The following is a 57671-nucleotide window of genomic DNA, read 5'->3' as shown; positions in this document are numbered from 1 at the left end:
GCTGAGTTTAATATCATCAGACAAGTTGGTGATTTTATTCACCTTTACGCCTGGTTCAGGATGCACTTCAAACCTCGTGACAGACGGCCCCTGGGTCACATGGACCACATTGGCGCGGACATTGAAATTTTTCAGGGTCAAATCAAGAAGCTGGCGCTGTTCTTCGATCCACGCAGTATCGTCCTGAACTTGCGCTGGCGGGACATCAAGCAGTGCGACATTCGGAAACACATAGCTACCGCGGCGCTCCTCTGCTTTTTGCTGTTTATGCGTATCTCTTTTCAGCATCATGACATTAAAAGGAACGGACGGCCCTTTTTGAAGAGATGCGCTTCGTTCAACACGTTTCTCCTGCATGACAGGCTTTTTTTGCGGTTCCGCTAAAGCTGCATGTGTTTCTCCCGCATGGATTTCCTGGTGATTTTCATGGGCTGCAGAAAACGGTTCGGAACCCTGCTCCGATTCTGTAAGGCTTTCTGCCTGAATGTCTATCTTTGTGTCCTCAGCTTCTGCTGGGATTTCGTACTGATTGTTTATTATGCTATCTGATGGCTCTTCTAATTCTTTGGCCTCAGTTTCCGCTTGAGTCAGAGACTCATATGCTTGGTCAGCAAATAAGGAAGGCTCTTCCTGTTGAATTTCCGTTTGTTCTTCTTGAACAGATGGGGCCTCAGCAGCTGCCGCGATTTCGTCATGAGCATTTACTGTGCTGTGTGACGGCTCTTCTGATTCTTCGCACTCAGATACTGCCTCTGTCAGAGACTCAGGTTCTGGTTGCTCTTCATCATGTTCAGCGCGGAAGACAGGCTCTTCTACTTTCTCTGGCTGTTGTTCCCTTTGTTCTTCTTGAATCTCAGCCGTTACAGGCATGATGTCTTCACGGCCTGAAAGGTCTTCTTGTGCCTCAGCCACCGTATCTGCCAGTGTCGCAGGTTCTGGTTGCTCTTCATTATGTTCAGCAAGGAAGAAAGACTCCTCTTTTTCCGGCTGCTGGAAGCCGGATGCAGATGGCATTCTGTTGTCTGACGGCTCTTCGGCTGGACGCTGCGCCAGCGCTTCGTCACGCTCTGCAGCCGTTCCGTCTAAGGTGCCAGAAGGCTGTTCTTCGAATTGGGTATCCGGAAAGAAAGGTCGTTCTTTCATGTGCTGTACCGGTCTGTCTGGAGCAGGATAGCCGCGTTCACGTTCGATTTCTTCTGACAGCAGTGTTACTTTCTCTTTTACAGATTTGTCCGGTGCCTTCAATGTTTCAGAAGGCTGTTTTGGCACATCCTTTTTGACGGATGGTTTTTGATTGAATCCATATATAGGCGAAGGGATATTTGTCGGTTTAAACGGTTTCTTCGCCGGCTCTGATGTTTGGTATGTATGCTGCTCTTTTTCATCTTTGGAACGTTCTCTGTATGGTGCGGCGCTTGGACGAGGCGCGGATTTCGGTTCGTCCGATGGTGCGCGGCGCCTTCTCAGGTCTTGATTTTTGTATCCGTCAGGCACAATTGGAAAACGGAACTTGCCTTTTGGATATTCATAATATATTTTAGGATCTTCCAACCTTTTTAATCGTTCTTCAGGGTGATGTTGATGTACTTCTTCTTGCTGCGGAATTTGAGCGGGTTTTGTCTCCCGTTCAGCATCCTCTTCGCTCTCACCTAAAAACAAATCAAAAAATTTATGAAGCCAACTCATAATTTATCTCTAACTCCCTTATAGTTTTCTGGGACGGTTTTTAGTATACCACTGCTGGTCGGCCCAGAAAAGATTAAGCTTTCAGCAAAAACAAAGCCGCTAAACATGGGCTTAGCGGCTTTTCACATGATTCGTTTTTTTTGGCGGATTTATGGGAGTCTAAAACTGAAATGCGTCTCCCGCCTCATGGTCTCCTTCTAACACGAGGATTCCTTTTTCAGCAGGGGCATCCGGCAAAGCGAGCTCTTTCGCTGAGCAGATCATTCCGCTTGACGGAACGCCGCGAAGCTCTGCATCCTTAATGACAAGTCCGCTCGGCATCACGGCGCCGACTTTGGCAACGACAACTTTTTGGCCTTGATCAATGTTAGGCGCACCGCAGACGATCTGAAGCGTTTCTTCTCCTACATTGACTTTACATACGCTTAATTTATCCGCATTCGGATGTTTTTCTTTTGATTCCACATATCCGACAACAAACTTCGGAGATAAATCAACGACTAATGTTTCTTCAACGCCGTTTCTGTTTAGAATCTCATTCACATCTTGCACGAATGTTTCTGAGAGCGCAACAGGACCGTTTTCATCAATGGTCAAGTAAGAAGACGCATTGAAAATGTTAAAGCCCGTTGTTTCCTTTGTTTCGTTATTGAAGATTTTGACGACGTCGCCGTGCTTTTCATAGCCTATTTGTTCGCGTGTCACATCTTGAAGAGAGATTAGGAGCGTATCCCCCACACCTTCTTTATTATAAAAAGCGTTCATAAGTAAAAATCCTTTCTAATCCTTTTTCGGACGGCTTTTCGCCAGGATAAACACCGGCTCCAGCTTTCCTTCATTGTACAAAAATGAAAGGGCGGTAATCGGAACGGTGCCGCCTGCAAAGAAGCTCATCGACATTTGTCCTAGAATATCATACCCCGATTCATTCCGGATGTCAGCAAGAATCAGAACGTCCTGATGCGGTACAGAGATCGCCAGTTCACCTTCTGCACGTTGCTTGTACTCATTTAAAACCGCTTCGTTCAGAATCCGGCTGGCGTCGTAACCGTCGTTTGCTCTGAAGAAATAAAAGAAATTGCCGGCAACCGTATCCTCTTTGACAACCGTCGGCAGGGAACGGAGATTAAATGTGGCCGTCTCTCTGATCCGCTCTTTTGTCCAGTTTTCTTTCTCAAGCATGCGCTGATCAATTAAACGGTAGGTTTTCCCGAGATCGAGCGCGTAATAAATTCTTGTCTCTGCGGTATGATCGTCATAGATGAGCGGAATATCTTCGCTGGACTTGTCCGGGAAAGAAGTCGAGCGGATAACCGGGTAAATGCGGCTTTCCTTGCCGGTCATTTCCTGAGCCTTCCCTTCCATTGCCGTCATCGCTTCGGAGACATAGTACACAATCTCATCAATGGCTTCGTCTTTTTTCAGTTCCCATTTTGCAATAATCGGCGGCAGGTCGAGCGTAATTCCTTTTTTGGTCGTTTGATCCTCAACACGGAGGGTGTCTTTTTCTCTGTCAAACAGAAAGGAGCGATTCTCGTGCTGAAGGCGCTGCTTCAGTATATCTGACAGCTTCCTTGAGGTCATTTTCAAACCAGATGTCCTCCTTTACGCTTTAGCGAGAGAGTCAGTTAAAAACTGTTCAATTTCTTCTTTCGTTTTGCGGTCTTTGCTCACAAAACGATTCACTTCTTTTCCTTCATTAAACACGACAAAGCTTGGGATCCCGTAAATTTCCCACTCTGCACACGTATCAATGAATTTGTCGCGGTCTACATAGTAGTAAGTGAATTCAGGGAAGTTCGCTTCCAGTTCAGGCAGAAAAGGCTCTACAAAACGGCAATCAGGGCACCAGTCGGCTGAAAACATAAATACCGCCCAATCATCCTTTACCGCTTTTTCCAGCTCTTGAGTTGATTCAATTTTTTTCATTTCATATCCCTCCAGTTGTTTTATGTTCTTACATGTTGTTTTATCGATACTCGTCCATTTGGATCATACCAAACTGCTTGCGGCAAAACCACTTATTTGCAACGAATGAATATGTAAGATTGGCTTTCCCATTATCATTATCATATTTTATTTGCATTATCAAGCTCGTTTCGTTTAACATCTTGTACATGAGGGTAAAATTTACAGATGGACATACATAAGGAGGGATTCAGTATGGAGTTTATCGTCTATTTAGCAGGAGAAATCCACAGCAATTGGCGCGAGGAAATCAAAGAGAAAACAAAATCACTGAAGCTGCCGATTACGTTTGTCGGCCCGATGGAGAATCATGACCGCTCAGACAATATCGGAGAAGAAATTATGGGCGTTCAGCCAAATGCCGTTTTGAAGGACGACAAAGCCTCTGACATGAACAACTTCAGAACCGCCGTCCTGATGAATAAAGCAGACTTTGTGATTGCCCTGTTTGGCGAAAAATACAAACAGTGGAACACGGCAATGGATGCATCATATGCGATCGCAAAAGGAAAACCCTTGATTATCATCCGGCCGGAATCGCTCCACCATCCTTTAAAAGAGCTTTCCAACAAAGCAAATATAACGGTTGAAACCGTGAACCAAGCCATTAAGGCCCTTTCCTATGTCTTTGAAACAGAATAAGAAAAAAGCTTGTCGATCCGAGGTAACTGCCTCGTTCAACAAGCTTTTGTGTAATCCTACATATTTTCTTTAATCGCATCAACCGTCTGTTTATCGCAGGCTGTCACAAGTTTAATAAGCATTTCTTTAGCAGCAGCATAATCATCAATATGAATGATAGAAGCGTTCGTATGAATGTAGCGAGAACAAATTCCAATAACCGCTGACGGAACGCCGCTGTTCGAAATATGAACTCTGCCTGCATCTGTTCCCCCGCCGGATACAAAATATTGATATGGAATATCATGCGTTTCCGCCATATCAAGAACAAATTCTCTCATTCCGCGGTGCATGACTGTCGTTCTGTCAAGGATGCGGAGCAAAAAGCCTTTACCAAGCTGGCCAAATTCGTTTTTGTCACCGCTCATATCGTTTGCAGGGCTTGCGTCAAGGGCGAAAAACAAGTCCGGTTTAATCATATGGGAAGCCGTCTGTGCGCCCCTCAGCCCTACTTCTTCCTGAACGGTTGCACCCGCATAGAGCGTGTTCGGAAGTTCTTTTCCGTGCAATTCCTTTAGCAGTTCAATGCTCAAGCCGCATCCGTACCGGTTATCCCACGCTTTTGATAAAATTTTCTTTTCATTCGCCATCGTCGTAAACGGACAGACAGGCACGATCTGCTGTCCCGGTTTTATGCCAATTTTGATGGCGTCTTCTCTATCATCCGCTCCAATATCGATCATCATGTTTTTGATATCCATCGGGCGGTTTCGCTGAGCATCTGTCAGCAGATGCGGCGGTATGCTTGAAATCACACCCGGAACCGGCCCGTTATCTGTTTGAATTTCAACTCGCTGTGCAAGCAGCACCTGGCTCCACCAGCCCCCGAGCGTCTGGAATCTGAGCAGCCCGTTATCTGTAATGGAAGTAACCATGAAGCCGACTTCATCCATATGTCCAGCTACCATGATTCTCGGTGCGCCCGCTTCGCCTTTTCTGACTCCGAAAACACTTCCCAGTCTGTCCTGAACGATGTCATCGGCATATTTGGCAAGCTCCTGCTTCATAAAAGCACGAACCTGATGCTCATTGCCCGGCGCGCCGGGAAGCTGCGTCAGTGTTTGGAAAAGCGCTTTCGTTTCTTGATTCATGTTTTCCCCTCATTTCTATGTAGTCCTTTTATTTTATTAGAAAAAATCAAGTTTTCCAAGCATCCTGGACGAATCTGCTCGAACAGCCGCGTATTGCTTAACAGGATTTGGCGGTTTCTGTATAATGAAAAGTACGATCAACCAGGAGGTGCTTTATTTTGAAATTGCGTCATCTTCTTTTAGGAGCAGGACTTGGCATTTGTACGGCAGTCGTTGTGAAACAATATGTGATGAAGCCTTATATTTCTTCAGAAAAAGCGCTTCGAATCGTAAAATCCGCTTTTAAACAGCGGGGGCCGATTGACGGATCATGGATTTACACGCAGCCCGAGCCTTACAATGTGAACGGAGAAACGGTACAGGTGTACAAAACCGGCATTACACGATCAGCTTTCGGAGAATTAGAGCAGTATGAAGTCATGGTGGATGCGAAAACGGGGGAAATTGTAGATGTCATTGATACAATCGCCTCTTAACACCGGACAAGCGTAAAATAAAAGCCGCTGCCCATGCAGCGGCTCTTTTTTATTATATCGCGCGAATCGGTTTATATACCGGATACCACATCGCGTCCTGCACAGCCTGTATGATGTCCTCAGGCTCTTCCGTCGCAACGCCTTCCTTAATTGCGGTTTTAGCGACTTCAACTGCGACGGTTGCCGATACAGTCCGCAAATCCTCTACTTTCGGAAGCATCGGCGCGCCAGGCACCCCGACATTGACCATACTTGCAATCGCCCGGGCACATGCTTCAAACATGCCGTCAGTAATTAATTTTGATTTGGTGACAATCGTTCCAAGACCGAGACCCGGGAAGACAAGCGCGTTGTTCGCTTGGCCGATATGGTACGTCACGCCGTTATATTCTACTGGAGGGAATGGGCTTCCTGTTGTAATCAGTGCGCGGCCTTCCGTCCATTCGATTAAATCCTGCGGTTTTGCTTCAGAAAGAGTTGTCGGATTTGACATCGGTAAAATCGCCGGTCGTTTTACGTGTGACGCCATTTCTTTTACAATTTCTTCAGTAAAAGCGCCGGAAACCGTAGATGTACCGATCAGAATCGTCGGTTTCGCCTGGCGGACCACCTCAGCGAGGTCAATGCCTCCGCCTTCTCCGTTCCGCTGATAATCCTTCACCTCATCAGCTGATCGGGCATAAGGCTTTTGGAAATCGAGAAGCTGATCCATATCATCTGTCAACAATCCGTTTCGGTCTATGCACCAGAAGCGCTGGAATGATTCTTCCTCGCTCAGTCCTTCGCGCACCAATGCTTCCCGCAGCTGTTCAGCAATTCCGATTCCTGCCGTCCCCGCTCCAAATATCACGACTCTGTGATCCCTCAGCGGCACTTTAGACGCTTTTGCACAGGATAAAACTGCCGCCAGTGAAACAGCGCCTGTACCTTGGATATCATCATTAAACGTACACACTTTTTCTTTATAGCGTTTCAAAATGCTGCGCGCGTTTTTCGCTCCAAAATCCTCCCAATGCAGCAGTGCATTTGGAAATGTTTCTCTTGCCAGCGCAACATAATCGTCAATAAATTGGTCATAGCGTTCCCCGCGCACTCTGGAATGCTGGTTGCCGACATAAAGCGGGTCGTTCAGGAGGCTCTCCTGGTTTGTCCCCGCATCTAAAACAACAGCCAGCACTCTGCTCGGATCAATGCCCGCAGCCGCTGTATAAACCGCTAGCTTGCCGATAGAAATTGCGATTCCTCCGACACCCCAGTCACCGATTCCTAAGATTCCTTCCGCATCAGTTGCAACAATTAAATCGATCGTATCACTTTGATCTTTATACTGTTTAAATGCTTCTCTCATACCGTCCGGATCATCGATTGACAGATAGAGTCCTCTTGGCTTTCTGTATTCATGGCTGTATCTTTGGATAGCCGTTCCAACCGTTGGTGTGTAGACAATCGGGAGCATTTCCCCTAAATGATCATTTAACAGGCGGTAAAACAGCGTTTCATTCCGATCATGCAGTGCTGTTAAATAGACATTTTTGCTCAAATCGTCAGGCTGTGCGGAAAACTGTTCGTACGCTCTTTTCGCCTGCTCTTCAATCGTTAATACCTTTGGCGGCAGAAAGCCTTTTAAGCCAAGTTCTTTTCTTTCATCCTCAGTAAAAGCAACACCTTTGTTCAAAAAAGGAACAGAGAGTACTTCAAGGCCTCTTAATGTTGTTTGAATGTCTCCTTCGTTTGTTACTGTAAATTGTTTCACCCTGCCTCTTCCTTTCTGAGCATAATTAGTACTAGGTTTGCATTATTAGCCGGAAATCATGCAGGGTAAACATAAAAATATGCTATTGCTTGATTCGCTTTACTGAATCTTTGATGCTTCCATCCTCATCCCATTTAAGCGCGCGATATTCGGCATCATGATAAAAAATAAACCATGCGTCTTTTTCCGCTGCGAATGCCTGCCATTTCTGCTTTTGCGGTATAGAGGTCATTGGATAATCATCGTAAGCCAGCACCCATAGCGGATTGCGGTGGGCGTGTGTCGGCATCAGATCTGCCATATGTACGGCGGTTTCACCCGCATCCTCGCATATAAGAACACTGTGGCCGTCACTATGGCCTCCGGTGTGATGCAGCGTAATTCCCTCTGTGATCGTTAAGGTGTCTTCAAAGGTTTTGACTTGGCCGGCAACTGCCTCCCAGTTTTCTTTCCAGTACGTATTTTTCGATCTGATATTCGGATGGCGCATTTCATTCCATTCAACAGCTGATGCGTAAATCACTGCATTCGGAAAGACAGAGATGAGTTGTTCACCTTCATATTCCGTTAAACCGCATGCATGGTCGAAATGAAGGTGTGTCATAGCAACCACGTCTATATCAGCAAACGTTAATCCAAGTGCCGCTAATGATGTTTTCACATTCGATTCTTGTGTCACGCCATAGTTTCGTTTTTGTTTATCAGTCAGCTTGCCGGACCCAATTCCGGCGTCGACGATGATCTTCAGCCCGCCCTTTTGAATGAGGATAGGGTCTGTCCTTAGTTCAATCTGGTTTTTTTCATTGACTGGATATTTTTTAGACCAAAGCGGCTTTGGAACGACGCCGAACATGGCACCTCCGTCCATATGTGTCACGCCTCCGTCAAGCCAGGTTAACGTCATGTTTCCAATTTTCATTGTTTCCATTTTCATCCCCCCTGTCATCATGGTAGCAAACGGCCCATAAAAAAAACAGACTCCTGTCAGAGTCTGTTTTACGTTCTCCATTCAACCTCAGCCCGATAGATCGGCTGGCCGAGTGCTGAGAATTTTTCTTCATATTCTGTCATAACATTGCCTTCCAGGTTGCTGTTATGCAAATCGAGACTGACGTATGTCAGCAGCAGGCCGTACTCGGAGAAGCTCTTCAAAGAGTACTCAAACAAGCCGCGGTTGTCCGTTTTAAAATGAATCGCTCCGCCTTTTCCCATCACTTCTTCATATTTTTTGAGGAAGTGGGAATACGTCAGACGGCGTTTTTCGTGGCGTTTCTTCGGCCAAGGATCAGAAAAGTTCAAGTAGACCCGTTTGACTTCACCCGGTTCAAACACATCTGTCAGCGTGTCCGCATCTATATTCAGAAGCTTTACATTCGGCGCTTCACTGTCTTTTACTTTTTGAACGGCTGTCACGATGACGCTTTTAAATAACTCAATCCCAATATAATTGATGTCTGGATTTTGTTTGGCCATTCCAGAAATAAATTGCCCTTTCCCTGTCCCAACCTCGATATGGATCGGATTGTCATTGCCAAACACTGTGTTCCATTTTCCTTTATAATCAGCAGGATTGCTGATGGCAATATCTGCGTTTTCAGCCAAAAAGTCATCAGCCCAAGGCTTGTGGCGCATTCTCATATGATTGACACCTCTATCTATTATTTCGACTAACAACATACCATGAATTAAAAAGACCCGCAAGCTCGTTTTTCCAGTGTGCCTGCTAAGGCTGAGCATATAAAAAAAGAGGTTCCTGTCTGGCGGAACACTCCTTTCACATGTATAAAAACGCTCTGTTTTGAACAATTTAACCCGTAGGATACTGAAGGGATGTGTACCGTTATGGGCTTACATTATGAGCATCAAGTTCATTTATTGAAGGATATATTGACTGACCATCAATTGGACTGCTGCGGAACCGTCGCAGAGTACGAGCAGCTTGAGCGTGTGATTAAATCGCTGATGGCAAACACCGAGCTTGATTCAAACTTCAAAAACGTGCTGGAAGATGTTTACCGTTACAGCCAATCAGGAATATCATCCAAATCCATCGACTCACACATACAAGAGCATCAGAACAGCCTGTCTCAATGGGTAGAGCAAATGGATTCGTATTCCTGATTATTCAACGATACGTTTCATGAGAATATGCAGTTCTTCCATTGCATCATGGAATTCCTTATCATTGCCTTTTGCTTTATGCCACGCAATGAAAGTGATTGTTTCAGATAACACATACCAAGCCATTCGTAACCGCAGGCCTTCCGTTAACTCAATGCCGTACATGCTCAGCCAGCTCTCCCAAGCTGGCTTTTCGACGTAGTGGTACAGCAAAGGCCCGAGATCCATCGCCGGATCAGCGATCATGGCGCCGTCCCAGTCAATTAAATACAGCTGGTTGTCTTCAGACAATAGCCAGTTATTATGATTGACATCACAATGGCAAACGACTTTCTCACCGAAATGCACTTCATGCAGATGTTCTTCTAAATACTTGATTCCTTCTTGAATCAGCGGCGAAGATTGCTGCACAGCAAATACAGCCTGCTTCAGCTGAGACAGAAGAGCCCCCGGGTTCAGCGGTTCTTTTCCAAGTCTTTTCAGCATGTCCAGCAAGGCTTTTGATGTGTGTATTTTACGAAGCAATTCAGCTACGGGCCGTCCGCTCATATCTTTAGGCTTCAGCTCTCTGCCGGTCATCCAGTGCTGAGCCGTAATGACGTCTCCATTTTCCATCCGTTTTGTCCAAACCAGCTTCGGAACAATGCCTTCGGCGGATAAAACAGCTAAAAAAGGTGAGCTATTACGTTTTAAAAAAAGCTGCTGCCCGTTATGTTTCGCATAATATGCATCTCCTGTAGCTCCTCCGGCGGGGAAGATCTCCCAATCGCTACCTAGTAATTGTCCCAACCAGTTCATATCAATGTTCAACCCATCATTTCTTAAAATATTTTAGAATAAAGGCTAATCGTCTCTAGTCTATCCAGCGAGTGCCTTTTTCGTACGAATCGTATGAAAATAAAAAAGACAGCTATTGAGAGTCTCATATGCTAATCAATAGCCGTCCTTTAAATTTTAGCGCTATAGCACAAACTTCGTCAAGCAAAACTCTTAAGATCTGATGCTAAATATAAGATAACCGTTCCGATGCCGTTTACCGCAACCGCTTTCTTGATTTCTTTCGGGTCATGCTGAAAACCTGATGTATCACTTAAAAGCCGGTACGTTTTGTCGTTTGGCAGCTTCCATTCCATGGAGTCCGGACTCGCGTGATGGATGACGATAATGTCTTCCCATTCGTCAACCGCACCGAGATCATAAAGCCTGTATGCGATGAGGTGCTTTTTTAGCGTCAAACATTCGAGATGGCGCTGGATGTCTGCAGCCGATCTGAGACGGAATGCCGGATGCGTTTTTCTCAGCGAGATCAGCCTGCGGATATAGTCAACATCTTCTTTGAACGTTTCACGCCGATCCCAATCCAGCTGGTTGATGCTGTCACTGGATTGATAGCTGTTTTCCACTCCGTGCTTCGTCCGGAAAAATTCCTGTCCGCTGTGAATAAACGGCACCCCCTGGGCAAGCAAGATAATCGCGGCAGCCAGCCTTTGCCTGCTTCTCTTTCGGCTGTCAGTTTCTTGAGAAAGCGCAACGCTCATTTTATCCCAAAAGGTGTGATTGTCGTGTGACTCGACATAATTGATAGACTGGCTGGGTTCAGGAACAACCGGTGCTAATGCCTTCCATCCGGAAGACCCGGCAATCCCATGCATAACGGTTTCAGATGCTTCACCGTTTCCGAGCGCAAAGCCGGCAGCCGTGAGGTGAAAGGTGTTCCCTTTCACAGCGTCACGAAACGTATCATTAAAAAAGCCGATGCCCGGCATTTTTGAAGCGTTCGCCAAGGTGGCTTTCTGTTCATGCGGAAGCGGTGTAGCCAAATCCCATCCTTCCCCAAAAAACAGGATTCCGGGCTTTACTGCAGCTGCTTTTTCTTTGATATAAAGCACGGTAGCAATATCTAAAATGCCGAGCAGGTCAAAGCGAAAGCCGTCCGCATCGTATTCCTCAATCCAGTAGATGACGCAATCTGCAATGAACTTTCTCGCCATCCGTCTTTCTGACGCGATGTCATTGCCAACGCCGGTGCCGTTTGACGGCATCCCAAATTCGTCATGCCGAAAAAAATAACCGGGCACTGTCTTTTCAAAGGGGGAACTCTCCCTCTCATACACGTGGTTAAAGACGACATCCAGAATGACTCGCAGGCCATGCTGGTGAAGAGTATTGATCATTTGTTTTAACTCTGTTTTTCTTGTTTGAGGATCATGAGGGTTTGAGGCATAGCTTCCCTCCGGGGCAAAAAAATGAAGCGGGTTATATCCCCAATTGTAAGCATCAAGCGGCTTCTCTTCATCAACTCCGGCAAAATCATTCAACGGCAGAAGCTCTACATGCGTAACACCAAGCTCTTTTACATACGCCAGTCCGGAAGAACAGCCATTTGTGGTTTGCGTATCGGTTTCCGTCAGCGCTAAGTATTTTCCCTTGTTTTTCATGCCGCTGTTTTTATGGATGGAGAAGTCGCGGATGTGCATCTCATAGATGACGGCATCCACAGGGTTTGAGAATGGTTTGACCGAGTCAGCCCATTTCATTTGATCCGGGCGCAGGACTACGCCCTTCTCTCCATTTAGCGTCACTGCTTTTGCATACGGGTCAACGGTTTCCGTCCACTCTGAATTGTTGCAGATACAGAACACATACTCATACCCGTGGAGATCGCCGTTGACAGTAACAGTGTAGACGCCTTTTTCCATCCGAATCATTTGGAATGTGCGCCCGCTTTTATTCGGATGTGAAAGCTTGACAGCAGCTGAGGATGCGGCAGGCGCCCATACTTTAAATTCAGTATAATCCGCAGTATAAACAGCCCCCAGCTCTCCGTCATAATAAAATGCATCATCAAACGCATCCGTCCGGATGACCGCACCAATTTGGAGATCCGTTTTGTCGCCGCTGGACGCTCTGACGGCATGTATTTTTCCGAATGTCACCGGATGGTCGGATACGCAAACGTATTTGTATTTTCCTTCAAGGCGGTATTCCTCCCTGACAGCCAGAGGAAAATCGGTTGTATCTGTCTCAAGCCGAAACGGCGGTGTCATGATTTCTTTTTGTTCAGCAGGAATCAAAACGGTAATGACATTCATATCATCGACATACGCTTCGAAGCTGCGGCGGATGCTGACCATCGGAAGCACTCTCCTCCAAACACGTTTATGTTTTGATCCTTAGGGGCGAAGGACTCGATGCCAGACGAAACGGGGTGGTGCCCATGATTTCTCCGTCAGCATGGAACGGAATTTTGTCCTTCGTGTAAAACATAATGTCCTTTGTTTTAAACATCGTAACGCCGTCCATCTTTGTATGCTTTCCAAATGCCATCAGACATAAAAGCCAATATTTTTTGAAAAACGGCTGATTTTCAACGATCACGATATCAAATGCCTTCTCGCGCGGATTTGCAAGCGGCGCCGCCTTCATGCCGCCCCCGTAAAATGGGTGGTTGGATACAATCGCAAACCAGACATCATGAAATTCGTGCGTCTCGCCTTCCGTTGTACAGGCTAACGAAAACGGCTTAAAGGTCGCCGAGGCGTGCAAATGGGAAAGCGGATACACAAGAAATCGAAGGCGGAGAAAAAGAAAAACCCGTCTCAACGGAAATTCCATCGCCTTTTTATTGACATATGCGTCAAACCCGATTCCGATATGATTCATAAAATAAAGAACGTGTGATTTATCTTGAAGGAAATTGACGCTTCCTAAATGGAAGGTTCGGGTTAACGGACGCTTCAGCTTTTTGATTTCCTGCATCAGATCGATTTTTTTAATAGAGAATCCTCGCGAAAAATTATTATACGCGCCCGCCGGCACAAAGCTCAGTTCTATATCGTCAACATCTTTCAGCCCGTTGACAACCTCATGCATCGTTCCGTCTCCGCCAATGACAATCAGGCGCTTCAGCTTATATTCCTGTATCGTTGAAATCTGTCTGGCGAGCACTTCGGCGTGCCCGGGATGTTCAGTTAAAAATGAGCGGTGCTCAATTTTCCGTTTGATTAATTCCTTTTGAATGGACTTCCAAACACGCAGGCCGTTTCGATGTCCCGCTGTCGGATTAATAATAAAAAACCATTGGCTCATCTTTCTCACCTGCTTATGTTATGAGAAAACCGCTCAAATCGTTCTCTTTTACTCCAGCCACTCTTGTCTGCGATAGGAGTCAGACATGCAGTAAGACAATAGAGCCTTTGCAGCCTTTACCTGATGATGTTTAATCGGAGCCGTGTTTTTCTTCTGCCGCTCAATCCATTCCTCCGCGCCCCGCTTATCCGCTATTTCTAAGCCGAATGGCGGCTCGGGGTAATCGATGTACGACGTTCTGCTCAGAAGCAATTTTCGAACCGGAATATCAGCCTGTTTTTCCTTTATGATCTTTGACACGACGGAGTCAGTGCGAAACAGGCTCAGCCCCGGATTTAACACTGATGCAGTCTGAGAGGCTGTTTTCTTCTCCCAAAAACGATTTTTAGACCCTATGTACACACTGTCTTCCTCCGCCTCTAAAAAAGAAACGCAATAAATGTCAAGCGGGGAAATAATCACAATGCTTAATTCAACCGCCGCCTGCTGAATTTGCAGCACGGGCTTATACATAATGAAATAAGAATCAGGCAGCTGCTGGGTCAGATAACGCAAAATGCGGTCCTGCTTCACCTGGTTTGAGAGATGAGATATTTCTGCTAGAGTTGAGCTTGCCCATTTGAGCTGAAAGTCATATAAATGCCTTTTATAAAATGAAGCAAGCGCCATCCTGCTCTTCGGCAGCCTTACATGTATATCGTCTTCTTCCTCAAACCATTGGTGTCTCTCTTCTTGTATATCGGCTTTTATCTCTTCTTTTCTTCTTTTCAATGAAAATTTTTTTCGTTTCTGCGCCGGTTCCGGCTCTTCGGCACTGGCTTGTCTTTCTTCATGCTGGCGCTCCGCTGCTTCTAATAGTGAAAGCCAGCGCTCTTTTTTCAGCCTTACAAACTGGTTGATATAATGGTACGGATCAAGCTCATATCTCGATATATAATCATGAATTTTGATGATTTGTGCCATGTTTGTTTCTCCACTCCGCAATGAATTAAGATAAATGAAATTTAAATATTTCCTCGTACTTTGGTGATTGATTCAAGTGTATTTGAAAGAGCGAAAACCGTTCAGCCATCATCGAAACCTCGCCGCTTTCAAACAGAACATGTGCCGGAAATCCTTCTTCGCCTGTCCATTTTCTAGCCAGTGTCATATGAGGGTGATACGGTCTTTTTTCCACTTGAAAGCCGGCTTGAAGAACAGCCTGTTTCGTATGTTCCCGCAACATTTCAAGCGTTCTGTTTTTCTTTGGCTCCAGATGTAAAACACGCGGCCTTTTGCGGTCGCCGAATACATCTATTTTGCCAAACTTAATCGGAAACGGATCGGTTTCTGAAGCAATCGCAGCAAGCGAACCCTCAAGCTGCTGGATTTGTGTCTCATCCGCCGCTCCGAGAAAAATTAACGTAATATGATAGTCAAGCGGGTGCACCCATTTTTGAAACGTCAAAACCGGCTCGTTTTTCGCAGCCCGGTAAATCGGATTCGCAATTCCCTCAGGAATGGGAACGCCAATGAAATAATGAGGCCGTGTATCTGGCATCCGTCTGACACTCCCTTCTTTAACAGCTATTATTTTATCAATAAAGAGGCTGTGCGGATAGAGGAACAGTGTATGAAAACACTCTCGCACAAACGTTTATTATGTTAGGATATTATATGACACTTGTTTTATTCAGAAAGGAATGACAATGTTGAAAATCGTTGAAAATACAGCTGATCTGATAGGAGATACCCCGCTTGTGAGATTGAATCGGCTTCAGCCGGAAAACGCGGCACAAGTCTATTTAAAGCTTGAATTTTTCAATCCGAGCGGCAGTGTGAAAGACAGAGCCGCTTATCAAATGATCATAGAAGCAGAACAAAACGGTTTGCTCAAGCCGGGCTCAGTTATTATAGAGCCAACAAGCGGAAATACTGGAATCGGGCTCGCCATGAATGCGGCGGCACGCGGATATAAAGCGATCTTAGTCATGCCTGATACGATGACGAAGGAACGAATCAACCTTCTTAAAGCTTACGGCGCAGAGGTTGTATTAACACCAGGAGCGGAAAGAATGCCGGGCAGCATCAAAAAAGCGAAGGAGCTAGCCGAACAAATTCCGAACAGCTATATCCCAATGCAGTTCGATAACTCCGCCAATCCTGACGCGCACCGGAAAACGACGGCGCCTGAAATTGCCCGGGCAATAGAGGAAATCGGAAAACCGCTCGGCGCTTTTGTCGCCTCTTCCGGAACGGGCGGAACCATTACCGGAACAGGTGAAGCGCTCAAAGAGCTTTTCCCGGATATCACGGTTCATGTTGTCGAGCCTGCGGGTTCTCCTGTATTATCCGGAGGAAAACCCGGCGCCCATAAGCTTGTAGGGACGAGCCCAGGCTTCATTCCTCCGATTTTAAATCAAGACGTATATGATGAAATTATCAAAATCTCTGATGAAGACGCCTATACGACGACTAGACGCCTTGCTGCTGAAGAAGGAATTCTTGTCGGGCCTTCGTCAGGTGCTGCCTGCTTCGCGGCAATCGAAACAGCAAAACGCCTCTCTCCTGACCAAGTTGTGGTCTGCATGACAGCCGATACAGGAGAACGGTATTTATCAACTGATTTATGGTCATTTGTTTAAAAAAAGGACTGGCTTCAGAAGAAGCCGGTCCTTTTATTTTGCAAGTTCGTAGATTGCCTGCGCATATAACGCTGTCGATCTAAGCAGGTCATCGATTTCAATATATTCATCCTTTTGGTGTGCGCTGTCAGGACGTCCGGGGAAAAGCGGGCCGAACGCGACACCGGCTTTTAAAGATCTGGCATAAGTCCCCCCGCCGATTGAGATTAAATCAGCTTTTTTGCCCAGCTGGCCTTCATAAACCTTTTGCAGGGTTTTGACTAACGGATGATCTGCTGACACATGATGCGGCTTGCTGTCTTTGAATTCACCAAGCTCAAATTCAGATGCGCTCTCGAATGCATCGCGGATCACTTTGCTTTCTGCGGTCACAGGATAGCGGATATTGATCCCGAGCTCGCCTCCTTGCCCATCCGTATAGCGAAGTGTTCCGACATTTAATGTCAGTTCGCCGCTGATTTCATCCTCGCAGTCGATGTTCAGCTTCTTCCCTCTTGTATCGTTTGAGAACTTGTCTGTCACGACTTGCACAAACCGCTGTCCTGCATCGTCAAGCTCAGCCTGCTGCAGAAATTCACATAATAAAATGCCGGCATTGATTCCATTGTTCGGTTCCATCGCATGGCAGGAAACCCCGTACATACGCAAAATAAGCTGGCCGTTCTTAATTTCAGCTTCCCCTTTTTGATCTGTCGTGCGAAGCATGTTTTTAAATGAAGCAAGAATCTCTTCTTTTTTCGGCCCTTCAATGACAGCTTCCGCAGCATCAGGCACCATATTCAAGCGAAGGCCTGACTGAAATGAGACAAGCACTGCCTCTGAATCGGCTTGGTTTGAGCGGTGCGGGATAAGTAAAGAAGCATCAATGATCCCTTTTTCAGCGTTAATAATCGGAAAATCGGCGTCAGGCGCAAATCCCAGCGTTGGCATTTCTTCATGCTTGAAATAATGCTCCACGCATCTCCAATCGCTTTCTTCATCTGTTCCGATAATGATTCTGACACGCTTGGACAGCGGCAGATTCATGTCTTTCACGATTTTTAGCGCATAGAATGCCGCCATCGTCGGGCCTTTGTCATCAATGGCGCCCCTTGCATAAATCCGTCCGTTGCGGATATCAGCTGAAAACGGATCACTCGTCCAGCCGTCTCCTGGCGGCACGACGTCAACATGGCAAAGTACGCCGACAATGTCATCGCCCTCGCCCCATTCAATATGGCCTGCGAAGCCGTCAAGATTTTTTGTTGTAAAGCCTTCTTTTTCTCCTAGCTCCAGCAATGAAGTCAGGCTGGCGTTTACACCTTCTCCAAACGGTTTGCCGGGTCCGGCGGTTGTTTCATCCATTACACTGTTGATTTTCAAAAATTCCTGCGTATCACGAATTAAATCCTCTTTTTTTCTGATCACTTCAACTTCCCAGTTCATAACGATCCCCTTTCCGCAAGAAATGACTTGCAAAAACCAAATAAAACGAATAATATTAATGGTGTTTTGTTAAAACGTTCGTAATTGGAGGATACTATGTTTCATCTAAAAGAGCAGCAAACGTCCATAAAGCAAGAAATCATAGCAGGGCTGACGACCTTTTTCACAATGGTCTATATCGTCGTGGTTAATCCGGTCATTCTGGCTAACGCCGGAGTTCCTTTCGACCAGGTTTTCACCGCAACAATTATTGCCTCAATTGTCGGAACGCTGTGGATGGCCCTGGCAGCAAATTATCCGATTGCTATTGCGCCCGGCATGGGCTTGAACGCTTATTTAGCCTTTCATGTCGTAAGCGCAAGCGATGGCGGCATCACATACGCAACAGCTTTCAGCGCAGTATTTACAGCAGGGGTTCTCTTCATTATTCTATCGTTAACGCCTTTAAGAAAACAACTTATAGAAGCGATTCCAAACAATTTAAAATACGGGATCACAACAGGGATCGGGCTGTTTATTGCTTTTATCGGTTTGCGGCAGGCGGGAATTGTGGCAGCTGATGAGTCAAACCTGGTTACTCTCGGCAATCTTCATTCACCTGGTGTTATATTAACGCTGATCGGCCTTTTGATCAGTGTGGTCCTGATGGTGCTGAATGTACGCGGCGCATTATTTATCGGAATGGCAGCTACCGCTTTGATCGCCTTTTTTACCGGCCAGCTGCATTTTTCGAAGGGTTTTATATCACTTCCTCATTTGCCGGAAGGATTGATCATCTCAAATCCATTTTCCGCTTTTGGCGATGTCGTTCACCACGGCCTGTACGCTGTTGTCTTTTCTTTTCTTTTGGTAACGATATTTGATACGACCGGCACGATGATCGGTGTTGCAGAGCAAGCCGGGCTAATGAAGAACAACAAGCTTCCGAACGTGCGAAAAGCGCTGCTTGCCGATTCAACGGCGACGACAGTAGGAGCTGTTTTCGGCACAAGTCCGACGACTGCATTTATCGAATCTTCCGCTGGTGTCGCAGCTGGGGGAAGAACTGGGCTTACGGCTTTGACTGTTGCGGTGATGTTTGCGGTTTCAATGTTTTTCAGTCCGCTTGTCAGCGCCTTGTCCGGCATAGCCGCCATCACCTCTCCTGCTTTGATTATTGTCGGCAGCCTGATGATGGGCTCGGTTTCCAATATGAACTGGAAAGAGATGGACGAGGCATTTCCAGCGTTTCTCGTCATTCTGGCCATGCCTTTGACATCCAGCATTTCTACAGGAATTGCACTTGGCTTTATTTCATATCCGATCGTAAAAGCAGCGCGGGGAAAATGGAGAGAGATTCATCCGCTCGTCATTATTTTCGCCATTCTGTTTTTCATCCAGCTGTTTATTTTATAACACATACAGAAAACCCAAACGCCAGCCGTTTGGGTTTTTCACGTAAACAATAAAGAGACAGCGGCCGCTAAAAAACAGCAGGTGACAAACGCATAATGCAGCGTGTGTATACAGCTTTTTCTGGCCCGGTAATACTCATCACTTTCCTTATCGGCTCCAATTAAAATAGGCGCATCCATCACTTTGTCAAAGATAAGCGTAAGGATATAACGGCAAACGATTGTATACACCAGCAGCGCAATCAGCTTCAGCCAAATCGGGGACATAAAGATTAGAATGATGAATGCTGACAACAGCATGTACATCCGCCTCGTATACTCGCCATTCCTCAGCATGACTTTAAAAAACAATTCCTTATAGCCAGTGCAGACCGTTCGACTTTTAAATATCCTTCTTGAATTCCGGTATAATAACGGTTTTCTTCTCATCCTGTCTTTCACTTTCGGGAATCCCGCCTCCTGGCTCATCATCATCACAAGCCCGGCAAGCGCAAGCCTGCTTTTTTTCTCTTCAGTCACCTCTGCTTCAAAAGCCGAGAACGAAGCTGCCTTTGTCAAACCGCGGACGAATGCAACAATCAAAAACAAAATGCCAATGAGCGTAAGCAAACGCCACTCAGTGAAAACGATCAGGACAGCAGAACCAGAGAAAAGAACAGCTCTGAGAAGAATTTCGGCAATCCGTTTCGAAATGGAGCGCGGCTTTCTGATCCTGTCTTGCTTTAAGGATAAAAAGAATGTATGAAGGCCAAACAGGTAACACAATAGAGCAGTGCCTTCTGCCAATGTGATATGAACAGAATGACTGATAAAGGGAAGGACAATGAAAAAGAGCAGCAGCCATTTGGCCAGCGTGACCAAAAAAGAATACACCAGCGCATGCCGTTTTAGCTGATAGATTATCTCTTTCTTTTGCAGCAAAAACACTTTGTCCGCTTCCATTAAAAACGTATGGATCGAGCCTGTACACACGATCAGCACGCATACAGCGTACAGCCATCTCCATTCCAACACCTCAGACCACTCATAAAAAAGGCCTCTTCCGTTCATCAAATCAAAATACTGATAGATGACAAAAGCAAGCGCCGGCAAAACAATGTAGAGAGCGACTGTCCAGTCAATGACCGCATGCAATACCTTAAACTGATACCTGTAATAGTCAAGCAGCCTTCGAAAAAAGAGCGATCGGCCGTTCATAACCGATCACCTTGGACTGCCTGATAAAAACAGTCAAGCAATGACTGCTCCTCTGATCCAGTCTGCTCCTGAATATCTTTTAACGTGCCTTGGAGAAATAAAGATCCTTTCTCAATCATGTAAAACCGATCGCAAATTTTTTCTGCCGTATCGAGTACGTGTGTGCACATAAGGATGCCGGCTCCCCGTTCTTTTTCAGCCTTAAGCATGTCCACAAAGCGTTTCGTCGATATCGGATCAAGTCCGATAAATGGTTCATCGATCACATACATATCCGGCTTAGAGAGAAAAGCCTGTATAAGCATCAGTTTTTGCTGCATGCCTTTTGAAAAAGTGACAGGCAGCTCATGCATAACATGATCAAGCGAAAACGTCTGCAGCAGGCGTTCGGCCCGAGGCGCAAATTCACTCTCCTCAATACCGTGCAGCGTGCTGATCAGGTCCAAATGCTCCCACAGCGTCAGTTCTTCGTAAAAGGACGGATGCTCCGGAATATATGCAAATGAACAGTCATTCCAGGCAATATACCCTTTAAAGTCTTCTGAGAGGCCGAGTATCGCCTTGATTGCGGTGCTTTTTCCGGCGCCGTTAGCTCCGATTAACCCGACAAGCTCGCCTTTTCCGACTTCCAAAAACACATCGGTGAGCACTTTTTTTCGGCTTGTGTACCCGGCCTGCTCTATCGAAGCTTCAAGTAATACTGTCAAATCTCACCCACCTCCAAAATTTACTACGAAACAGAATAAAAAAAGTTTCTTTAACCATAATAATATTGAGCCGAAATACATAGTAATCCAACAAGGATGGCTGCCCAACTAAAATTGGAAAAAATTAATAGGAGTTATCCCTAGATTCATCACTGCGATATCGTGTATAATGAGGGCGAATTATCTAAAACAATAGATGTCTGCCTTTGTTGCTATTTCGTACGCAGTTGATAGTCGTGAGTTGTGGTTAGTCAAGTCCATCCGATCTTATGATAGGGAGTGGTTTTTTGAAACCTTCAACAAACCGTATGCTAACTCGAATCAAATCAGTTTACATGTTTATCCAAGAGAAAGGTCTTGTGACAACACAGGAACTGGTTGACGAATTCGGCATTACACCTAGAACGATTCAAAGAGACTTAAATGTGTTGGCATACAATGATCTTGTTCATAGTCCAAGCCGTGGCAAGTGGGAGACAACGAGAAAGAAAGTAAAGATTACCTCATAAATTTGAAAAATTACATAGGGCCGCCTGAGAGCGGCCTGATAGATACGGGGCGAAGAAACTTCTGAGCCTTGTTTTTGTGTGCTTATAAATAAAACCCCGCATTCGGTATGCGGGGTTTTTTCATGCTTGCGGCTCGTTCAGCCACTTAAGTTCTTCATCTGTAAGCTCACGGTATTCTCCCGGCGCCAGGGCAGGATCCAAGGAAACACGCCCCATCGAAAGCCGCTTCAGATAAATCACTTCATTGCCGACAGCCTTAGCCATCTGCTTGACCTGATGGTATTTTCCTTCTGTAATCGTCAGGTATATCACGGTATTGCCGTTGTCGTTTGCTTTGATTTCCGCTTTTGCCGGCTTTGTTTTATAGCCGCCTTCTATGTAGACACCCGCTTCCAAATCGGAGATGTCTTCCGGCGAAACCTGTGATTTTAAATGGACTTCATACGTTTTTGGAACATGCTTTTTAGGCGATAGAAGCCGATGTGCAAGCTGGCCGTCGTTTGTGAGCAGCAAAAAGCCCTCTGTATCTTTATCAAGCCTGCCTGCCGGAAACGGCTCAAATCTCATCTCTTCCGGCGTCAGCAGATCAACCACTGTTTGCTGCCGGCTGTCCTCAGTAGCCGACAGCACCCCCTGCGGCTTATTCATCATGAGATAAATGAACTCCCGGTAATCAATCGGTTCTCCGTAAACGGTTACCTCCTGCGTATCAGGATCAACGTGCGTCTTTACATCTTTGGCCGGTTTGCCGTCAACCATGACAGCCCCCGCCTTCACAACGGCTTTGACTTCTTTTCTGGAACCATATCCGCTGTTGGCAAGCAGCTTATCAAGCCTCATTCCTAATCTCTCCTTTATAAAAGAAAGCCCGCAGCATGCGAGCCCTCTATTTCTTCATATCTTGTTCATCAGCCGGCATGTCTGCCTCTCTTTAAGAAACCGGGCAAACGGCGGCCTAATATTTTCTGCAAAAATCCTAACCGGTAGGCGCAATACAGGTAGACAGCTCCGCCAACAGCGGCCGCAATCACCACAACGATCGCAGCTTGCACCTGACCATCCTGATAGGAAATAAAGAAGCTTAATACCCACTGCACGATTTTCACGGCTATACCCATAATGGCTGACAAGACAAGCATCAAAACAGTCCGTTTGACTAATATCTTATACGAATAGCCTGCATGGCGCTTAATCATGATAAATCCGTATAAAAGCGAAGCGATATATCCAAGCGCCGTTGCTAAAATCGCACCGTCAGCCTGCATCAGCTTGATCAGCGGAACATTCAGCACAAGCTTGATCACAACGCCGATCACAAGGCTGACAACCGCAAATTTTTGTTTATTGATTCCTTGCAGAATGGCTGCGTTGACCGTAAACAAAGAGAACAAAATCGCAACTGGCGAATACCAAAGCAGAATGTCTGCCCCCAGTTCAGGATGCAGGCTTTCTGACCCGTAAAAGAATGTATACGTCGGCCCTGCCAATACAGAGATCCCGACAACAGCCGGAATAATTAAAAACAGGATCGTCTGCATCGTTTGGTTAATCTGCTGATTCAGCAGTTTATAGTTTCCGCTTGTAAACGATTCAGTAATCGTTGGAATTAATGTCAGTCCGAAAGCAGTTGCAAGGGAAACCGGGATCATCACGAGCTTCTGCACATACAGGGTAAGAATCGCCATCATGTCCTGGCTGATGGCTTGATTGCCGGCTTCAATCATTGCTTTGTTAAACGTATTTGTATCAATATAGTTATACAAAGGGATGGCTAGTCCGACAAAAACGTACGGAGCGGCATAGCTGAACAGCTCGAGGAACATTTTCTTGTAGCTTAAGTTTGCTGTCGGCCCCGTATTCGGCATCATCGCCAATAGGTTGCCCTTCCGTTTGTTCCAATAAATATACAGCACGATCAGTCCTCCGAAGGCGCCGATCAGCGCTGCGAAGGTCGCATAACCGACAGCGATTACAAGGCCGCCGTTGAAAACCTTCAAAATTAAGAATGTCGCACTTAATAAAAAGATGATGCGGACAATCTGTTCAACGACTTGGGAAACGGCTGTCGGCCCCATCATTTGGTGCCCTTGAAAGAATCCCCGGACAAGGCTCATAATCGGCACGACCAAAAGCGCTAAGCTGACCATGCGGATGACATAAACGACATGGTCAATTGTCAGGCCGTTATTATCCTTGCCTCCCAGCGATATTTCCGCAAAAATCGGCGCTGATAAATACAGAATGAAGAAGGCAATCATTCCTGTGACAAGCATAATCGACATGCCCGCCTTGAGCATTTTTCTGCTTGTTTCATAATCCCCTTTGGAATTATATTTGGAAACAAATTTAGAAACGGCAGCAGGAAAGCCCATCGTAGCAATATTCAAAAATAAAGTATATTGGTTGTATCCGTATTGAAATAATGCACCGCCTGTCGCTCCGACCATAATGCTGAAAGGAATTAAATAGACCATTCCCAGAATCCGTGATATATATGTACCGAGCGTTAACACAAACGTGCCTCTTAACAGTTTGCTTGACATGTTTCTTCATCACCATTTTCTACGAAGATTCAACTTTTCTATTTTACCACAACTGGGCATTTAGACGGTAATAAATACAAAAGCAATCTTGTGAACGATTCAGGTTCGCGGCAAAAGACGTTTAAGGAGAGGCTTTCTTTCGCTATAATAGTACTGCGGACGGGGTGTTCGCATACGAAATGGAAAAAGAAAGTTGATGATAAAGATGAAACAGTATGACGTAATCGTAATAGGCGGAGGCCCTTCAGGCTTGATGGCTGCAATTGCAGCAGGAGAACAGGGCGCTGATGTTTTGCTGATAGATAAAGGAAATAAATTAGGACGAAAACTCGCGATTTCCGGGGGCGGCCGCTGCAATGTGACGAACCGCCTTCCTGTGGAAGAAATTATTAAGCACATCCCCGGCAACGGGCGGTTTTTATACAGCGCGTTTTCTGAATTTAATAACGAAGACATTATCAAGTTTTTTGAAAATCTCGGCATTCAATTGAAGGAAGAAGATCACGGCCGGATGTTTCCTGTGACAGACAAAGCCCAAAGTGTCGTTGACGCGCTGTTAAACAGGCTGAAACAGCTCCGCGTAACGATCAGAATGAACGAGAAAATTAAATCTGTCATATATGAAGATGGACAGACAGCAGGGATTGTGACGAATAACGGCGAAATGATCCATAGCCAGGCAGTCATTATCGCTGTCGGCGGTAAAAGTGTGCCTCATACCGGAAGCACGGGAGACGGCTATGAATGGGCTGAAGCCGCAGGCCATACTATAACAGAGCTGTTTCCGACAGAGGTTCCTGTCACATCTTCCGAACCGTTCATTAAGCAAAAAACACTTCAGGGTTTATCACTAAGAGATACCGCTGTCAGTGTGTTAAATAAAAAAGGAAAACCGATCATCACACATAAAATGGACATGCTGTTTACCCATTTCGGCATCTCGGGACCTGCCATTCTCAGATGCAGCCAATTTGTCGTAAAAGAGCTGAAAAAACAGCCTCAAGTGCCGATCAGAATTGACTTGTATCCGGATATCAATGAAGAAACGCTATTCCAAAAGATGTACAAAGAACTGAAGGAAGCACCGAAAAAAGCCATTAAAAACGTACTGAAGCCTTGGATGCAGGAGCGCTATCTCCTATTTTTGCTCAAAAAAAACGGCATCTCTCCTAACGTATCGTTTTCTGAGCTGCCGAAGGACCCTTTCAGACAATTTGTAAAGGACTGCAAGCAGTTTACCGTTCTCGCAAACGGCACGCTGTCTCTTGATAAGGCATTTGTTACGGGTGGCGGGGTATCTGTAAAAGAAATTGACCCGAAAAAGATGGCATCTAAAAAAATGGAGGGCCTGTATTTTTGCGGCGAAATCTTGGATATCCACGGCTACACAGGCGGATACAATATTACGTCCGCCCTTGTAACAGGCAGACTCGCGGGGCTCAATGCCGGACAATTCGCCCGTTCTTAACCATTACTTTTTAAACTCTTACCATAAACCGAACATTTGAACATTATCCGCATTCATGTTAGGGTGGGACTTGTTTTGTTTCACCTGATTGCGGGGTAATTTTAAGAGAGGGATGATCTGCCAGCGTACGACCATACTAAGCCTACGAGCAAGATATAGGCGTACACAAAAATTTAGAGGGTGAGAAATTTTGAAACATATATCTAGTGTATTTTGGATTGTGATTGTTATCACAGCTGCAGCTGTATTGTGGGGCGTTATTTCTCCTGACAGCCTGCAAAACGTGTCTCAATCCGCACAAGCATTTATCACCAATTCATTTGGTTGGTATTATCTTTTAGTTGTCTCTTTGTTTGTCGGGTTCTGTCTCTTTTTGATTTTCAGCCCGATCGGAAAAATCAAACTCGGAAAACCCGATGAAAAACCGGAATTCGGGTTATTATCATGGTTTGCCATGCTGTTCAGCGCAGGCATGGGAATCGGCTTAGTATTTTATGGTGCGGCTGAACCGATCAGCCATTACGCAATTAGCTCTCCATCAGGTGAAACAGAAACCGCCCAAGCCTTCAGAGATGCGCTCCGCTATACGTTTTTCCACTGGGGTCTGCATGCTTGGGCCATTTATGCCGTCGTGGCATTATGCATCGCCTATTTCCAATTCCGTAAAGGCGCTCCCGGATTAATCAGCAGCACGCTGTCACCGATTCTCGGCGATAAAGTAAACGGCCCGATCGGCAAATTGATTGACTGTATTGCTGTTTTCGCCACTGTTGTCGGGGTGTCGACGAGTCTTGGTCTCGGTGCAACCCAAATTAACGGCGGTTTGAATTACCTGTTCGGCATTCCGAATAACTTTGCCGTTCAATTTATTTTAATTGCCATTGTGACAGTGCTCTTTTTACTTTCTGCGTGGAGCGGACTCGGAAAAGGCATTAAGTATCTGAGCAACATCAACATGGCATTGGCCGGATTGTTAATGCTGTTTATGCTCGTCGTCGGGCCTACTGTGCTGATTATGAACTCATTTACAGATTCTATCGGACAATATATTCAAAATATCGTTCAAATGAGCTTCAGACTGGCACCGAACGATCCTGAAAAACGCGAATGGATTAACGGCTGGACAATTTTCTATTGGGCATGGTGGATTTCCTGGTCACCATTTGTCGGCATTTTCATCGCCCGTGTGTCCAGAGGCCGGACGATCCGCGAATTTTTAATCGGCGTCTTGGTGACACCTTGTATTTTGGCATTTCTATGGTTCTCTATTTTTGGCGTATCAGCCATGGATCTTCAGCAGAAAGGTACGTTCAATGTGGCAAAGATGTCAACTGAAACGATGCTGTTCGGAACACTTGATCACTATCCGCTGACAATGGTGACATCGATCCTTGCATTGGTTCTGATCGCTGTATTCTTTATCACATCTGCTGATTCAGCGACATTCGTGCTGGGCATGCAGACGTCGTACGGTTCATTAAACCCGGCGAACTCTGTGAAACTCAGCTGGGGCATCATTCAGTCCGCCATGGCGGCTGTGCTCCTATATTCCGGCGGGCTTGCCGCTTTGCAAAACACAGCGATTTTGGCAGCACTGCCGTTTTCTATCGTCATCCTGCTGATGATTGCCGCTCTCTATAAATCACTCTCAAAAGAACGAAGAGAGATCAGAAAAGCGGAGAAAATCGATAAACCGAGAAGTCCAAGAGTGAAAAAGGCTTATTAACAAAAAAGATCTTTCCGCGCCCGCGGAAAGATCTTTTTATTTGCGATATAAAATAAGGGCGGAAAAACAGTAAAGCTGCTCGCCGTCTGGGTCGCACGCCGCCGAAACCGTATATTTGATATCAATCAGCTGCTCCTCCGATATCCCTTTTAGAAATGAATTGATTTCCGTCTGTAGGTCTTTTTCATGCTCTTCATCAAATACCGCTACCTTCAGCATCTTATCCGCTCTCCTTTCTCTACCAATCTATTCCGTTTGGAACAGCATTATGATAGAGAAATCTGGATCACCTCGTCTCCGGATAAAAAGCTTCCCGTATATGGCGTTTCTTCTGCGGCCCGCCGTGTTGCTGCTCCACTTTCAGCAACACGGCATAAACCATTCGCATATGACAGTAGCTGATCAGGCTGACGCTGAAAAAAGGGACAATGCCGGGCAGGTACGCAAGCAGGAAAAAGAGAGCGACAGTCAGCGCAAGCATGACGAGCGTATATTGCAAATACGCCACACTGAGCAAGAGCGAAAACTTCACATACAAACGTTTTTTCCAATCAAAATGGACAAGCAAAGGAAATACATAAAAAAGCATGGATATGAACAAAAATCCAAATATCATAATGGCAAAGCGAAGGACATGCAGAAGGAAACGACTCGGATAAATAAAGGCCAAATCGATATAAATGATCAATCCGATAACCGCCAGTACAGCGCCGATCAGATTAGAACGGAGAAATTCAGCCTTGTATTCCCGCCAAAAAGTCTGCAGCACAGGAACGTTGTCCTGCCCCTGGATCCATTTCCGCATGACAGCGAATAAAGCTGCGGTCGCGGGCATGATGCCGAACACCCCGAGACCGATCATCGTAAAAAACAGCCAAAGCAAGTTTGTATACGCAAATCTCATGACCCACTCGCAAAAGCGCAGCACCCGTCCCATTGAACCATCATGCTCCACGGCGGCCCCTCCTTTTCTGCATTATGCATTTTGCATCTGAAAAAGCCTCTTAATGTTGATCGGCTTCTTTTCGGCAACAGAGCGCCATATCCCCTCACCGACCGCGATGGAGTAGGCCCCTGCTTCAGCCCCAGCTAAAATGTCATAGCGGCGCAGCGGATCTTTTCCTAAAAAAAGATCTTCAAGCAAAAGCGGATCGCCTCCGCCGTGTCCGCCCTCGTTTTTGACCACCTGTATGGTCTGCTTTGATTCAAAAAGCGGATAGTATTCAATCGTCTGCTCAGGAAAAGCAAACGGAATTCTGGAAGGCTCGTGAAATTCATTTGATTCGATACGCCCTTTTGTGCCGTTGATCGTCAGCCGGTAGCCTTCATACGGGGCGGAGAATATGATCGAGTAGCTTAAAAGCGCGCCGCCGTCATATTTGACCGCCGCCACGTACGTATCCTCGATGTCAATCTCCTCATCAAAAATACACGCGTCTGGCCTGTATGCAGTATACAAGCTGGACTGATCTCCCGCTTGGAGATGATCATCCTTTACAGAAGCTGCGGAGGAGCGGGGATGCCATCTTGAATAGTAATGGCATTTTTCTTTAACCCGGCACGTCCCGCAAAAACGCCCGTCTTCTTCCGGCAGCGGGTTCCACTCACTGTCCGGCCCATAGTAATTCAGTGCGCCATAAGCAAATACCTCCGCCGGATTTTGCCCGAGCCACCAATTGACGAGGTCAAAGTGATGTGTTGATTTATGGACAGAAAGACCGCCTGAAAATAGCCTCGAGCGGTTCCAGCGTTTAAAATAGCTGGCGCCGTGATACGTATCAATATACCAATTCAAATCAACAGAGGTTATCCTGCCTATTTTTCCGTCCAGAATCATTTCTTTAATTTTCCGATGAAACGGGCTGTAGCGGTAGTTAAACGCGACGATGACTTTCCCTTTGCTTTTCGCCTCCGCCCCAAGCACCCGATTCGCATCCTGCACCGTCGTCACCATTGGTTTTTCTGTAATCACATCCGTATCCCACTGAAGGCTTCTTAAGATATATGTGACATGTGTGTCATCCCTGCCTGTCACAATGACGATATCAGGCTTTGAAACGCGCATCATTTCATCAAAAGCGTCTTCGTTAAACTCCGGCACGCGGGCAAGCTCGGGAAACTTCTTTTTGCAAACGGCAAAACGTTTTGGATCGGCATCCAGCAATCCCGTAATCTGATAATGTGCTGAAAACCGCTCCATCAGCGGTTTGATAAACATACTGAGAGCTCTGCTGCTCAATCCGCAAATGACGATGTTTTTCAATGGTCCTCACCTCTATCGGACTTCAGTTAGTTGAGAAATCAGCTGCAGCGCTTCCTCTGTTTTTGTAGCGTACACAGGGATAAACGCCGCCATATTGCGATTCAATCGAAAAGAATAGCCGTTCAGCTGTTTTCCCCCTTTTTCAATCTGAACGGCATAGACTGTTTTTTCTCCCGTTTTTTGATCAACAGCTGTATAAGGAGATGTTTTGTCCAATGGCAATTCGTCTAACGGCTGAAAATTTTCCGGATCATCGTAAGCTTGAAACATGTCTTCAGGCACGATGAAGACATCTCCCTCATGAGCGGTGATTTCAGTCAGCAGTTTTTCCGGATAGGCTGGAAAGATATCCACCTTCCCGGCCATCTGCTCAGCGGCCTCTTTTATTTTTTCCTGTACGCCTGCCCGCATATCAGAAAAGAGGATGACATGCATTCCGTCCGACCTGCTTGAGCATGATGCCAAAAAGAGGACTGAGACAATCACACACAAAGCCGTACGTATACCTGTCATCATTTCTCTGCTGACCTAAAAAGAGTCTCCAGCTCTGTCATAGCCAAAATAAACGCACCGGCCCCGTGCAGATCGTTTGTGCTTCTTTCGCGGCTGACATAATAGTCATAGAAACCGGCTGACGTTCCGACACATATATCTTTGACGAGAAACGCACCGTCTTCTGCCGTTTCGGTTTTATGCTGAATCAAGCCTTGATACGCTTTTAAAAGTGTTGTTTCGTAAGCTCTGTCTAGATATCCTTTATTGATTCCTTTTGCGATTGCGTACATGTACAGACAGGATCCTGAGCTTTCCAGCCAGTTATCGGACCTGTCGCCCTTATCAACGATCTGGTACCATAACCCCGTCTCCTTGTCTTGATAGCGGCAGATGCTTTCAATCATGTCCTGCAGCGTTTTTTTCCACACGTGACGGTTTGGATGCTTCTTCGGCAGCTCTTCAATCATGTCAGCAAGAGACATGACGTACCACCCGATGGAACGCGCCCAGAATTCCGGAGAACAGCCTGTCTCTTCATTGGCCCAAGGCATTTTTTTCGCTTCATCCCAGGCGTGATAAAAGAGTCCGGTTTTTGAATCCTTCGTATGCTTTCTCATTAGCGACTCCTGCAGCACGACCTGATCAAACAGCTCCGGCTCCTGCTTCAGATTCGCATATTTCAGTGCGAACGGCCCGCCCATATATAAGCCGTCAAGCCACATTTGATAAGGATAGCCGTCCTTATGCCAAAACCCTTGTTCAGACGTCCGGTTCAGCGTTCCATATAAACCGCGCAGCCTTTTTGCCGCGTTTACATACCGTTCATCCTTCGTATGCTCGTATAATGGAAAAAGAATAAGTCCCGCTTGAATGGCGTCCAGCTCATCCCTTCTGAATAATAGATTGCCATAATCATCAATTAAGAGATCTGCATAGGCCTTCGCATACTCAAAATACCGCTTTTGCCCGGTTGCTTCCCAGAGCCGCAATACACCGCATAAGAAAACACCCTGATGGTAGTGCCAGCGGTTTGCAGGCGGCAGCTCCTCCACTGTGTACGTGTTCATAATGGTTTTTGCCAATGCCTCCGCGTACGTAAGAGGCGATTTTACAGCGATTGATTGATCCATTGATCCCATCCCTTTCTTAATAGATTCCTTCCTCGCCAAATTTCTTCGCCAAACGATTCGCAAGCATGACCAAAATCAGCCCGACCGCCGCTTTAAATACGCCGACCGCTGTACTGTAGCTGAACTGGCCCTGTTTCAGCCCTGCAGTGTAAACGTACGTATCAAAAATTTCCGCCACTTCCCTGTTTGTCGCGTTTAACAGCAAATACACATGTTCGAAGCCAAGCTCCAGCGTGTCTCCGATTTTTAAAATCAGCAAAACGACAATAACGCTTTTAATGGCGGGCAGCGTAATATGCCACATTTGCCGCAGCCGTCCCGCTCCGTCCATTTTCGCCGCTTCATACAGCTGGGGGTCAACCGCTGTAATGGCTGCCAGATAAATGATCGTCGACCAACCTGCTTCCCTCCAGATGACCTGCAGAATATACAGGGGCCGGAACCATTCTTCGTTCAGCAGAAAGTTGATTTTTTCGCCGCCAAAAAACACAATCAGTTCATTAATCAAACCTCCGTCTACTGTTAAAAGCACAAACGAAAGCGATACAACAATAACCCAAGACATAAAATGCGGGATATAAATCAGCGTCTGAACAAATTTTTTAAAGAGAGCGATCCGCACTTCGTTTAATAGAAGCGCCAGCAAAATCGGCACCGGGAAAAATATAACCAGGTTCAAAGCAAATAACACGAGCGTGTTTTTTAACAGGAGAAAAAATGTAGGCTCAGTAAACAGCCTGATAAAATGCTTCAGCCCGACCCATTCACTGCCCAAAATGCCGAGAAACGGCTGATAATCCTGAAACGCAATCACAATTCCCCACATCGGGACATATTTAAAAAGCAAAAAATAAATACACCCCGGCAAAATCATCAAGTACAAATATTTCTGCTGGATCAGCTTACTTAGTAAGCGCTTTCTTTTTTCTTTTTTAAAAATGACTGCATCAACAGCCGGCGCTTGCGCTTCTGCTGTTTTCATCTTTTCCAAGCCTCCTTTCACGGGTTCTTGCATTCACTGTAGCGCAGCAGGCAAAAGTCCGTCTACAATCATATGATCACATCCTGCCTTATCCCTTTATGATCAAGGGTTCAGCCATTCCACCTGAAAAAAAGACACCGATATTAGAAAATGATTATTGACAATATCTATCAATGTTTGGATTAATTGTATTAAGGTGAAGTGGATGTTATGAAATGGGGGGTTTTATGAAAAGAAGCCAATACAAGTTTTATTACAAACTGATCACGTTTTTCTGTCTGCTCAGCACCATTCCGGTCATTCTGGTCGGATTGTTTTCGTACGAGCACTCTCAGAAAACGGCTATCTCCAACGTTTCGGAGGAAAAACTCGACACACTTCAGCAGACCCAGCAAAGCATCGAGCATATCTTGAAAACCGTCGATCACTCTTTAACCCACTATGTGAGTTCGCCGCCTCTCCTTCGCACACTGTCCAAGCCTTTGCACTCTGACCAATTTCAAATCTATAACCAAGTGAACCAAGAACTCAACTATCTGCAAAGCTTTGATACCGACCTGTCTAACATGACGCTAGTCAGTTATATGAAAAAATGGTACATGAACAATTCGGGCTTGTACCGCTTGAATACAGACTCTCTTCATGAAGCAGCCGCAGCGTACACGCAACACAAAGCGAGCCGCTCGTATTGGACACTTGAGGAAAACAATCATTTGATTTCGACAAAAGAAGGCACATCAGACAACTGCCGCTACAATATCAATTTGATTAAACAGCTTCCTTTAAACAGCACAAATACAAAGGGATTGGCCGCCGCAAGCATCCCGAGCTGTTCGCTGGTCAAAAATATGCCTGACTATTCAAATGCCAACAACCTGTTTATCATTGATGAAAAAGGCCGCATCATCCTGCATAACAACATGTCTGACATCGGTGAATCTCTTCCAAACGACGACTTTGTCCAAAAAATGCTGGCGCAGACCGCCAAAAGCGGACAGTTTGAAACAGTCATAGACCGGATTCAATATAAAGTCACCTATCAAAAATCAGACTATAACACATGGACTTATTTTTCTCTCGTTTCCTTGCCTGAATTAAAAAAAGAAGCAAAATCAATCGGCTGGATCACCTTTACAGTATGCTTTATTTTGTTAACGCTTTCATTATTGTTCTCTTGGCTTGGCTCCCACCATTTTTACAAGCCGATCAAAGTGCTTTACGAATCATTCGCAAGACACGGTGCCATACAAGAGAAACAGCCGCCTCAAAATGAGTTTGAGTTAATTGAACAGAGCTTTAAGCAGCTGAAAGACAGAAATGACGACCTTGAAGAAACGATGAAACAGCAGGCGACTCATTTACAGCAATATTTCATGGTCAGGCTCATGCTTGGAAAACTGACGGATGAGGAGGTCAATAACCGCTTTGAAAGCCTCGGTTTAGAGCAAAATTGGCGGCATCTCGCCCTGCTTGTGCTTCAAATTGACACGCTGAATCATACGCCTTATGAGAAAAAAGATATGGATCTGCTTTTGTTTGCCGTCAACAGCCTGATTGAGCGCAACATCCCGGCGGACAAGCATCTTGCCCCCGCCGTTGTGGATAAACAGCAGGCAACCATTTTGATCAACCAGAACGGGACGAAGGAAGCGTTCATGGCTGAGCTGAATGAGACTGCGCGGATGATTCAGGAAAAAGCGGAAGCTGAGCTGCAGCTGTCTGTCAGCATCGGCATCAGCCAGCCGTTTGATGTGCTGGCAAAGGCAAAAACAGCCTATGCAGAAGGCTCAGAAGCGTTGAAATACCGGCTCAAAGCGGAAAACAAATCGATTATCTTTTACGAAGACCTTGATCAGAAAAAAACCTTCAAAACCCATTTTCCAAAGCAGCTTCAGCATGAGCTGTTCGATGCCGTCAAAGCGGGGGACAAGGAGAAAGCGAACAAATGCCTGCACGCGATTTTACAATCCATCTTCACCCAAAACACCAACCCGTACCAATTCCAAATCGCAATTGCCCGCTTTTTGAATCATGTGATTGAGCTGATGCATGTGCTCGGGATCGATTTATTCGAGCTTGAAGAAAACAAAATGCTGTATGACCAAATTTTTGAGCTGAAAACGTTCGAGGATACCGAAAACTGGCTCAAAAATGAGTTCATTGATCCGATGACAGACAAAGTAAACGCCCGCGCGGATGCCCAGTACAAAAATATTTCCGATAACATCATTCATATCATCCACCACGAGTTTGAATCCGATTTGACACTGGATGAAATCGCCCGCAGGCTGCATTACAATCCAAACTATTTAAGCAGCATTTTCAAAAAAGAAATGGGCATTTCATTCAGCGAGTATGTCTCCGGCTACCGCCACCATATGGCGAAAAGCTGGCTTGCCGAAACTGACATGGCGGTAAAAGACATTGCCGAAAAGCTGAAATACAAAAACTCGCAAAACTTTATCAGATCATTTAAAAAGCTGGAGGGGATTACACCGGGAAACTATCGCCAGCAAAAAAGAAGCATGTAAAAAACCCAAAACAGCTCGCGCGTTTTGGGTTTTTCCAATGTTATTTTGTTTGTTTAAACGCTTCTTCGTATTCCTGAATAATCTGCTTTCCACCGCTTGACTCCCACTTTTCCACTTCTTTATCAAACTGGCTTTCTGTGATGTCTCCTATCATATATTTATAGGTCGCGTCATCAATGATTTTCTTCAGTTCATCTCCCCGCTCCGACTCCGCGGCGGAGTACAGGCTTTCAGCAGGGTTTGAGACGATGATCTTTTCATTGTCTTCCGTCAGCTCCTCGTACGCCGTCCGAAGCGGATCCCCAGTATTTTTTAAGTAGGCTTTATCAATGGCGATTAAGGCGGACAGCGGCTGAATATCAGTCTGCCAGTCTTTCACCTGGCTTTCCTCGCGTGTGAACGTTTTGCCCTCTCCTTTGTTGTAATGAACGCCGTCAATGCCGTAAGTCATCAGGCTATAGGCGTCTTCTTCGGCAATTCGGTCAAAAAACGCCAATATCCTTTTAAGCTCAGCTTCCGTTTTCACACTCGTTTTCGGGAAAGCAAACAAGCCGTTATGGCCTCCTGATGCCCACACCCGCTCTTTCCCATCTGGTCCTTTTATGCGGTTGATGATTTCAAGCTTCATCGATTTATCGGAGGCATGGTCGCGCAGATTAACCGCATCTACCATATTCCCAATATAAATGCCGGCTTTTCCTTGAGAAAACAGCTCCTGCTGCTGGGTTTTGCTTGTGACGGGAAAATCCTTATTCATATAGCCGTTGTCACGCAGTTTTTTCATATAGTTCATTGTGTCTTTGTATTCTTTCGTCATGAAATCAGGCGTGAATTTGCCGTTGGATTCCTTCCAATCTGTCGGCATGCCTTCATACGAGCCGAGCGTTTTAAACGCGCCGTAAATTAAGTCATTGCGGTCTGTCAGCCCGAATGTATCGTCTTTTCCATCCTTGTCCGGATCGTCCTCCGTAAACGCTTTGGCCACTTTATAAAGTTCATCAAGCGTTTCCGGCGTTTTCAAATTCAAATTGTCGAGCCAGTCCTTCCGAATGACGATGCCCTGTCTGGATAGCGGACGCTCTCTGTATATCCCGTAGAGCTTACCGTCGATTGTTACGTTTTTATTAATGAGTTTGTTCATTTTGCTTAAGTTCGGATAATCTTTGATATAATCGCCAATCTCCCAGAACATTCCTGATCTGAAGGCATTCATGACTGACGAATTTTTAATATCTTGGATGGTCACGATTTGCGGAAGATTGCCGGCTGCAAGCGCCGCATTCAGCCTGTCTTCTTTCACCGCATCCGGAACCCAGGTGATGTCCAGTTCTGTATTTGTCAGCTTTTCAATTTCTTTAATCGCCCTGTCTTTCGGCGGCTGCTGGTGATACAAAATCGCCATCCAAGACAGCTTCACCTTTGAATCCGAGTCAGCTTTGCCTTCAGCCGAAGACTGATCAGCCCCTTTACAGCCCGCCAGCACTCCGCCAAATGCAAGTGCAAGCACAATCAAAAACACCCTCCATTTGTTTCCCATCGTACCCCTCCGTTTCGTATTCTTTATCCTTTGACAGATCCCAGCAAAGCTCCTTTTGCAAAATGCTTTTGTATAAAAGGATAGACAAGCAGAACCGGGATGGTCGCCACCACAATCACGGCCATTTTAATGGTTTGCTCAGGCGGCGGGCTGCCCGACCCCATTTCTGACATATCCCCCTGCATCCCGCTTGATACAATCACGATTTGGCGCAGAAGCACCTGAATCGGCCATTTAGCTGAATCATTTAAGTACAAAATCGCCGTCATATACGTGTTCCAATATGTTACCGCATAAAATAGTGAAATCGTTGCGATCGCAGGAAGTGACAGCGGCAGCACAATTTTAAAGAAAATGCCCAGGTCATTGCATCCGTCAATTTTCGCGGACTCCTCCAGGCTCGCCGGGATATTTTGAAAAAAGTTTTTCAGAATGATTAGGTTAAAGGCATTAATGGCTGTCGGCAAAATGAGGGCCCAGTAAGAATCAAGCAATCCGAGTGATTTGACTACAAGGAAAGTCGGAATCATGCCGCCGCTGAAAAGCATCGTAAATACAACGAGAAACATGAGCGGCTGCCTGCCGATTAAATCACGACGGGATAATCCGTAAGCCATCAGTGAAGAAAGAAACATGCTGACCGCAGTGCCTATCACTGTCACAAACACAGAAACAAGCAAACTCTTATAAATAATATCTGTTGAAAAAATGTAACGATAAGCATCAAGCGAAAAAGTGGTCGGTATTAAAATGAATTTTTTCGACACGACTTCTTCTACTGTGGCGAAGGATGCTGCGATGACATGAATAAACGGAAGTACGCATATTAAAGCGAACATCAGCAAAAACCCGTAAATCAAAATATCAAACAGGCGACTTTTCAATGAATGTGCGATAGCTCCCACCTCTCTTTTGTAAGCGTTATCATTCTTTTCTGAACGAGCTGCAGCATGTGACGATATCGTGTCTAAAATGTAGCAAATCTGTGATTGCCATGTCTATAATCATTTGAACAGAGTCCCCGGCCCGGCGGGGACTGCCGTGGATTAAAACCGATGACAAAAGAAAAAGAGCATAATCTTAGAAAATGATTATGCTCCGTTCTCTTCCTCATTCAGAAGCTCGGCTGTATTGATTTGTGGTGAAAAACCAAGTTCATTGACAGCGGATTCAATGGACCATGGCCGGCCCGGATTGTCAGAGACAGCGTAATAAGTGCCGTACCGGATATTGGTTTCAATAGCGGCTTTGAAAATCGACAGCAGATCGGGATGAGAAAGCAGTGTCTTTTTCGTCCGTTCTTTTTCATGCAGCGTATCCATTTCATCAGTGACAACTGTTCCAATGCGAAGATTGATCACTGAAAGCTTATTTTCCAAATAAAACAAATGGCCGATCTGTTCCGAGGTCAGCTTTAATACACCGTACAAGTTTTTTGACAGCGGATAATCGCTTGTTGTGATCTCCCGTCCTAAGAGCGAACGCCCGTCTTTTTCGTATACATCTGTGACATGATTGCTGCTGGCGAACACGAGCTTTTCAATGCCCAGCTCCGCTGCGGCGCGGCACAGATAATAGCTTGCCTTATAGAAAACATCCGTCATTTTCTCAAATTCAGCGATGTCCATGACATCGTATTTGATTTTGACAGCCAGTAAATTCAAGATTACATCAGTGTCTTTCGGAATCTTCTTTAACAGCTCAGCATAATTTGCTGCGTCAGCTTGAATGGAAGAGGCTGTGCCATTGAAATGATCTTTATCAAGCACTGTCACTTCATAATCTGATCTAAGCCCTTCAGCCAGCAGTCTTCCAATTACACCATTTCCGCCGGCGATCAGCACTTTTTTCACTGTGTTCACTCCCCTTTTTTATAGATTGCCCATTTTCAGCGGGGCTGACACTTTTTTTGGCACTCACATGCTAGGTTTATTCAAAAGTCACCGGCAGCTCTTCAAGCGCCCGAAAGCCAAAAAGCGGCCGGTACCGCCATTCAGAATCAGCCAGTTTAAGGCCGGGCATTCGCTGCAGCAGGGTATTGACCGCAATTTGTGCTTCTAATCGTGCCAGCGAGGATCCTAGGCAAACATGATGGCCATGCCCGAATGAAAGGTGAGGATTAGGGCTTCTCGTAATATCGAAGACCTCGGCGTGCGCAAATATGTTTGGATCTCGATTGGCAGCCCCTAACAAAAGATAGACTTGTTCCCCTTGACGGATCGTCACCCCGCTGATGTCAATATCTTCCGATGCAACTCTGGCTGTCATTTGCGTGGGGCTTTCATAGCGTAAACATTCCTCAACAGCAGTGCCAATAAGATCTGGGTTTTCTTTTAGCTTCAAAAGCTGTTGTGGGTGCTGCAGCAGGCAAAGAATTGAATTGCTGATGAGATTGACGGTTGTCTCATGTCCGGCGATCGCCAGTAATATGCACGTAGATGCCGCTTCCTCTTCCGTCAGCTTATCCTTTTCTTTCCCTTTCAAGAGCATACTGATCATATCCTGCTGCGGATGCCGTTTTCGCTTTTGAATCAGCTCTCTAAAATATGCCATAGCCTGTACAACGATATGATTACCCTCTGTTAATGCCTTTCTTGACCGGGTAAAATCAATCGTTTGAATGAGACTCGCAGCCCATTCTTTTAATTGCTCCCTATCTTCCTTCGGTACACCTATAATGTTGGCTATGACGAAGCTTGCTAAAGGAAAAGCAAAGTCCGAAATCACCTCCATCTTTTTTTCACCTTGCACTCGATCGAGCAAATGATGGACAGTTTCATCGATATACGGACGATAACTCTCTGCCATTCTCGGAGTAAACGCTCCGCTGGCCAGCGTCCGCAATCGTCTATGATCAGGCTGATTCTGAAACAGCATCATCTGGCTTTGCACATGCTGAAGATCCTGATATTTGATTGACGCCTTAGGGAGCGGGGGACGGACTTTGAATCTGGTATCTTTCAAAATAGCTGCTGTTTCTTCATATCCTGTGACATACCAGCCCGGGTATTTCAAGAAACTCCCTTTATATATAGGATGAATAGCGCGCAATATTTCGTAAAAAGGATATGGGTTTTTCAAAAACTCAGAAGATGCAGTTGGAAATGCAATTGTCATGTGATCTTCTCCTTTCTGTTCAAAAATAAAAGCAATCGACATCACACCGATTGCTTTTAGTGATTCTCTCAGCTTTTCGCACTTAAACTGGCCTTCATTTCTTCGACTGATTCGACTTCAAAGCCTAAATCATTCAGCATTTTATGGTCCTCCGTCTCCTCCTGCCCGGCAGTTGTTAAGTAATCTCCGACAAAAATGGAGTTAGCGGCGTAAAGCCCTAATGGCTGCAATGAGCGGAGATTGACCTCTCTTCCTCCAGAAATGCGGATTTCTTTTGACGGATTGATAAAACGGAACAGCGCCAGCACTTTTAAACAATAGAGCGGGTTTAATTCGTTGACGCCTTCTAATGGCGTGCCGTCAATCGCATGCAAAAAATTCACCGGAATGGAATCCGCGTCAAGAGCCTTTAAGCTTTTTGCAATATCGATGACGTCCTGTTGCGTCTCCTTCATCCCGATAATGGCGCCTGAACACGGAGACAGCCCCGATTCTTTTGCGAGTTCGACTGTATTGACCCTGTCATCGTATGTATGTGAAGTCGTGATGTTTGAATGGTTTCTCTGTGACGTATTCAAATTATGATTATAGCGGTCTACTCCGGCTTCTTTCAGCCGCTTCGCCTGCTCCGGCTTTAACAGTCCGAGACACGCGCAAACCTTCAGTCCATACGTTTCTTTAATTTCCTGCACCGCGTCTACGACCTGATCCACTTCTCTGTTTGAAGGTCCCCTGCCGCTTGCCACGATACAATATGTGCCGATATTCAGATCGTGCGCCCGCTTTGCGCCTTCCAGAAGCGTTTCCTTATTCACCATCCGATAAGCCTGTATCGGCGCTTTTGAAATTGAAGACTGTGAACAATAGCCGCAATTTTCCGGACAGAGTCCTGATTTCGCATTCATAATCATATTGAGCTTCACTTTTTTTCCATAAAAGTGTTTTCTGATTTGAAAAGCCCCGTGCATCAAAAGCAAAATATCTTCATCTGGACAGTTTAATATCGAAAGCGCCTCTTCGTCGGTCACTTCTGCTCCTGCCAGCACCCGGTCTGCGAGTTCCATCCATTGATTCATTCTCATACCCCCACTTGATTCATCAGTAATGATAGATTGATATGGTCTTTTACCATATGAAGAACCGTTTCTTTCGTAACGTTGGCAAGCTTCGGCGTAACCCCTAAAATCGGCACACCGCATAAGCGCTCAATCATCTCAGGATTGGTTTTTTCATCATCATCAGGAGAATCACTGATCCCATTGATGACAATTCCGGCGATTGGAAGACTCATACTTTTCGCATATTGGACAGTTAAAAAGGTATGATTAATTGTTCCGAGATGAGGCCGTGCCACAATGATCATGGGAAGCTGCAACGCTTTTATGACATGACTGACTAAAAAATCCTCTCCCAACGGCACAGATATACCGCCCGCACCTTCTACGATGAAGCATTCATGTTTTTCTCTTATCCGCTCCCAATGGCTCAAGACCTCTTCCATGGTGACAGCCTTTCCCTCCAGCTTTCCTGCAACGTATGGCGCAAGCGGTGCTTTGAAGGCAAAAGGCGTAATGTCTTCATGAGAAAGACTCGTCTGCGACGTCTCTTTCAGCAGACTAGTGTCGCTCTCCGGATGATGACGAGAAATACCGCTTAAAAAAGGTTTAAACACCCCGACATCTCTGTTATGTTCTCGCAATAAAGCGGCAAGACCGCTGGATATAACCGTTTTCCCCACTTCTGTATCTGTTCCTGTCACAAAAAAACCCCTCAAATGATGTGCAGCTCCTTTCCAATTGAATGAAATGATGTCAGCAAATGATCAATATCACTCGCCCTGTGGTCAGCAGTAATTGTTAACCGGATCCGGCTTTCACCTGGCGGTACGGTTGGCGGCCGAATGGCAGGGGCATAAATCCCTTTGTCCTGCAGCTTTTCAGCAAATGTGACCGTTTTACAGGCATCGCCGATGACCACAGGAATAATCGGCGTGTGATCCCCCTTTACCAAATAACCCATGTTCTTCAGACTGGTTCTGATCATGTTGATATAAGAAATTAAAAGCTGACGTTTTTCCCCGCTGGTTTCAATGATGTTGAAAGCCTCGTGAGCCGCCGCACAGCTGGCTGGCGGAATAGCGGTTTGAAAGATAAATGTTCTTGCATGGTTCAGCAAAAAGTCGATGAAGACCGCTGAACCTGCAGCAAAACCTCCTTCTGTACCGACAGCTTTGCTTAAGGTGCCGATCACAATGTCAGGACAAACACCAAAGTATTCACTCGTTCCTCCTCCTGATTCACCCAAAACACCTGTGGCGTGGGCATCATCAACGATTACGAAAGCATGATAGCGTTTGGCAAGTGAGATGATCTGATCAAGAGGGGCTATCGTGCCATCCATGCTGAATATTCCGTCTGTAACGATAAAACGGCGCTGATAACGCTGTGTTTCATTCAGCTTGTTTTCAAGATCATCCATATCAATATGCTGATAAACAACTGTATCAGCCTTAGACAGACGGCAGCCGTCAATCATACTTGCATGATTCAATTGATCACTTAAAATGACATCTTCTTTTTCTGGTAATGATGAAAGGACACCGACATTGGCCAAATAACCGCTCGAAAACAGTAAAGCCGCTTCTGTCCGTTTAAAGCCGGCAATCTTTTTTTCAAGCTTTTCATGCCAGACCGAATTGCCCGTCGTTAAACGTGATCCGCTGCTTCCCGCCCCAAATTGCTGCAGTGCCTCTTGGGCTGCAGAGATCAAGCGGCTGTGGCTAGCGAGTCCTAAATAATTGTTTGAGGACCAGACCGTTTGATTCTTGCCATCAATTTTCCTCTCTGGAATCGGAGCCCCCTTCATTGTCCGCAGGTTGCGGTAAACGCCGGCTTCCTTTACCCTGTCTAATCGCTCGTTTAACCAGGCGTCAATCTTCAAGACTGGTAACCTCTTGGATCGCTTGTTTCATAATGGCAACCATTTCCGCGAGCTCTTCAGCTGTGCTGGCGAGAGGAGGCAGAAATGCAATCACGTCCCCCAGCGGCCTTGTCAGCATGCCAAGCTCTCGCATCTTTAAGGAAACTTTGTATCCAACCCGCCGATCAGCAGGGTAAGCCTTTTTGGTTTTCTTTGACTGAACGAGCTCCGCGCCGCACATAAAACCAAGCTGCCGAATATCCCCAACATGAGGAAGCGTGTGCAGATCTTGAAGAAGGCAATGGAGCTTTTCACTTTTTTCTGCTACTTGTTCCACAATGTTTTCAGATTCAAATAATGCCAGATTTTCAAGCGCAACCGCACAACCAAGCTGATTTCCTGTATAGGAATGGCCATGGAAAAAGGTTTTTAGGTTTTCATAATCATCATAGAATGCCTTATAGATGTCTTCAGTGGCAAACGTAACGGCGATTGGCAAATAGCCTCCTGTAATGCCTTTGCCGGCAGCCATCAGATCAGGCTGGACATTTTCGTGCTCACACGCAAACATTTTTCCGGTACGGCCAAAGCCTGTGGCGACTTCATCAACGATCATTAAGACATCGTATGTTGTACATAGCTCGCGCACGCCTGCCAAATATCCTTCCGGCATCACGATCATACCGGACGCTCCTTGAACCATTGATTCAATGGAAAGCGCGGCAATTTCCTCATGATGTTCCTCGAGCAGCTGTTCAAGCTCTCGCAGGCACTCATCACGGCACTCATCAGGATCGCCGCTTTCAGAGCGATACACATAAGGAATCGGAGCTTTGTAACTATCAAACATTAACGGCCCGTATACGTGGTGGAACAGTTCAATTGAACCGACACTGACGGCGCCAATCGTATCACCGTGATACCCATTTTTCATTGCGATAAATTTTTGTTTCTCAGGTCTTCCGATGTTCTTCCAATATTGAAACGCCATTTTCAAGGCTATTTCCATCGCCTCTGCGCCGCTGTCTGAATAAAAGACTCGCGTGAGCTTTGTTGGACTGATGTCGATTAAAGTTTCGGCAAGCTGAGTTGCAGGAACGTTGGTCATACCCAATAACGTGGAGTGCGCGATTTTTCCGAGCTGCTTTTTTATCGCGTCATCTAATTCCTTTTTGCGATGCCCGTGGACATTAAGCCAAACAGAAGAAAAACCGTCATAGTATTCCTTGCCGTATATGTCTTTGACTTTGATTCCAGTGCCGCTTTCGATGATTAAGGGGTTTTCATCATAATCTTTCATTTGGGTAAACGGCAGCCAGAGGTGCTTTTTGCTTTTTTCTATCAAATCATAAGTCATGCTCTTCCTCCCACTCTATCAAAATAGGCTGCTTCTCCAGATCATGTATGTACGTGTTTACATCTTTGGAGCCATCAATAAAAAAGATTCGGCAGCCCTCTTCTGTCTCGTATTCTTTCATTGCTGTAATACGCTGATAGCCCATTTTCTTACCCGCAACGTAGCCTGTTATGTAATCAGGGTCATCTGACCAGCATAATTCTGCAACGGCTGCCGGGTGCTGACTGACCTTTGAAGCGAGTGCAAGTGCCTCTTTTATTCTTGAATGTGCCGGCACGTGACAGTGAAGCGCCCATTTTTCAAAATTGGCGTCCGGCCAATCCATTCTGGAGGCACGCACCCCTTTTTCTTTTGTTTGATCGAACCGCTTGCCGGTGTGAATATCAAACACCACAGCTCCCCTGACACCCGACCATTCAGGGATTTGTTCATATACTTTTTCAATCACTTTTCGCGGAACGCCTTCTCTTTCCAATAACAATCGAGCAAGCTTTTGTCCCTCTTCCGGGCAGCTCACTTCATTCGTATGCACAGGCAATGGCTGAATGGTTTTTAACGGTTCATGTACCTCTTCAAATTGAATTTGCATAAAATCAGGTTTTCCTCTTGAATGGGATAACCCTTTTTCTAATAAGGCATTGATTGTACGTTTCATCTCATGGAAAGGAATAAGCCGTTCTCCGCCGGATATATGCTTTCCGCCGTCTTCATGAGATCCATTCATAGAAGCCCTCATTCTGACACTATAAAATGTTTCTTCTTGCATCGTTTCTCGCCCTTTCACTGATAACTGAAGAACGTGTATTACATCCTATTCTAATTGTTAACCGATTATAAATAAAGGTTAACAATTAGAATATTATTATTCACATATGATTCTGTCAATATAAGAAATCTCCATTTTGTTTTTGGGCTGCTTTCTGAAACGAGCAAAAAGACCGTTTTACAGTAAAACGGTCCTGGCCCTTAGATGTCTATTCCTCTGCGTTTTTTACGATTTCGATACTTGATGAACAAGCCGATCCCATTTACCATCATCAGCCCAAAAATCGTATTGCCTAACGGTGCCCAGCCATTCTCACCTGTGAAAAGTAAAGACAGGGCCACCTTCCCAGCAAGTGTCACATTAAATAGGATTACACCTAATACAAGTGAGCGCTTCCAAAAAGCAGCCAAAATAAAACCGATCAAAACCATCATGAAAACAATTGTTAAAACAGCCGAGATCGGACTGCTTAAAAGCATTTGCTCAAATTCCAGCACTTTTTGCATTTGCAGATAAATCTTCTTAGGTTCCGGAAACCAGACCATACTGCTCATCATCAATACAAAAGTGATGATGATCCCTTTCCAGCTGCGCTTATACGCAGCATAAACCAATACTAGTAAAAAGAGAGGGCGAATATACCAGCTTAATGGATTGAGATGCCACCGGAAAGCCCAATCCAATATGTCTTGTCCTTCCATTGGTTCCACTTCCCTCGCTCAAATCTGCGCCTTTCTGCCAATTTTCCCGTGGCAGTCACAGCCACTTTTGCAAAAACCGGACAGCTTCATGCCTCATGACTGCTGTTTCGAAATGCCCCGAAGCGGAACGGACCACCCGATAGCACTCAGAAGCTCCCTGTCCAGCATACACAGCTGTCAATTCTTTTTCGATTTTGTTCACACCCTCAGCCGGCGTTAACCGGTCTTGTTCACCAACAAGGCTAAGATGTGGGCGCGGCGCGATCATGCTTTGGATCTCCGATGCGGAAAAATGCTTTGCAAGCGACGGGACGTAATAATAAAAGCCGTGCCGATCAAGATTCCGTGTTTTCATCAGCACGTGATGATCTACCTGGCTGCACAAATCCACGCACACCTTAATCCGGTCATCGAGCGCTGCTGTCCACCACGCCATCAACCCTCCCATAGACATGCCGATGGTTCCGATTCTGTCAGGCTGGACATCAGGCCGAGACTGCATATAATCTAACGCTCTTACACTGTCATAAATCATCATGCCCCACATCACTCTTCCGGTAAGAAGCATTTCTTTAAAAATCTCGCTTTCCGCTTTTCCCCGCCGATCTCCAAATCCCCAATGATCTATCGCAAGTACGCTGTACCCGAGAGACGTCAGCTCACAGGAAAAAGAAGGCGCTTTCAAATAATCCGCTCCTTCAATCAGTTCACTTTTCCCCCTATCATACTGGCCTCCATGCGAATGCTGAAACAATACGGCTGGACACGGCCCTTCTGCAGACTTCGGTTTCACAAAATAAGCAGGCACCTTTTCATGTCCGTTTAGATCGAGCAGGAGCGTTTCAATGATGTTTCCTTCTCTTTCTTCAATACGCAATATCTCCGTACTGATTTCCCTCCGTTCAGGCAAATCTCCAAGCAATTGAAACAGCTGCTTTCTTCTTTTCGCTCTCATTCCATCACCCTTCCTTATTCGCTTACTTCACATTTACGAGATGGATCTGGTTTCCCCTTTATTTTTCCAATGCAAATCGCATCATTTACTAAATATTTAGTAAACATAACGAAATATTCTGAAATTAATTATTGTAACCGTTTACTTCTATATGATAGTATCAATTTATCAAAAACAGATGAGTTAATATTTTACTAAATAGATGAGAGGGATACCTATGGTTAGGATTAAAGATATCGCCTTGAAAGCTAATGTTTCCAGTGCGACTGTGTCCAGAATTTTAAATGAAGATGAGTCGCTTTCTGTTGCAGGCGAAACGAGACAAAGAGTCATCAATATTGCAGAAGAGCTAGGCTATCAAACGGTTGCCAAACGCCGGAAAGCCCGCGGGCAAAAACAGCGGGCCCAGCCGCTGATCGGGGTGCTGAGCTGCCTGTCTCCCGATCAGGAACGGCAGGACCCTTATTTTTCTTCGATTCGCAAAGGCATTGAAAAAGAATGCTTTGAACAGGAAATTTTCATTACGAATTCGATTCATCTCGGTTCCTTTCAGGAGCATATCTTTCGGGAACTGGATGGTGTTATTGTCATCGGCCGTGTTCATGATGAAGCGGTTAAGCATATCAGCGGAAGGCTGGAGCATGCCGTATTTATCAATCATTCTCCCGATCCTCAAGCATACGATTCGATTGGCATCGATTTTGAATCCGCTTCACGCCAGGCGATTGATCACCTTTTCGATCTAGGCTACAAACGGTTAGGCTACATTGGCGGACAAGAAAAAGAGCATACGCTGAAGGACGGCCAAAGCATTCGCAGAACCATTGAAGACAAACGGCTGACCGCCTTTTTGGAGTCCGCCGCCCCCCAGCCTGAGCATGTGCTGATCGGAGAATACAGCATGCGTGAGGGCTATCGCCTAATGAAGAAAGCAATCGCTCAAGGCAATCTGCCGGAAGCATTTTTTATCGCCAGCGATTCCATGGCGATCGGCGCATTAAAAGCGCTTCAGGAAGCCGGACTCCAAGTGCCGCAGGATACGGCGATCGTCAGCTTTAACGGCATTGAAGAAGCTGAATTTGCCAGCACGCCATTAACGACGGTGAAGGTGTACACAGAGGAGATGGGCCGTACAGGCGTAAAACTGCTGCTTGACCGCCTCAATGGCCGAACGCTTCCTCACCGCGTCACCCTGCCCACAACATTAATCGTGAGACAAAGCTGCGGATATACAGCTAAGGAGGTGACATAAGAAAAGATTCATCACGATGATAAGGAGGAAAAGATGAAACACACTTTTGTTTTATTTCTCTCTCTTATTCTGCTTATTCTGCCCGGCTGCTCAGCAGAGAAAAGCTCAGCAGATACCGCAAAAAAGACGTTAACCATTTATTCTACAATGTCAACGGACAGTGAAAGAGCTACGTTCAGAAAACTGGCGGCAGCGTTTGAAAAGGAACACAGTGACATTCGTGTCAGCCTTCATTTCCCAGGCAATGACTATGAAAATATGATGCGTGTCAGAATGGCAGCCAATGATTTGCCTGCTCTTTTCGATACACATGGCTGGGGGAAAATCAGATACGGAGAATATACAGCAGATCTCCGGGATATGGAATGGACTCAAGATCTCGATCCTAATTTAAACAGCATCCTCAAAGATAAAAGCGGAAAGGTGTATGCCTATCCGATCAATCAGGCAAAAGACGGCTTGGCGTATAACCGTAATATTTTAGACCGTTACGGCATTGATCCGCCGGAAACGATGGATGACTTTATGAAAGCGCTGAGAACGATTAAAGAAAAGAGCAAGGGAAAGATTGTTCCCTTCTGGTTTGCCGGATATGACAAAAGCTCATTCGCCCAATATTACGACCAATTCGCTACACCTCTTCTCATCACAGATCCTGCCCATAATGAAAAAAAACAGCTCATCAACGGTACCTTTCATTGGAGCAAATTCACTTATTTATCAGACATCCTTAAACAAATGCAGAAAGAAAAACTAATCAATATTGACGCCGTAACCGCAAAAAAATCACAGCTGATCGAATTAATGGCCCAAAATAAAATCGCCTTTACAATGCAAGGCGGCACACTCGGCCAGGACGTTGCTCAGATCAACCCGAACGTCAAGGTCGGCATTATCCCGACACCTGCCATACATGCCGGAGATGACCCAATATGGATCGGCGGCGAACGCTACACGCTTGCGGCATGGAAAGACTCGCCCTACTTAAAAGAAGCAAAAGAATTTATCGCATTTATGGCCCGTTCCGCCAATGCCAAACAAATGGCCGAAGCCACATCACTTCCTTCAGGGCTGACCAATGTGAAAGCTGATATTTTCTACGCAAATGACTATGAGCATTATCAAGATGTCAAAGTCGAACCTTACTTCGACCGTTTATACCTGCCAAATGGAATGTGGGACGTCCTGGGCACGGTCGGGCAGGAGCTTGCGGCTGACATTTTGACACCTCAAGAGATTTCGAAGAAGCTGGAAAGAGAATATAAACGACTCCGGGAGCAATCGGAAACACAGGGAGCTGAAAACAATGAGTGAGATCGCAAGGGATGTTCATGTGGAACAGGTTAAGCCGAAAAAGCAGTCCTCACTTTGGTGGATGTATATTCCTGCTTTGCTCTCCGTTCTGGTCTTTATGATTTATCCGTTTGTGAAAGGTGCATTGATCACCTTTACAAACTGGAACGGCTTTTCTCAAGTCTACCAATGGGTGGGGTTCGCGCAATATGAAAGGCTGTTTTCTGATCCTGATACTTGGCACATCTTAAAAAACACGCTGCTTTACGGGCTCGGCAGCACCTTTTTTCAAAACGTGGTCGGACTCTTGTACGCCCTGCTCTTAAATCAAAGCATCAAAATGAAAGCGGTAACAAGAACGATTGTGTATTTGCCGGTGATGATCAGCCCGCTCATTATGGGCTACATTTGGTACTTTTTCTTCTCCTATGACGGAGGTGCGCTCAACGATTTGCTCGGTGTTTTCGGCATCAGCCCGATCAATGCGCTAGCCAGTCCATCGCTCAATCCGTGGATCATTGTCATGATTAACACCTATCAATATGTCGGGATTGCGATGGTAGTCTACTTGGCAGGCCTGCAAAGCATTCCGAAAGACTACTACGAAGCGGCGCAAATGGATGGCGCGAAACAAGGCCAGCAGTTTTTCACGATCACGCTGCCGCTGTTAATGCCCTCAATCACGATTAATATGGTTATCAATATTATCGGAGGCTTAAAGCTGTTTGACGTCATTATCGCGCTCACCGCAGGCGGCCCCGGAAATGCGTCGCAATCCATGTCCACGTTTATGTATGATTTGTACTTCAAACGGCAGGATGCCGGCTATGCTGCAACGCAAGGCATATTTATGGCATTTGTCATTTTGATCATCAGCTTTTGCGCGCTTGCGTACTTTAAAAGAAAGGAGACGGAAATGTCATGAAAGCCGCCCGTTCAAAAAAACTGTGGATCATTACGATTCTTGCCGCCATTGTGGCCTTTGCGCATTTTATTCCTTTTTACATCCTGTTGACCACTTCAATAAAAGCAAAAGGAGATTACAGTTCAAAATGGCTGTTTCCAGCTGACATCTCCTTTCATAATTTTTCAGAGGCATGGGAGCGCGCTTCGCTTGGAAACTCTTTTATGAACACCATTATCATCACAGGTTTTTCTGCCTTGTTATTGATCGTATTCGGTTCACTTGCCGCCTACCCTCTTGCCCGGCGGGAAACGAAGCTGAATAAAGCCGTTTTCGCCTTGCTGATATCCATTATGATCATCCCTCCATTAACGTCCATGGTGCCTTTGTACAGAATGGTCGTGGACGCCGGAATGGTCAATACACACGCCATCGCCATTTTGATCAATACAGCGGCTTATATGCCGTTAACCGTATTCTTGTATTCAGGCTTTATCCGTTCGACCATTCCAAAAGAGCTTGAAGAAGCCGCAAGAATTGACGGCGCAGGCATGCTGAAAATCTTTTTTACGATCGTGTTTCCTCTGCTGAAGCCGATCACTGCGACCATCTGTATTATTTCCTGTGTCTTCATATGGAACGACTATCAATTTGCGATTTTCTTTTTACAAGATCAAAAGGTTCAAACATTAACAGTGGCCATGGCAGGTTTTTTCGGAGAAAACGCCAACAATCTGCATTTAGTTGCCGCAGCCGCGCTCATGGCGATGCTGCCGATGGTTATTCTGTTTTTGGCGCTGCAAAAATACTTTATTGCCGGCCTGTCATCCGGAGCGGTAAAGGGATAACATTAAAGGAGGAAGCCATATGAAAAAGATTACATTTATCGGTGCAGGGAGCACCATTTTCGCCAAAAATGTTTTGGGAGACTGCTTGTTAACAGAAGCGCTGAATGGCTTTGAATTCGCACTTTTTGACATTGATCCAAAACGCTTGCAGGAATCCCAGCTCATGCTCGAAAATCTGAGAGACCGCTATAACCCGAGCGTGGCCATCAACAGCTACGATGACAGAAAACTCGCCTTGCAGAACGCAAGCTATGTCATCAATGCGATCCAGGTTGGAGGATATAAACCGAGCACAGTCATAGATTTCGAGATTCCTAAACGGTACGGGCTTCGTCAGACGATTGCCGACACAGTCGGCATCGGCGGGATCTTCAGGTCACTCAGAACCATCCCGGTCTTATTTGATATCGCAAAAGATATGGAAGACATGTGCCCGGATGCGTGGTTTTTAAACTATACAAATCCAATGGCTTCTCTTACAGGTGCCATGCTCCGCTATACGAATATCAAAACAATCGGGCTCTGCCACAGTGTTCAAGTGTGCACGAAGGATTTATTCAAATCTCTCGGAATGGAGCATGACGGAATCGAGGAACGCATCGCGGGCATCAATCATATGGCTTGGCTTTTGGAAGTCAAAAAAGACGGCGCAGATCTCTATCCGGAAATCAAAAGGAGAGCGAAAGAAAAACAAAAAACAAAGCATCATGATATGGTGCGGTTTGAATTGATGGATAAGTTCGGCTATTATGTCACCGAATCGTCCGAACACAACGCAGAATACCATCCATACTTTATTAAACGGAACTATCCCGAGCTGATCAGCGAGCTGCAAATCCCGCTCGACGAATATCCGAGAAGATGCGTCAAACAGATTCAAGATTGGGAGAAAATGCGGGAGGATATCGTCAACAATAAAAACCTTACGCACAAGCGCTCAAAGGAATATGGTTCAAGAATTATAGAAGCAATGGAAACGAACAAGCCGTTCACCTTCGGAGGAAACGTCTTGAATACAGGATTGATCACCAATCTGCCTTCAAAAGCGGTTGTGGAAGTGACATGCGTCGCCGACAGAAAAAAAATTACGCCGTGCTTCGCCGGAGAACTGCCTGAGCAGCTTGCAGCCTTAAACCGGACGAATATTAATACACAGCTGATGACAATTGAAGCCGCTGTCACACGGAAAAAAGAAGCGGTTTACCAAGCGGCAATGCTTGATCCGCATACAAGCGCGGAGCTTTCCATGACTGACATCATCTCCATGTGTGACGATTTATTTGCAGCACACGGCGATTGGCTTCCGGAATACAAATAAAAAACTAGGGGACCGCTCTCCCCTAGTTTTTTGGTTTTGTTTCGCCTTCCCAGGCCATCATGCCGCCTTCAACATTGACTGTTTTAAAGCCTTGCTCATCCAAGTACCTGCAGACATTCATGCTGCGCATTCCTGAGCGGCAGATAAATACGTACTCTTTGTCTTTATCAAGGGTGTCCATTTTTTCAGGAATATCCCCCATCCGAATATGAACGGCTTGCGGGATCATGCCTTCCGCCACTTCTTCATCTTCTCTTACATCAATTAAATATAGTTCTTCGTCCGCCTCAATTTTTTCTTTCAAAGCGGCTGTGCTGATTTCTTTTATCTCCAAAGAAAACACTCCTATTCACAATGATCATGTTCAGTATATCAAAGTCAGCTGGGCGATTGCTATTTAGAGACTGATGAAAAAAAATCCCCTTTGACAAAGGGGATTTTTCTAGGCTTAGTTTGCCACAATATTGACAAGCTTGCCAGGCACCGCGATGATTTTTCGAATCGTTTTGCCTTCAAGCTGCTCTTTGATCTTTTCATCTGCTTGAGCAAGCTGTTCCAGCTGTTCTTTCGTCGCATCGGCAGGCACCTGTAATTTCGCTTTTACTTTTCCGTTCAGCTGAACAACGATTTCAACTTCATCATCGACAAGTTTCGTTTCATCATATACAGGCCAAGCTTCGTATGCAATCGTGCCGGAATGGCCAAGCTTTTCCCAAAGTTCTTCCGCTAAATGAGGCGCGACAGGAGAAAGAAGCTTCACGAAGCCTTCCATATATTCTTTCGGCAGCTCTGTTGCTTTATAAGCTTCATTAATAAAGACCATCAGCTGGGAAATACCCGTGTTGAAACGAAGGCCTTCGTAATGGTCTGTGACTTTCATGACCGTTTCATGATACACGCGCTCCAATGTTTCACCAGCGCCTTCAACGATTTTGCCATTAAGCTCACCGCTGTCTTCAACAAACAGGCGCCATACGCGATCAAGGAAGCGGCGCGCGCCGTCTAATCCTGATTCAGACCAGGCGATTGAAGCATCAAGCGGCCCCATGAACATTTCGTATAATCTCAGCGTATCAGCGCCGTGAGAGGCAACGATTTCGTCAGGGTTAACGACGTTCCCTTTAGATTTACTCATTTTTTCGTTGTTTTCGCCGAGAATCATTCCTTGATTGTACAGCTTTTGGAACGGTTCTTTCGTCGGCACTACGCCGATATCATAAAGGAACTTATGCCAGAAGCGGGCATACAGAAGGTGAAGCACGGCATGTTCTGCGCCGCCGATATACATATCAACAGGAAGCCATTTTTCCAATTTCTCTGGTGATGCCAGCTGATCCGGATTCCGCGGATCAATATAGCGCAAGAAATACCAGCAGCTTCCCGCCCATTGCGGCATTGTATTCGTTTCTCTTCTTCCTTTTTTCCCTGTCTCAGGGTCTGTGACTTCCACCCAATCTTTAATGTTCGCAAGCGGTGATTCACCTGTTCCGCTCGGTTTGATTTCATCCGTTTTCGGCAAAATCAACGGCAGCTCCTCTTCCGGCACAGCCGTAGATGTTCCGTCTTCCCAATGAATAACCGGAATCGGCTCGCCCCAATAACGCTGGCGGCTGAAGAGCCAGTCGCGCAGACGGTACGTCACTTTCTTCTCACCGTTTTTCGTTTCTTCCAGCCAAGCAATCACTTTCTCAATCGCTTCCTGCTTGTTAAGGCCGTTCAGAAAATCAGAGTTCACGTGTTCGCCGTCGCCAGTGTACACTGCTTCCTCAACGTTTCCGCCTTTCACAACTTCCTTCACTGGAAGGCCGAATGTTTTGGCGAATTCAAAATCACGCTCATCGTGGCCAGGAACAGCCATGACAGCACCTGTTCCGTATGATGCAAGAACGTAATCCGCAATCCAGATCGGCAATTTTTCTCCGTTTACAGGATTGATCGCATAAGCTCCTGTGAAAACGCCTGTCTTTGTTTTCGCAAGATCTGTACGCTCAAGGTCACTCTTTGATTGAATTTCTTTGATATATGCTTCAACAGCTTCTTTTTGCTCTGCCGTTGTGATGTTTTCCACCAATGCGTGTTCCGGAGCAAGCACAGTGTATGTAGCGCCAAACAGCGTATCTGGTCTTGTCGTAAACACCGTAAAGGATTCATCATGTCCATCTATAGCAAAATGAACGTGCGCGCCTTCAGAGCGGCCGATCCAGTTGCGCTGCATATCTTTAATGCTTTCCGGCCAGTCAAGCTCTTCCAAGTCTTCAAGAAGCCTGTCCGCATATGCTGTAATTTTCAGCATCCACTGCTTCATCGGGCGTCTCTCGACCGGATGGCCGCCGCGTTCGCTCTTGCCGTCAATAACTTCTTCATTGGCAAGAACCGTTCCAAGCGCAGGGCACCAGTTTACAGGCACTTCGTCAACGTAAGCAAGGCCTTTTTCGTAAAGCTTTAAGAAAATCCATTGCGTCCATTTATAGTATTCAGGGTCAGTCGTATTGATTTCACGATCCCAGTCATACGAAAAGCCAAGCGACTGAATTTGGCGGCGGAAATTATCGATATTCTGCTTCGTAAACACAGCGGGATCGTTCCCTGTGTCCAGCGCGTATTGTTCAGCCGGCAGGCCGAATGCGTCCCAGCCCATTGGATGAAGGACATCATAGCCCTGCATCCGCTTCATGCGGGACAGAATATCCGTAGCTGTATATCCTTCAGGATGGCCGACGTGCAATCCCGCTCCTGACGGATAAGGGAACATGTCGAGCGCGTAAAATTTTTGTTTTTCATTATTATCAAGAGTGGCAAATGTTTTGTTTTCAAGCCAATATGTTTGCCATTTCTTTTCTATCTCTTTGTGCTGAAAACTCAAAGTAAAAACCTCCTTCTGATTGAATACGGCGTTTATGGTTCAAGTATTGACGGGAAGGAGAGGATTATATTCAGAATATTCCCAAACTAAAAAAAACTCCCTCATCCCTAAAAGGGACGAGAGACTTTCGTTTTCCCGCGGTACCACCCTCGTTAGCGCGGCATTCGCCGCACTCACTTGATACTTTTAACGCAGTTATGCGTCAGCGGCTTTTCACCGCTGCAACTCTGAGGTGAGTTCGGAAACAAACTTGATTGACTTTCACCAGCCGTCAACTCTCTGTTACAATATCTGCTTCTTACTGCTCCTCTTCATTGTTCTTATCGCAACCGTAATCTTAACTGTATTTTATAGAATTCTGTTCATAAGTGCAAGCAGGTTTGTATACAATGGGAATGTACCCTGAACGGGCGAGGATTGAGGACAATTATTCGGGTGGAGTTTTGGTTTGACGTTTGGACTCGGCCGGTTCGCCGCCGCTGTTCAGTTCTCTAACAAAGTCAAAACTTCTGAGAACAGCTTCACCGCCGTAGCCTGAGATAATGGATAAGATGACAAGTTGAATTCCTGAATCGGGGTCAGCGGATAATACAAGTAAAATGGAAGCCGTCATTCCGATAAACCAATCTTCCAAAAATCCAAGGTAGATAAACCGCTTCGTCATTCTGGGCTTCTCCAGCCTGCCTCTCTTTTTCACATGACCGAGAATCCCCATGATACCTCCAATTACACAAGCAATGAGTACCTGATGCAGCATCTTCATCATCACCTTCCTAAAGCCCTTATTTCGTAAAGCGACTTCAGGCCATCCAGCCCCCTTAAACGATTCCGATGATTTTCGATATCTACATACTGGCAAATCTGAAAAAGCTTGTTTCTTCCATTATATGTGAACACATGATCGGTAAGCTTGATGCATTGGATTCATTTTTCACCCAGTGACATTGACCTAGTCACTTATTAAGCTTATACAATATTCTTCCGTTCATATGTTCAATCTCTGTTCTTATTTTTAGTGTATACGAGGACAAGCCCTAATGACAAACAACAAACTGCGCTTGCTTGAATCAGAACATGTGTTGTGCTACGGTTACTGTAGAATTCATTACAAAAAGGGGAGTACCAGGCTTTCGCACAGTTAGCTGACAGCCTAAGGGGGATTTATATGGCTAGTTTTCAATCATTTGGAGTACAAGGACAGCTGGAAGTCATCAAAAAAGCGCTTGATCACGCGCGAGTCGGTGTGGTAATTACAGATCCCGCACTTGAAGACAATCCTATTGTCTACGTCAACCAAGGCTTTGTTCAAATGACCGGCTATGAAGCTGAGGAGATTTTAGGAAAGAACTGCCGCTTCTTACAGGGAAAACACACAGACCCCGCTGAAGTAGACAACATCAGAACCGCGCTACAAAATAAAGAGCCGGTTACCGTTCAGATCCAAAACTACAAAAAAGACGGAACAATGTTCTGGAATGAATTAAATATTGATCCACTGGAGATTGAAGGCAAGACCTATTTTGTCGGTATTCAAAAAGACATCACCAAGCAAAAAGAGTATGAAAAGCTTCTCGAGGATTCCCTCACAGAAATTACTGCACTTTCAACGCCTATTGTCCCGATTCGCAACGGCATTTCGGCTCTTCCGCTGATCGGCAGCCTGACAGAGGAACGATTTAATTCCATCGTCTGCACATTGACGAATATCTTATCAACATCCAAGGATGATTATCTGATCATTGATTTATCAGGATTGGCACAAGTGAATGAACAAACTGCAGACCAGATTTTCAAGCTGAGCCATTTGCTGAAATTGACAGGAACCGAATTAATTATTACCGGCATTAAGCCCGAATTGGCTATGAAAATGAATAAACTCGATGCCAATTTTTCATCGCTAAAAACATATTCAAATGTAAAGGATGCCGTTAACGTGCTTCCGATCATGTAAAAAGATCCCGCTCATCCGGCGGGATCTTTTATTATGAAGAGATTGATGCTTGCCTATTTGTTTCTTTTGCCGGTTTTATCCGTTTGTCATATAAAAGCGTTGTGGCAATACTGATCAACAGCAAAACCAAAAGAGATAAAACAAGAGCCTGAATGCCGAAGTGATCGACAAGCAAACCGCCGAACAGCGGACCAATCATTCTCCCGCCTGTCGCCGCGCTGTTGACAAAGCCTTGATAAAATCCTTCTTTCCCTTTAGGGGCAAGCTGGTTGGCAATCGTTGGCACCGCAGGCCAGACAAGCATTTCCCCGATAGTCAGGATCACCATTGCAGCCAAAAACATCGGGAAGTGCTTTGCCGTCAGCAGCATGCTGAAGGATACAATAAAAATGATAAACCCGATGACCATTTGCGCTTTCAGCGACTCCGCCCATTTTTTCACCACAAAACTGACAAGCGGCTGGCCAAGCACAATTAAAATTCCGTTAACCGTCCACAGCACGCTGTATAAGGAAAGAGATATTCCAATGCTTTGTGTGTACGAAGCAATCGTGGTAGACCACTGAGAATAAGCCAGCCATCCGAGTACATAGCCACTGCATAATATGATGAGCGCGGCAAATTTTGCTTTGCTGTTTACAGCATCATAATCAAGCACAGACGTTTGAGACGCATCCTTCGTCTGAATATTTCGAAACCCGAAATATACGATAAAGAAAAAGATCAGATACAATACAGCATTCGCCAAAAATACATATGAAAACGAGAAAGACGCCACGACACCGCCAAGCGCTGATCCGACAGCCACACCAGCGTTTTGCGCGACATAAATCGCATTAAATGCCTTCCTTCCCCCTTCAGGCCACACTGATCCTGCCATTGCGTAGCTGGCCGGAAAAACAACACCGGAACCAAAGCCCACAACCGTCAGCAGCACAATATAGGCCGGCCAATCATGAAAAAAGACAAGGCCCATCAGGCTTGCTAACGTAATCGCAATCCCAAGCATAATCGATTTAAAGCCGCCGATT

The 57671-nt window shown here is 45.7% G+C and carries 55 protein-coding genes and 1 other annotated feature (2 of these 56 cut by a window edge); of the genes, 15 read left to right on the top strand and 40 right to left on the bottom strand.

Annotated elements, in window-relative coordinates; genetic code table 11:
• The 5 genes from LWH95_RS15975 to LWH95_RS15955 form a co-directional block, all read right to left on the bottom strand.
• A protein-coding gene (locus LWH95_RS15975; protein ID WP_232919964.1) for a DNA translocase FtsK crosses the window boundary here: on the bottom strand, window positions 1–1686 show its 5' portion. It extends 1167 nt beyond the left edge of the window; only the first 1686 of its 2853 coding nucleotides appear in the window; the start codon lies at window positions 1684–1686; the stop codon falls past the left edge of the window.
• A gap of 159 nt (window positions 1687–1845) precedes the next feature.
• On the bottom strand, window positions 1846–2451 hold the full coding sequence (gene ytpR, locus LWH95_RS15970; protein WP_232919963.1) for a YtpR family tRNA-binding protein: 606 nt from the start codon (window positions 2449–2451) through the stop codon (window positions 1846–1848).
• Window positions 2452–2466: 15 nt separating this feature from the next.
• The gene (locus tag LWH95_RS15965; protein WP_232919962.1) at window positions 2467–3276 is read right to left on the bottom strand and encodes a DUF1444 domain-containing protein; all 810 of its coding nucleotides are present in this window, start codon (window positions 3274–3276) and stop codon (window positions 2467–2469) included.
• A 15-nt stretch (window positions 3277–3291) separates the two neighbouring features.
• On the bottom strand, window positions 3292–3615 hold the full coding sequence (locus LWH95_RS15960; protein ID WP_003237915.1) for a thioredoxin family protein: 324 nt from the start codon (window positions 3613–3615) through the stop codon (window positions 3292–3294).
• A 40-nt stretch (window positions 3616–3655) separates the two neighbouring features.
• A complete protein-coding gene (locus LWH95_RS15955) occupies window positions 3656–3772 on the bottom strand; it encodes a hypothetical protein (protein ID WP_003237916.1) in 117 nt (38 codons plus the stop codon).
• 77 nt (window positions 3773–3849) lie between these two features.
• On the opposite strand from LWH95_RS15955, the gene LWH95_RS15950 reads away from it, so the two are divergent.
• Window positions 3850–4296, top strand: a complete 447-nt coding sequence (locus tag LWH95_RS15950; protein WP_003237917.1) for a YtoQ family protein — start codon at window positions 3850–3852, stop codon at window positions 4294–4296.
• A gap of 56 nt (window positions 4297–4352) precedes the next feature.
• Here the strand turns inward: LWH95_RS15950 and LWH95_RS15945 are convergent, their stop codons facing one another.
• On the bottom strand, window positions 4353–5426 hold the full coding sequence (locus LWH95_RS15945) for a M42 family metallopeptidase (RefSeq protein WP_003237919.1): 1074 nt from the start codon (window positions 5424–5426) through the stop codon (window positions 4353–4355).
• Between the two features lie 158 nt (window positions 5427–5584).
• Between LWH95_RS15945 and LWH95_RS15940 the strand changes: the two genes are divergently transcribed.
• Window positions 5585–5902 (top strand): PepSY domain-containing protein, encoded by a 318-nt coding sequence (locus LWH95_RS15940; RefSeq protein WP_003223432.1) that lies wholly within the window; start codon window positions 5585–5587, stop codon window positions 5900–5902.
• A gap of 52 nt (window positions 5903–5954) precedes the next feature.
• Here the strand turns inward: LWH95_RS15940 and LWH95_RS15935 are convergent, their stop codons facing one another.
• The 3 genes from LWH95_RS15935 to trmB all read right to left on the bottom strand — a co-directional run bounded on the left by LWH95_RS15935 (window position 5955) and on the right by trmB (window position 9293).
• Window positions 5955–7655 (bottom strand): NAD-dependent malic enzyme, encoded by a 1701-nt coding sequence (locus tag LWH95_RS15935; RefSeq protein ID WP_232919961.1) that lies wholly within the window; start codon window positions 7653–7655, stop codon window positions 5955–5957.
• A gap of 82 nt (window positions 7656–7737) precedes the next feature.
• Window positions 7738–8583, bottom strand: a complete 846-nt coding sequence (locus LWH95_RS15930) for a YtnP family quorum-quenching lactonase (RefSeq protein WP_232919960.1) — start codon at window positions 8581–8583, stop codon at window positions 7738–7740.
• A 68-nt stretch (window positions 8584–8651) separates the two neighbouring features.
• Window positions 8652–9293 (bottom strand): tRNA (guanosine(46)-N7)-methyltransferase TrmB, encoded by a 642-nt coding sequence (gene trmB, locus LWH95_RS15925; protein ID WP_003237925.1) that lies wholly within the window; start codon window positions 9291–9293, stop codon window positions 8652–8654.
• A 204-nt stretch (window positions 9294–9497) separates the two neighbouring features.
• Between trmB and LWH95_RS15920 the strand changes: the two genes are divergently transcribed.
• On the top strand, window positions 9498–9776 hold the full coding sequence (locus LWH95_RS15920) for a YtzH-like family protein (protein WP_003237926.1): 279 nt from the start codon (window positions 9498–9500) through the stop codon (window positions 9774–9776).
• Here the strand turns inward: LWH95_RS15920 and LWH95_RS15915 are convergent, their stop codons facing one another.
• The 5 genes from LWH95_RS15915 to thpR all read right to left on the bottom strand — a co-directional run bounded on the left by LWH95_RS15915 (window position 9777) and on the right by thpR (window position 15405).
• On the bottom strand, window positions 9777–10574 hold the full coding sequence (locus LWH95_RS15915) for a phosphotransferase family protein (protein ID WP_029316881.1): 798 nt from the start codon (window positions 10572–10574) through the stop codon (window positions 9777–9779).
• A gap of 179 nt (window positions 10575–10753) precedes the next feature.
• The gene (gene pulA, locus LWH95_RS15910; protein ID WP_232919959.1) at window positions 10754–12910 is read right to left on the bottom strand and encodes a type I pullulanase; all 2157 of its coding nucleotides are present in this window, start codon (window positions 12908–12910) and stop codon (window positions 10754–10756) included.
• A gap of 25 nt (window positions 12911–12935) precedes the next feature.
• Window positions 12936–13865 carry a YegS/Rv2252/BmrU family lipid kinase gene (locus tag LWH95_RS15905; protein WP_232919958.1) on the bottom strand — a complete coding sequence of 310 codons (930 nt, stop codon included), beginning with the start codon at window positions 13863–13865 and terminating at the stop codon, window positions 12936–12938.
• A 48-nt stretch (window positions 13866–13913) separates the two neighbouring features.
• On the bottom strand, window positions 13914–14828 hold the full coding sequence (locus LWH95_RS15900) for a hypothetical protein (protein ID WP_148982175.1): 915 nt from the start codon (window positions 14826–14828) through the stop codon (window positions 13914–13916).
• Window positions 14829–14853: 25 nt separating this feature from the next.
• The gene (thpR, locus tag LWH95_RS15895) at window positions 14854–15405 is read right to left on the bottom strand and encodes an RNA 2',3'-cyclic phosphodiesterase (RefSeq protein ID WP_148982176.1); all 552 of its coding nucleotides are present in this window, start codon (window positions 15403–15405) and stop codon (window positions 14854–14856) included.
• A gap of 148 nt (window positions 15406–15553) precedes the next feature.
• Here thpR and cysK point away from each other — a divergent pair, with 148 nt between their 5' ends.
• Window positions 15554–16489: a cysteine synthase A gene (cysK, locus tag LWH95_RS15890; protein WP_060399296.1), complete on the top strand. Its 936-nt coding sequence runs from the start codon at window positions 15554–15556 to the stop codon at window positions 16487–16489.
• 33 nt (window positions 16490–16522) lie between these two features.
• On the opposite strand, the gene pepV is transcribed toward cysK, so the two are convergent.
• Window positions 16523–17914, bottom strand: coding sequence for a dipeptidase PepV (gene pepV / locus LWH95_RS15885; RefSeq protein ID WP_148982177.1), 1392 nt, complete (start codon window positions 17912–17914; stop codon window positions 16523–16525).
• Window positions 17915–18010: 96 nt separating this feature from the next.
• Here pepV and pbuO point away from each other — a divergent pair, with 96 nt between their 5' ends.
• Window positions 18011–19309: an NCS2 family permease gene (gene pbuO, locus LWH95_RS15880; RefSeq protein WP_232919957.1), complete on the top strand. Its 1299-nt coding sequence runs from the start codon at window positions 18011–18013 to the stop codon at window positions 19307–19309.
• A gap of 38 nt (window positions 19310–19347) precedes the next feature.
• Here the strand turns inward: pbuO and LWH95_RS15875 are convergent, their stop codons facing one another.
• Window positions 19348–20505 (bottom strand): ABC transporter permease, encoded by a 1158-nt coding sequence (locus tag LWH95_RS15875; RefSeq protein ID WP_232919956.1) that lies wholly within the window; start codon window positions 20503–20505, stop codon window positions 19348–19350.
• Window positions 20502–21212, bottom strand: a complete 711-nt coding sequence (locus tag LWH95_RS15870; RefSeq protein WP_148982179.1) for an ABC transporter ATP-binding protein — start codon at window positions 21210–21212, stop codon at window positions 20502–20504. Before LWH95_RS15870 ends, LWH95_RS15875 begins: the two co-directional genes overlap by 4 nt.
• Window positions 21213–21499: 287 nt before the next feature.
• Here LWH95_RS15870 and LWH95_RS15865 point away from each other — a divergent pair, with 287 nt between their 5' ends.
• Window positions 21500–21721 carry a DeoR family transcriptional regulator gene (locus LWH95_RS15865; protein WP_003152337.1) on the top strand — a complete coding sequence of 74 codons (222 nt, stop codon included), beginning with the start codon at window positions 21500–21502 and terminating at the stop codon, window positions 21719–21721.
• Window positions 21722–21841: 120 nt separating this feature from the next.
• On the opposite strand, the gene LWH95_RS15860 is transcribed toward LWH95_RS15865, so the two are convergent.
• Window positions 21842–22561, bottom strand: coding sequence for a pseudouridine synthase (locus LWH95_RS15860; protein WP_133486417.1), 720 nt, complete (start codon window positions 22559–22561; stop codon window positions 21842–21844).
• Window positions 22562–22629: 68 nt separating this feature from the next.
• Window positions 22630–24264 carry a lipid II flippase MurJ gene (gene murJ / locus LWH95_RS15855; RefSeq protein ID WP_003237946.1) on the bottom strand — a complete coding sequence of 545 codons (1635 nt, stop codon included), beginning with the start codon at window positions 24262–24264 and terminating at the stop codon, window positions 22630–22632.
• 205 nt (window positions 24265–24469) lie between these two features.
• Between murJ and LWH95_RS15850 the strand changes: the two genes are divergently transcribed.
• Together LWH95_RS15850 and opuD are read left to right on the top strand one after the other, a co-directional pair.
• On the top strand, window positions 24470–25732 hold the full coding sequence (locus LWH95_RS15850) for an NAD(P)/FAD-dependent oxidoreductase (RefSeq protein WP_232919965.1): 1263 nt from the start codon (window positions 24470–24472) through the stop codon (window positions 25730–25732).
• A gap of 187 nt (window positions 25733–25919) precedes the next feature.
• Window positions 25920–27458 (top strand): glycine betaine transporter OpuD, encoded by a 1539-nt coding sequence (opuD, locus tag LWH95_RS15845; protein ID WP_080429050.1) that lies wholly within the window; start codon window positions 25920–25922, stop codon window positions 27456–27458.
• Window positions 27459–27494: 36 nt separating this feature from the next.
• Here the strand turns inward: opuD and LWH95_RS15840 are convergent, their stop codons facing one another.
• From LWH95_RS15840 to rmgP, 6 genes are all read right to left on the bottom strand, one after another.
• The gene (locus tag LWH95_RS15840) at window positions 27495–27677 is read right to left on the bottom strand and encodes a sporulation protein Cse60 (RefSeq protein WP_003223398.1); all 183 of its coding nucleotides are present in this window, start codon (window positions 27675–27677) and stop codon (window positions 27495–27497) included.
• A gap of 67 nt (window positions 27678–27744) precedes the next feature.
• On the bottom strand, window positions 27745–28413 hold the full coding sequence (locus LWH95_RS15835) for a YesL family protein (RefSeq protein WP_232919955.1): 669 nt from the start codon (window positions 28411–28413) through the stop codon (window positions 27745–27747).
• Window positions 28414–28434: 21 nt separating this feature from the next.
• Window positions 28435–29721 carry a Gfo/Idh/MocA family oxidoreductase gene (locus LWH95_RS15830; protein WP_232919954.1) on the bottom strand — a complete coding sequence of 429 codons (1287 nt, stop codon included), beginning with the start codon at window positions 29719–29721 and terminating at the stop codon, window positions 28435–28437.
• A 12-nt stretch (window positions 29722–29733) separates the two neighbouring features.
• Complete coding sequence (locus LWH95_RS15825; RefSeq protein ID WP_232919953.1) at window positions 29734–30237, bottom strand: lipoprotein YteS; 504 nt, start codon at window positions 30235–30237, stop codon at window positions 29734–29736.
• On the bottom strand, window positions 30234–31355 hold the full coding sequence (gene rmgQ / locus LWH95_RS15820) for an unsaturated rhamnogalacturonyl hydrolase (RefSeq protein WP_148982245.1): 1122 nt from the start codon (window positions 31353–31355) through the stop codon (window positions 30234–30236). Before rmgQ ends, LWH95_RS15825 begins: the two co-directional genes overlap by 4 nt.
• A 7-nt stretch (window positions 31356–31362) precedes the next feature.
• Window positions 31363–32328, bottom strand: coding sequence for a polygalacturonan/rhamnogalacturonan ABC transporter permease (gene rmgP / locus LWH95_RS15815; protein WP_019259219.1), 966 nt, complete (start codon window positions 32326–32328; stop codon window positions 31363–31365).
• Between the two features lie 215 nt (window positions 32329–32543).
• Between rmgP and LWH95_RS15810 the strand changes: the two genes are divergently transcribed.
• Window positions 32544–34859, top strand: coding sequence for a helix-turn-helix domain-containing protein (locus LWH95_RS15810; protein WP_232919952.1), 2316 nt, complete (start codon window positions 32544–32546; stop codon window positions 34857–34859).
• Between the two features lie 40 nt (window positions 34860–34899).
• On the opposite strand, the gene LWH95_RS15805 is transcribed toward LWH95_RS15810, so the two are convergent.
• The 11 genes from LWH95_RS15805 to LWH95_RS15755 form a co-directional block, all read right to left on the bottom strand.
• Window positions 34900–36396, bottom strand: coding sequence for an extracellular solute-binding protein (locus LWH95_RS15805; protein ID WP_148982186.1), 1497 nt, complete (start codon window positions 36394–36396; stop codon window positions 34900–34902).
• A gap of 23 nt (window positions 36397–36419) precedes the next feature.
• A complete protein-coding gene (locus LWH95_RS15800) occupies window positions 36420–37280 on the bottom strand; it encodes a carbohydrate ABC transporter permease (RefSeq protein WP_072181993.1) in 861 nt (286 codons plus the stop codon).
• Window positions 37281–37487: 207 nt separating this feature from the next.
• Window positions 37488–38249 carry an NAD-dependent epimerase/dehydratase family protein gene (locus tag LWH95_RS15795; RefSeq protein ID WP_232919951.1) on the bottom strand — a complete coding sequence of 254 codons (762 nt, stop codon included), beginning with the start codon at window positions 38247–38249 and terminating at the stop codon, window positions 37488–37490.
• Window positions 38250–38325: 76 nt separating this feature from the next.
• The gene (locus tag LWH95_RS15790) at window positions 38326–39513 is read right to left on the bottom strand and encodes a cytochrome P450 (RefSeq protein ID WP_232919950.1); all 1188 of its coding nucleotides are present in this window, start codon (window positions 39511–39513) and stop codon (window positions 38326–38328) included.
• Window positions 39514–39581: 68 nt separating this feature from the next.
• Window positions 39582–40589: a biotin synthase BioB gene (gene bioB / locus LWH95_RS15785; RefSeq protein WP_133486400.1), complete on the bottom strand. Its 1008-nt coding sequence runs from the start codon at window positions 40587–40589 to the stop codon at window positions 39582–39584.
• Between the two features lie 2 nt (window positions 40590–40591).
• A complete protein-coding gene (gene bioD, locus LWH95_RS15780) occupies window positions 40592–41287 on the bottom strand; it encodes a dethiobiotin synthase (protein WP_003237977.1) in 696 nt (231 codons plus the stop codon).
• A complete protein-coding gene (gene bioF, locus LWH95_RS15775) occupies window positions 41284–42453 on the bottom strand; it encodes an 8-amino-7-oxononanoate synthase (RefSeq protein WP_232919949.1) in 1170 nt (389 codons plus the stop codon). Before bioF ends, bioD begins: the two co-directional genes overlap by 4 nt.
• Window positions 42443–43789, bottom strand: a complete 1347-nt coding sequence (bioA, locus tag LWH95_RS15770) for an adenosylmethionine--8-amino-7-oxononanoate transaminase (protein WP_232919948.1) — start codon at window positions 43787–43789, stop codon at window positions 42443–42445. The genes bioF and bioA overlap by 11 nt, the downstream gene beginning before the upstream one ends.
• Window positions 43779–44555, bottom strand: coding sequence for a 6-carboxyhexanoate--CoA ligase (gene bioW, locus LWH95_RS15765; RefSeq protein ID WP_232919947.1), 777 nt, complete (start codon window positions 44553–44555; stop codon window positions 43779–43781). The genes bioA and bioW overlap by 11 nt, the downstream gene beginning before the upstream one ends.
• Before the next feature lie 200 nt (window positions 44556–44755).
• Window positions 44756–45256, bottom strand: a complete 501-nt coding sequence (locus tag LWH95_RS15760; RefSeq protein WP_232919946.1) for a hypothetical protein — start codon at window positions 45254–45256, stop codon at window positions 44756–44758.
• Between the two features lie 55 nt (window positions 45257–45311).
• Window positions 45312–46211: a dienelactone hydrolase family protein gene (locus LWH95_RS15755; protein ID WP_232919945.1), complete on the bottom strand. Its 900-nt coding sequence runs from the start codon at window positions 46209–46211 to the stop codon at window positions 45312–45314.
• Window positions 46212–46428: 217 nt separating this feature from the next.
• On the opposite strand from LWH95_RS15755, the gene LWH95_RS15750 reads away from it, so the two are divergent.
• The 5 genes from LWH95_RS15750 to melA are packed head-to-tail and all read left to right on the top strand — an operon-like array spanning window position 46429 to window position 51826.
• Window positions 46429–47463 (top strand): LacI family DNA-binding transcriptional regulator, encoded by a 1035-nt coding sequence (locus tag LWH95_RS15750; RefSeq protein ID WP_232919944.1) that lies wholly within the window; start codon window positions 46429–46431, stop codon window positions 47461–47463.
• 33 nt (window positions 47464–47496) lie between these two features.
• Window positions 47497–48777 carry an ABC transporter substrate-binding protein gene (locus LWH95_RS15745; RefSeq protein ID WP_232919943.1) on the top strand — a complete coding sequence of 427 codons (1281 nt, stop codon included), beginning with the start codon at window positions 47497–47499 and terminating at the stop codon, window positions 48775–48777.
• On the top strand, window positions 48770–49681 hold the full coding sequence (locus LWH95_RS15740; protein ID WP_232919942.1) for a carbohydrate ABC transporter permease: 912 nt from the start codon (window positions 48770–48772) through the stop codon (window positions 49679–49681). The genes LWH95_RS15745 and LWH95_RS15740 overlap by 8 nt, the downstream gene beginning before the upstream one ends.
• Window positions 49678–50508 carry a carbohydrate ABC transporter permease gene (locus LWH95_RS15735; protein ID WP_232919941.1) on the top strand — a complete coding sequence of 277 codons (831 nt, stop codon included), beginning with the start codon at window positions 49678–49680 and terminating at the stop codon, window positions 50506–50508. Before LWH95_RS15740 ends, LWH95_RS15735 begins: the two co-directional genes overlap by 4 nt.
• A 19-nt stretch (window positions 50509–50527) precedes the next feature.
• Window positions 50528–51826, top strand: coding sequence for an alpha-galactosidase MelA (gene melA / locus LWH95_RS15730; RefSeq protein WP_232919940.1), 1299 nt, complete (start codon window positions 50528–50530; stop codon window positions 51824–51826).
• A 22-nt stretch (window positions 51827–51848) separates the two neighbouring features.
• Here melA and LWH95_RS15725 read toward each other — a convergent pair whose 3' ends face one another.
• From LWH95_RS15725 to LWH95_RS15715, 3 genes are all read right to left on the bottom strand, one after another.
• Window positions 51849–52160 (bottom strand): rhodanese-like domain-containing protein, encoded by a 312-nt coding sequence (locus tag LWH95_RS15725; RefSeq protein WP_003237998.1) that lies wholly within the window; start codon window positions 52158–52160, stop codon window positions 51849–51851.
• 114 nt (window positions 52161–52274) lie between these two features.
• Entirely contained in the window at window positions 52275–54689 is a 2415-nt protein-coding gene (gene leuS, locus LWH95_RS15720) for a leucine--tRNA ligase (protein WP_003237999.1), read from the bottom strand.
• A 109-nt stretch (window positions 54690–54798) separates the two neighbouring features.
• Window positions 54799–55013 (bottom strand) — a binding site (T-box leader).
• Between the two features lie 103 nt (window positions 55014–55116).
• Entirely contained in the window at window positions 55117–55452 is a 336-nt protein-coding gene (locus LWH95_RS15715) for a DUF4257 domain-containing protein (protein ID WP_003246114.1), read from the bottom strand.
• Window positions 55453–55854: 402 nt separating this feature from the next.
• Between LWH95_RS15715 and LWH95_RS15710 the strand changes: the two genes are divergently transcribed.
• Entirely contained in the window at window positions 55855–56640 is a 786-nt protein-coding gene (locus LWH95_RS15710) for a blue-light photoreceptor (RefSeq protein WP_003238003.1), read from the top strand.
• A gap of 31 nt (window positions 56641–56671) precedes the next feature.
• Here the strand turns inward: LWH95_RS15710 and LWH95_RS15705 are convergent, their stop codons facing one another.
• Window positions 56672–57671, bottom strand: partial view of an MDR family MFS transporter gene (locus tag LWH95_RS15705; protein WP_232919939.1) — the 3' portion only. Its footprint extends 194 nt past the window's final position; the window shows 1000 of its 1194 coding nt (coding positions 195–1194); its start codon lies off the right edge, out of view; the stop codon is at window positions 56672–56674.

The organism is Bacillus sp. G16 (assembly GCF_021282335.1).
Lineage (GTDB): Bacteria > Bacillota > Bacilli > Bacillales > Bacillaceae > Bacillus > Bacillus inaquosorum.
This window is presented reverse-complemented; position numbering and strand designations above follow the sequence as displayed.

Bases quoted from the DNA above. Each gene is read 5' to 3' on its own strand.
- LWH95_RS15840 (WP_003223398.1), bottom strand. From the start codon at position 27,677: ATGCTGAAGGTAGCGGTATTTGATGAAGAGCATGAAAAAGACCTACAG.
- LWH95_RS15805 (WP_148982186.1), bottom strand. From the start codon at position 36,396: ATGGGAAACAAATGGAGGGTGTTTTTGATTGTGCTTGCACTTGCATTT.
- LWH95_RS15735 (WP_232919941.1), top strand. From the start codon at position 49,678: ATGAAAGCCGCCCGTTCAAAAAAACTGTGGATCATTACGATTCTTGCC.
- LWH95_RS15915 (WP_029316881.1), bottom strand. From the start codon at position 10,574: ATGAACTGGTTGGGACAATTACTAGGTAGCGATTGGGAGATCTTCCCC.
- LWH95_RS15750 (WP_232919944.1), top strand. From the start codon at position 46,429: ATGGTTAGGATTAAAGATATCGCCTTGAAAGCTAATGTTTCCAGTGCG.
- pepV (WP_148982177.1), bottom strand. From the start codon at position 17,914: ATGAACTGGGAAGTTGAAGTGATCAGAAAAAAAGAGGATTTAATTCGT.
- LWH95_RS15745 (WP_232919943.1), top strand. From the start codon at position 47,497: ATGAAACACACTTTTGTTTTATTTCTCTCTCTTATTCTGCTTATTCTG.
- LWH95_RS15950 (WP_003237917.1), top strand. From the start codon at position 3,850: ATGGAGTTTATCGTCTATTTAGCAGGAGAAATCCACAGCAATTGGCGC.
- LWH95_RS15790 (WP_232919950.1), bottom strand. From the start codon at position 39,513: ATGACAATTGCATTTCCAACTGCATCTTCTGAGTTTTTGAAAAACCCA.
- murJ (WP_003237946.1), bottom strand. From the start codon at position 24,264: ATGTCAAGCAAACTGTTAAGAGGCACGTTTGTGTTAACGCTCGGTACA.
- LWH95_RS15930 (WP_232919960.1), bottom strand. From the start codon at position 8,583: ATGGAAACAATGAAAATTGGAAACATGACGTTAACCTGGCTTGACGGA.
- LWH95_RS15960 (WP_003237915.1), bottom strand. From the start codon at position 3,615: ATGAAAAAAATTGAATCAACTCAAGAGCTGGAAAAAGCGGTAAAGGAT.
- LWH95_RS15710 (WP_003238003.1), top strand. From the start codon at position 55,855: ATGGCTAGTTTTCAATCATTTGGAGTACAAGGACAGCTGGAAGTCATC.
- pulA (WP_232919959.1), bottom strand. From the start codon at position 12,910: ATGGTCAGCATCCGCCGCAGCTTCGAAGCGTATGTCGATGATATGAAT.
- rmgQ (WP_148982245.1), bottom strand. From the start codon at position 31,355: ATGGGATCAATGGATCAATCAATCGCTGTAAAATCGCCTCTTACGTAC.
- LWH95_RS15905 (WP_232919958.1), bottom strand. From the start codon at position 13,865: ATGAGCCAATGGTTTTTTATTATTAATCCGACAGCGGGACATCGAAAC.
- melA (WP_232919940.1), top strand. From the start codon at position 50,528: ATGAAAAAGATTACATTTATCGGTGCAGGGAGCACCATTTTCGCCAAA.
- LWH95_RS15740 (WP_232919942.1), top strand. From the start codon at position 48,770: ATGAGTGAGATCGCAAGGGATGTTCATGTGGAACAGGTTAAGCCGAAA.
- pbuO (WP_232919957.1), top strand. From the start codon at position 18,011: ATGTTTCATCTAAAAGAGCAGCAAACGTCCATAAAGCAAGAAATCATA.
- LWH95_RS15825 (WP_232919953.1), bottom strand. From the start codon at position 30,237: ATGATGACAGGTATACGTACGGCTTTGTGTGTGATTGTCTCAGTCCTC.
- trmB (WP_003237925.1), bottom strand. From the start codon at position 9,293: ATGAGAATGCGCCACAAGCCTTGGGCTGATGACTTTTTGGCTGAAAAC.
- thpR (WP_148982176.1), bottom strand. From the start codon at position 15,405: ATGCCAGATACACGGCCTCATTATTTCATTGGCGTTCCCATTCCTGAG.
- LWH95_RS15900 (WP_148982175.1), bottom strand. From the start codon at position 14,828: ATGGCACAAATCATCAAAATTCATGATTATATATCGAGATATGAGCTT.
- bioB (WP_133486400.1), bottom strand. From the start codon at position 40,589: ATGAATCAATGGATGGAACTCGCAGACCGGGTGCTGGCAGGAGCAGAA.
- LWH95_RS15875 (WP_232919956.1), bottom strand. From the start codon at position 20,505: ATGAACGGCCGATCGCTCTTTTTTCGAAGGCTGCTTGACTATTACAGG.
- LWH95_RS15945 (WP_003237919.1), bottom strand. From the start codon at position 5,426: ATGAATCAAGAAACGAAAGCGCTTTTCCAAACACTGACGCAGCTTCCC.
- LWH95_RS15860 (WP_133486417.1), bottom strand. From the start codon at position 22,561: ATGAGGCTTGATAAGCTGCTTGCCAACAGCGGATATGGTTCCAGAAAA.
- LWH95_RS15715 (WP_003246114.1), bottom strand. From the start codon at position 55,452: ATGAAGATGCTGCATCAGGTACTCATTGCTTGTGTAATTGGAGGTATC.
- bioA (WP_232919948.1), bottom strand. From the start codon at position 43,789: ATGACTTATGATTTGATAGAAAAAAGCAAAAAGCACCTCTGGCTGCCG.
- LWH95_RS15920 (WP_003237926.1), top strand. From the start codon at position 9,498: ATGGGCTTACATTATGAGCATCAAGTTCATTTATTGAAGGATATATTG.
- LWH95_RS15850 (WP_232919965.1), top strand. From the start codon at position 24,470: ATGAAACAGTATGACGTAATCGTAATAGGCGGAGGCCCTTCAGGCTTG.
- bioW (WP_232919947.1), bottom strand. From the start codon at position 44,555: ATGCAAGAAGAAACATTTTATAGTGTCAGAATGAGGGCTTCTATGAAT.
- LWH95_RS15755 (WP_232919945.1), bottom strand. From the start codon at position 46,211: ATGAGAGCGAAAAGAAGAAAGCAGCTGTTTCAATTGCTTGGAGATTTG.
- LWH95_RS15955 (WP_003237916.1), bottom strand. From the start codon at position 3,772: ATGCAAATAAAATATGATAATGATAATGGGAAAGCCAATCTTACATAT.
- LWH95_RS15760 (WP_232919946.1), bottom strand. From the start codon at position 45,256: ATGGAAGGACAAGACATATTGGATTGGGCTTTCCGGTGGCATCTCAAT.
- rmgP (WP_019259219.1), bottom strand. From the start codon at position 32,328: ATGAAAACAGCAGAAGCGCAAGCGCCGGCTGTTGATGCAGTCATTTTT.
- cysK (WP_060399296.1), top strand. From the start codon at position 15,554: ATGTTGAAAATCGTTGAAAATACAGCTGATCTGATAGGAGATACCCCG.
- ytpR (WP_232919963.1), bottom strand. From the start codon at position 2,451: ATGAACGCTTTTTATAATAAAGAAGGTGTGGGGGATACGCTCCTAATC.
- LWH95_RS15810 (WP_232919952.1), top strand. From the start codon at position 32,544: ATGGGGGGTTTTATGAAAAGAAGCCAATACAAGTTTTATTACAAACTG.